This is a genomic window from Bacillus sp. FSL K6-1033 (genome assembly GCF_038630765.1).
Classification (GTDB): domain Bacteria; phylum Bacillota; class Bacilli; order Bacillales; family Bacillaceae; genus Bacillus; species Bacillus altitudinis.
On record NZ_CP152041.1, the window covers coordinates 3,530,941 to 3,588,611 of the forward strand.

At 41.0% G+C, this 57,671-nt stretch carries 52 protein-coding genes, 1 pseudogene and 1 riboswitch (2 of these 54 only partly in view); of the genes and pseudogenes, 15 read left to right on the forward strand and 38 right to left on the reverse strand.

Annotated features, from left to right (window positions below):
- Nucleotides 1–997: the 3' portion of a 5-methyltetrahydropteroyltriglutamate--homocysteine S-methyltransferase gene (locus MHH31_RS18150; RefSeq protein WP_342495070.1), read on the forward strand. It extends 128 nt beyond the left edge of the window; only the last 997 of its 1,125 coding nucleotides appear in the window; its start codon lies beyond the left edge, outside the window; the stop codon is at nt 995–997.
- A 54-nt stretch (nt 998–1,051) separates the two neighbouring features.
- Here the strand turns inward: MHH31_RS18150 and MHH31_RS18155 are convergent, their stop codons facing one another.
- The 11 genes from MHH31_RS18155 to MHH31_RS18205 all read right to left on the reverse strand — a co-directional run bounded on the left by MHH31_RS18155 (nt 1,052) and on the right by MHH31_RS18205 (nt 13,463).
- A complete protein-coding gene (locus tag MHH31_RS18155; protein ID WP_342495071.1) occupies nt 1,052–2,470 on the reverse strand; it encodes a glycoside hydrolase family 1 protein in 1,419 nt (472 codons plus the stop codon).
- A complete protein-coding gene (locus MHH31_RS18160; RefSeq protein WP_342495072.1) occupies nt 2,442–4,349 on the reverse strand; it encodes a beta-glucoside-specific PTS transporter subunit IIABC in 1,908 nt (635 codons plus the stop codon). Before MHH31_RS18160 ends, MHH31_RS18155 begins: the two co-directional genes overlap by 29 nt.
- 325 nt (nt 4,350–4,674) lie before the next feature.
- On the reverse strand, nt 4,675–5,508 hold the full coding sequence (locus MHH31_RS18165; RefSeq protein WP_342462102.1) for a PRD domain-containing protein: 834 nt from the start codon (nt 5,506–5,508) through the stop codon (nt 4,675–4,677).
- A 224-nt stretch (nt 5,509–5,732) separates the two neighbouring features.
- On the reverse strand, nt 5,733–6,548 hold the full coding sequence (locus MHH31_RS18170; protein WP_268372642.1) for a YwqG family protein: 816 nt from the start codon (nt 6,546–6,548) through the stop codon (nt 5,733–5,735).
- Nucleotides 6,549–6,721: 173 nt separating this feature from the next.
- Nucleotides 6,722–7,561, reverse strand: a complete 840-nt coding sequence (locus MHH31_RS18175) for a methyl-accepting chemotaxis protein (RefSeq protein WP_283933257.1) — start codon at nt 7,559–7,561, stop codon at nt 6,722–6,724.
- A 149-nt stretch (nt 7,562–7,710) separates the two neighbouring features.
- Nucleotides 7,711–8,445 (reverse strand): energy-coupling factor transporter transmembrane component T, encoded by a 735-nt coding sequence (locus MHH31_RS18180; protein WP_268356607.1) that lies wholly within the window; start codon nt 8,443–8,445, stop codon nt 7,711–7,713.
- Nucleotides 8,435–10,033 (reverse strand): energy-coupling factor transporter ATPase, encoded by a 1,599-nt coding sequence (locus MHH31_RS18185; RefSeq protein WP_342495073.1) that lies wholly within the window; start codon nt 10,031–10,033, stop codon nt 8,435–8,437. The genes MHH31_RS18180 and MHH31_RS18185 overlap by 11 nt, the downstream gene beginning before the upstream one ends.
- Nucleotides 10,008–10,607, reverse strand: a complete 600-nt coding sequence (locus MHH31_RS18190; protein ID WP_019743666.1) for an ECF transporter S component — start codon at nt 10,605–10,607, stop codon at nt 10,008–10,010. Before MHH31_RS18190 ends, MHH31_RS18185 begins: the two co-directional genes overlap by 26 nt.
- Nucleotides 10,604–11,290, reverse strand: a complete 687-nt coding sequence (tenA, locus tag MHH31_RS18195; RefSeq protein ID WP_007498001.1) for a thiaminase II — start codon at nt 11,288–11,290, stop codon at nt 10,604–10,606. The genes MHH31_RS18190 and tenA overlap by 4 nt, the downstream gene beginning before the upstream one ends.
- An 87-nt stretch (nt 11,291–11,377) precedes the next feature.
- A riboswitch (TPP riboswitch) is annotated at nt 11,378–11,481 on the reverse strand.
- A 56-nt stretch (nt 11,482–11,537) separates the two neighbouring features.
- On the reverse strand, nt 11,538–12,665 hold the full coding sequence (locus MHH31_RS18200; protein WP_342495074.1) for a hypothetical protein: 1,128 nt from the start codon (nt 12,663–12,665) through the stop codon (nt 11,538–11,540).
- Nucleotides 12,666–12,806: 141 nt separating this feature from the next.
- Nucleotides 12,807–13,463 carry a type 1 glutamine amidotransferase domain-containing protein gene (locus MHH31_RS18205; protein WP_342495075.1) on the reverse strand — a complete coding sequence of 219 codons (657 nt, stop codon included), beginning with the start codon at nt 13,461–13,463 and terminating at the stop codon, nt 12,807–12,809.
- Between the two features lie 224 nt (nt 13,464–13,687).
- Between MHH31_RS18205 and MHH31_RS18210 the strand changes: the two are divergent.
- Nucleotides 13,688–13,882 (forward strand): annotated as a pseudogene (locus MHH31_RS18210) (hypothetical protein); the annotation flags it as partial.
- Nucleotides 13,883–13,975: 93 nt separating this feature from the next.
- Here the strand turns inward: MHH31_RS18210 and MHH31_RS18215 are convergent.
- From MHH31_RS18215 to MHH31_RS18265, 11 genes are all read right to left on the reverse strand, one after another.
- Nucleotides 13,976–14,347, reverse strand: a complete 372-nt coding sequence (locus MHH31_RS18215) for a DUF1304 domain-containing protein (RefSeq protein ID WP_007498006.1) — start codon at nt 14,345–14,347, stop codon at nt 13,976–13,978.
- Nucleotides 14,344–14,607, reverse strand: coding sequence for an ORF6C domain-containing protein (locus MHH31_RS18220; RefSeq protein ID WP_284725888.1), 264 nt, complete (start codon nt 14,605–14,607; stop codon nt 14,344–14,346). The genes MHH31_RS18215 and MHH31_RS18220 overlap by 4 nt, the downstream gene beginning before the upstream one ends.
- A gap of 207 nt (nt 14,608–14,814) precedes the next feature.
- A complete protein-coding gene (locus MHH31_RS18225; protein WP_342495076.1) occupies nt 14,815–17,196 on the reverse strand; it encodes an immune inhibitor A domain-containing protein in 2,382 nt (793 codons plus the stop codon).
- Between the two features lie 189 nt (nt 17,197–17,385).
- On the reverse strand, nt 17,386–17,679 hold the full coding sequence (locus MHH31_RS18230) for a putative quinol monooxygenase (protein ID WP_008345714.1): 294 nt from the start codon (nt 17,677–17,679) through the stop codon (nt 17,386–17,388).
- Nucleotides 17,680–17,704: 25 nt separating this feature from the next.
- Nucleotides 17,705–18,343 carry a nitroreductase family protein gene (locus MHH31_RS18235; protein WP_017368360.1) on the reverse strand — a complete coding sequence of 213 codons (639 nt, stop codon included), beginning with the start codon at nt 18,341–18,343 and terminating at the stop codon, nt 17,705–17,707.
- A 13-nt stretch (nt 18,344–18,356) separates the two neighbouring features.
- Nucleotides 18,357–18,800, reverse strand: a complete 444-nt coding sequence (locus MHH31_RS18240; RefSeq protein ID WP_045033720.1) for a MarR family transcriptional regulator — start codon at nt 18,798–18,800, stop codon at nt 18,357–18,359.
- A gap of 540 nt (nt 18,801–19,340) precedes the next feature.
- Entirely contained in the window at nt 19,341–20,642 is a 1,302-nt protein-coding gene (locus MHH31_RS18245; RefSeq protein ID WP_039164991.1) for a pyrimidine-nucleoside phosphorylase, read from the reverse strand.
- Nucleotides 20,643–20,666: 24 nt separating this feature from the next.
- Nucleotides 20,667–21,848, reverse strand: coding sequence for a NupC/NupG family nucleoside CNT transporter (locus tag MHH31_RS18250; RefSeq protein ID WP_342495077.1), 1,182 nt, complete (start codon nt 21,846–21,848; stop codon nt 20,667–20,669).
- 167 nt (nt 21,849–22,015) lie between these two features.
- Complete coding sequence (deoC, locus tag MHH31_RS18255) at nt 22,016–22,687, reverse strand: deoxyribose-phosphate aldolase (protein WP_342495078.1); 672 nt, start codon at nt 22,685–22,687, stop codon at nt 22,016–22,018.
- An 84-nt stretch (nt 22,688–22,771) separates the two neighbouring features.
- Nucleotides 22,772–23,716 carry a sugar-binding transcriptional regulator gene (locus MHH31_RS18260; protein ID WP_073413209.1) on the reverse strand — a complete coding sequence of 315 codons (945 nt, stop codon included), beginning with the start codon at nt 23,714–23,716 and terminating at the stop codon, nt 22,772–22,774.
- A 60-nt stretch (nt 23,717–23,776) separates the two neighbouring features.
- Complete coding sequence (locus tag MHH31_RS18265; RefSeq protein ID WP_342495079.1) at nt 23,777–24,652, reverse strand: aldose 1-epimerase family protein; 876 nt, start codon at nt 24,650–24,652, stop codon at nt 23,777–23,779.
- Nucleotides 24,653–24,891: 239 nt separating this feature from the next.
- Here MHH31_RS18265 and MHH31_RS18270 point away from each other — a divergent pair, with 239 nt between their 5' ends.
- Complete coding sequence (locus MHH31_RS18270; protein ID WP_342495080.1) at nt 24,892–26,715, forward strand: acyltransferase family protein; 1,824 nt, start codon at nt 24,892–24,894, stop codon at nt 26,713–26,715.
- 95 nt (nt 26,716–26,810) lie between these two features.
- Here the strand turns inward: MHH31_RS18270 and MHH31_RS18275 are convergent, their stop codons facing one another.
- From MHH31_RS18275 to MHH31_RS18285, 3 genes are all read right to left on the reverse strand, one after another.
- A complete protein-coding gene (locus MHH31_RS18275) occupies nt 26,811–28,082 on the reverse strand; it encodes an MFS transporter (protein WP_342495081.1) in 1,272 nt (423 codons plus the stop codon).
- 219 nt (nt 28,083–28,301) lie between these two features.
- Nucleotides 28,302–29,399: a saccharopine dehydrogenase NADP-binding domain-containing protein gene (locus MHH31_RS18280; protein WP_047947043.1), complete on the reverse strand. Its 1,098-nt coding sequence runs from the start codon at nt 29,397–29,399 to the stop codon at nt 28,302–28,304.
- A complete protein-coding gene (locus MHH31_RS18285; RefSeq protein WP_342495082.1) occupies nt 29,396–30,103 on the reverse strand; it encodes a class I SAM-dependent methyltransferase in 708 nt (235 codons plus the stop codon). Before MHH31_RS18285 ends, MHH31_RS18280 begins: the two co-directional genes overlap by 4 nt.
- A 125-nt stretch (nt 30,104–30,228) precedes the next feature.
- Between MHH31_RS18285 and MHH31_RS18290 the strand changes: the two genes are divergently transcribed.
- Nucleotides 30,229–31,236 (forward strand): LuxR C-terminal-related transcriptional regulator, encoded by a 1,008-nt coding sequence (locus tag MHH31_RS18290; protein ID WP_342495083.1) that lies wholly within the window; start codon nt 30,229–30,231, stop codon nt 31,234–31,236.
- 35 nt (nt 31,237–31,271) lie between these two features.
- On the opposite strand, the gene yidA is transcribed toward MHH31_RS18290, so the two are convergent.
- Entirely contained in the window at nt 31,272–32,084 is an 813-nt protein-coding gene (gene yidA, locus MHH31_RS18295; RefSeq protein WP_008345739.1) for a sugar-phosphatase, read from the reverse strand.
- Between the two features lie 311 nt (nt 32,085–32,395).
- Here yidA and MHH31_RS18300 point away from each other — a divergent pair, with 311 nt between their 5' ends.
- Together MHH31_RS18300 and MHH31_RS18305 are read left to right on the forward strand one after the other, a co-directional pair.
- A complete protein-coding gene (locus MHH31_RS18300; protein WP_342495084.1) occupies nt 32,396–32,755 on the forward strand; it encodes a MerR family transcriptional regulator in 360 nt (119 codons plus the stop codon).
- Between the two features lie 144 nt (nt 32,756–32,899).
- Nucleotides 32,900–33,883: a Gfo/Idh/MocA family oxidoreductase gene (locus tag MHH31_RS18305; RefSeq protein ID WP_342495085.1), complete on the forward strand. Its 984-nt coding sequence runs from the start codon at nt 32,900–32,902 to the stop codon at nt 33,881–33,883.
- A gap of 41 nt (nt 33,884–33,924) precedes the next feature.
- On the opposite strand, the gene MHH31_RS18310 is transcribed toward MHH31_RS18305, so the two are convergent.
- The gene (locus MHH31_RS18310; protein ID WP_342495086.1) at nt 33,925–35,439 is read right to left on the reverse strand and encodes a PAS domain-containing protein; all 1,515 of its coding nucleotides are present in this window, start codon (nt 35,437–35,439) and stop codon (nt 33,925–33,927) included.
- 318 nt (nt 35,440–35,757) lie between these two features.
- On the opposite strand from MHH31_RS18310, the gene MHH31_RS18315 reads away from it, so the two are divergent.
- Nucleotides 35,758–37,095, forward strand: coding sequence for an amino acid permease (locus tag MHH31_RS18315; RefSeq protein WP_159160086.1), 1,338 nt, complete (start codon nt 35,758–35,760; stop codon nt 37,093–37,095).
- A gap of 20 nt (nt 37,096–37,115) precedes the next feature.
- Here the strand turns inward: MHH31_RS18315 and MHH31_RS18320 are convergent, their stop codons facing one another.
- The 10 genes from MHH31_RS18320 to MHH31_RS18365 all read right to left on the reverse strand — a co-directional run bounded on the left by MHH31_RS18320 (nt 37,116) and on the right by MHH31_RS18365 (nt 47,806).
- On the reverse strand, nt 37,116–38,048 hold the full coding sequence (locus MHH31_RS18320; protein ID WP_168948419.1) for a DNA alkylation repair protein: 933 nt from the start codon (nt 38,046–38,048) through the stop codon (nt 37,116–37,118).
- 357 nt (nt 38,049–38,405) lie between these two features.
- A complete protein-coding gene (locus tag MHH31_RS18325; RefSeq protein WP_342495087.1) occupies nt 38,406–40,229 on the reverse strand; it encodes a hypothetical protein in 1,824 nt (607 codons plus the stop codon).
- Nucleotides 40,230–40,293: 64 nt separating this feature from the next.
- Nucleotides 40,294–40,752, reverse strand: coding sequence for a type II toxin-antitoxin system antitoxin SocA domain-containing protein (locus MHH31_RS18330; protein WP_342495088.1), 459 nt, complete (start codon nt 40,750–40,752; stop codon nt 40,294–40,296).
- 391 nt (nt 40,753–41,143) lie between these two features.
- Entirely contained in the window at nt 41,144–42,472 is a 1,329-nt protein-coding gene (locus MHH31_RS18335; RefSeq protein ID WP_079919973.1) for a GntP family permease, read from the reverse strand.
- Between the two features lie 24 nt (nt 42,473–42,496).
- Complete coding sequence (gene gntK / locus MHH31_RS18340; RefSeq protein ID WP_342495089.1) at nt 42,497–44,041, reverse strand: gluconokinase; 1,545 nt, start codon at nt 44,039–44,041, stop codon at nt 42,497–42,499.
- 185 nt (nt 44,042–44,226) lie between these two features.
- A complete protein-coding gene (locus MHH31_RS18345) occupies nt 44,227–45,060 on the reverse strand; it encodes a MurR/RpiR family transcriptional regulator (protein ID WP_034646848.1) in 834 nt (277 codons plus the stop codon).
- A gap of 116 nt (nt 45,061–45,176) precedes the next feature.
- Nucleotides 45,177–46,112, reverse strand: a complete 936-nt coding sequence (locus MHH31_RS18350; RefSeq protein ID WP_045033680.1) for a nucleoside hydrolase — start codon at nt 46,110–46,112, stop codon at nt 45,177–45,179.
- 93 nt (nt 46,113–46,205) lie between these two features.
- Nucleotides 46,206–46,694 carry a DUF1433 domain-containing protein gene (locus tag MHH31_RS18355; protein ID WP_342495090.1) on the reverse strand — a complete coding sequence of 163 codons (489 nt, stop codon included), beginning with the start codon at nt 46,692–46,694 and terminating at the stop codon, nt 46,206–46,208.
- Nucleotides 46,695–46,738: 44 nt separating this feature from the next.
- A complete protein-coding gene (locus MHH31_RS18360; RefSeq protein WP_342495091.1) occupies nt 46,739–47,218 on the reverse strand; it encodes a DUF1433 domain-containing protein in 480 nt (159 codons plus the stop codon).
- Between the two features lie 81 nt (nt 47,219–47,299).
- Nucleotides 47,300–47,806, reverse strand: coding sequence for a DUF1433 domain-containing protein (locus MHH31_RS18365; RefSeq protein ID WP_268356617.1), 507 nt, complete (start codon nt 47,804–47,806; stop codon nt 47,300–47,302).
- Between the two features lie 129 nt (nt 47,807–47,935).
- Between MHH31_RS18365 and MHH31_RS18370 the strand changes: the two genes are divergently transcribed.
- From MHH31_RS18370 to MHH31_RS18380, 3 genes are all read left to right on the forward strand, one after another.
- Nucleotides 47,936–49,420 carry a lipase gene (locus MHH31_RS18370; protein WP_342495092.1) on the forward strand — a complete coding sequence of 495 codons (1,485 nt, stop codon included), beginning with the start codon at nt 47,936–47,938 and terminating at the stop codon, nt 49,418–49,420.
- Nucleotides 49,421–49,432: 12 nt separating this feature from the next.
- Nucleotides 49,433–49,843 (forward strand): hypothetical protein, encoded by a 411-nt coding sequence (locus tag MHH31_RS18375; protein ID WP_024720438.1) that lies wholly within the window; start codon nt 49,433–49,435, stop codon nt 49,841–49,843.
- Between the two features lie 82 nt (nt 49,844–49,925).
- Nucleotides 49,926–51,602, forward strand: a complete 1,677-nt coding sequence (locus MHH31_RS18380; protein ID WP_342495093.1) for a hypothetical protein — start codon at nt 49,926–49,928, stop codon at nt 51,600–51,602.
- Nucleotides 51,603–51,618: 16 nt separating this feature from the next.
- Here MHH31_RS18380 and MHH31_RS18385 read toward each other — a convergent pair whose 3' ends face one another.
- Nucleotides 51,619–52,518, reverse strand: a complete 900-nt coding sequence (locus MHH31_RS18385) for a LysR family transcriptional regulator (RefSeq protein WP_008347343.1) — start codon at nt 52,516–52,518, stop codon at nt 51,619–51,621.
- A 171-nt stretch (nt 52,519–52,689) separates the two neighbouring features.
- Here MHH31_RS18385 and MHH31_RS18390 point away from each other — a divergent pair, with 171 nt between their 5' ends.
- From MHH31_RS18390 to MHH31_RS18410, 5 genes are all read left to right on the forward strand, one after another.
- Nucleotides 52,690–53,685: a LacI family DNA-binding transcriptional regulator gene (locus tag MHH31_RS18390; protein WP_099496967.1), complete on the forward strand. Its 996-nt coding sequence runs from the start codon at nt 52,690–52,692 to the stop codon at nt 53,683–53,685.
- 172 nt (nt 53,686–53,857) lie between these two features.
- Nucleotides 53,858–55,123, forward strand: a complete 1,266-nt coding sequence (locus MHH31_RS18395) for an extracellular solute-binding protein (RefSeq protein WP_342495094.1) — start codon at nt 53,858–53,860, stop codon at nt 55,121–55,123.
- Between the two features lie 145 nt (nt 55,124–55,268).
- Nucleotides 55,269–56,507 carry a sugar ABC transporter permease gene (locus tag MHH31_RS18400; RefSeq protein ID WP_045033662.1) on the forward strand — a complete coding sequence of 413 codons (1,239 nt, stop codon included), beginning with the start codon at nt 55,269–55,271 and terminating at the stop codon, nt 56,505–56,507.
- Between the two features lies 1 nt (nt 56,508).
- Nucleotides 56,509–57,351: a sugar ABC transporter permease gene (locus MHH31_RS18405; RefSeq protein ID WP_007497274.1), complete on the forward strand. Its 843-nt coding sequence runs from the start codon at nt 56,509–56,511 to the stop codon at nt 57,349–57,351.
- 11 nt (nt 57,352–57,362) lie between these two features.
- A protein-coding gene (locus MHH31_RS18410) for a glycosyl hydrolase 53 family protein (protein WP_045033658.1) crosses the window boundary here: on the forward strand, nt 57,363–57,671 show its start. 900 nt of this gene lie beyond the right edge of the window; 309 of the gene's 1,209 nt are visible here — the first part of the coding sequence; it begins with the start codon at nt 57,363–57,365; its stop codon lies beyond the right edge, outside the window.

Below are 57,671 nucleotides of genomic sequence, written 5' to 3' on the forward strand. Positions count from 1 at the left end.
AACAGAACAGCTCAGACAAATTGAAAACGAAGAAATCACTCGTATTGTAGAGAAGCAAAAGGAAATTGGATTAGAGGTTGTCACAGATGGAGAATTCAGACGTGCATGGTGGCATTTTGACTTTCTAGAAGGGCTTGATGGGGTCGAAGGATTTGAAGCAGACCAAGGCATTCAATTCCACAATACGACGACAAAAGCGAGAGGCATCAAAGTAACAGGTAAGATTGATTTTACTGATCATCCAATGCTGGAGGATTATCGCTTCCTTCACAGCATCGCGGGTGATCATACGGCTAAAATGACGATTCCAAGTCCGAATATGCTCTTTTTCCGTGGAAAGCTTGAAGAAGGAGTATACGACAGCTTAGATGATTTTCACCATGACGTGGCACAAGCTTATAAAAAAGCCATTCGTGCTTTTTATGATGCAGGCTGCCGTTATCTACAGCTAGATGATACAGCTTGGGCCGTGTTCTTTTCTGAAAAAGGCCATGAACAAATCAAAGCCTTTGGCCGAGAAGAAGATGAACTGCGTGAGTCATTTGCGAAGACAATCAATGAAGCGGTTGCCGATCGACCAGATGATTTAGTGATCACCATGCACATTTGCCGTGGTAACTTTAAATCAACATGGGCAGCCGAAGGTGGTTACGAAGCAGCGGCAGAAACGATTTTTGCGGGTCTCGATTTGGATGGTCTCTTCTTAGAATTCGACGATGACCGTTCTGGCGGATTCGAACCCCTTCGTTATGTGAAAAATCCAAACCTTCAAATCGTACTAGGTCTTGTCACTTCAAAGTATGGGGAACTTGAACCCGTTGATCAGATCAAAAGAAGAATCGAGGAAGCGGCACAATATGTGGACATCAACCAAATCTGTTTGAGCCCACAATGTGGATTCGCCTCAACAGAGGAAGGCAATTTGTTAACAGAAGAACAGCAATGGGAAAAGCTGCGTCATGTGATTGAGATTGCGGATCAAGTGTGGACATCATAGTCCACTCACAATAAAAAGAGACAAACCGTTTGATCAGCGGTTTGTCTCTCTTTTTTATGCGTCTAAATGCTTTCCATTTGTCGCGATCACTTGTTTATACCAATCAAAGCTTTTCTTTTTCTTTCTATCTAATGTACCGTTGCCTTCATTGTCACGGTCGACATAAATGAAGCCGTAGCGTTTTTTCATTTCAGCTGTTGATGCGCTGACAAGATCAATTGGGCCCCAGCTTGTGTAGCCGATCAGATCAACGCCGTCTGCGATCGCTTCTCTTGCCTCAAGCAAATGACTTCTTAGGTAATCAATTCGGTAATCGTCTTGAATGGAGCCGTCTTCTTCTACTTGATCCACAGCACCCAATCCATTTTCTACGATAAACAATGGTTTTTGGTAGCGGTCATATAGTTGGTTTAGTGTTGTACGAAGTCCTTTTGGATCAATTTGCCAGCCCCAATCACTTGCTTCTAAATAAGGGTTTTTCACGCCTTCAAATAGGTTACCACCAGTCACTTGTCCAAGAACCTCTGGATCTGTACTTGTCACAAAACTCATATAATAGCTGAAGCCAATATAGTCGACTGTATGGTTTCTTAGAATGTCTTCGTCACCGTCTTGGAATTCAATGTTGATGTTATTTTCCAGGAAATAACGTTTCATGTATCCAGGGTAATAGCCTCTCGCCTGTACATCTGAGAAGAACAATGTTTTACGATCTTGATCAATCGCAGCAAACATATCTTCAGGTCTTGAGCTGTACGGATATGTGGTCATCGCTGCAATCATACAACCGATTTTCGCATCTGGAATGATTTCGTGTCCTGCTTTAACAGCTAGAGCACTTGCAACAAATTGGTGATGCGCTGCTTGATATTGAATGCTTTTCTCGTCTTCGCCTTCTTCAAATACAAGGCCACCCCCTGTGAAAGGAGCATGTAAGACGACGTTAATTTCATTGAAGGTCATCCAATATTTCACTTTATCTTTAAAGCGAGTGAACAATGTTTTAGCGTATGTTTCATAAAGACCCACAAGCTTACGGTTTCTCCATCCGCCGTAGTTTTTCACAAGTGCAAGTGGCATTTCATAGTGAGAGATCGTGACAACTGGCTCAATTCCATGCTTATGCAGTTCATCAAATACTTTTTCATAGAAAGCGAGGCCCGCTTCATTCGGTTCCGCATCGTCGCCATTTGGGAAAATACGTGGCCAAGAAATGGATAGTCTGAAGCACTTGAATCCCATTTCTGCAAACAGGTCAATATCTCCTTTGTAACGATGATAGAAGTCGATCGCATCATGATATAAGTTAAGGTCCTTCATTGATTCATCGAATGGGTGCATAATACCGTGTGGTGATACATCCGCTGTGGATAAGCCTTTTCCATCTTTGTTATAAGCGCCTTCAATTTGGTTGGCGGCTACTGCGCCGCCCCATAAGAAACCTTTAGGAAATGTTTTTTCTAAATTGGTCATGTTGAATGCCCTCCTCATTTTCTTCTACACTGACTGTAAGCAATGTCTCTTTTACTGTAATCGCCCCATCTGTTTTCGCATTAACTTGTGCATAATCATTTGTGTTGGTGACGATAATTGGCGTTGTTACATCATAGCCATCTTGCTGAATGCCCTTGATATCAAATTCAACTAGCAGATCTCCTGCTTGAACGAGATCACCTGACTCTACATGACTTGTGAAATGTTTACCGCCAAGTTTTACGGTATCAATCCCCACATGGATGAGAAGCTCTGTGCCTTGATCACTCTTTAAACCAATGGCATGTTTCGTTTGGAAAATGGTTTCAACCTTGCCGTTGAACGGTGCTACTACACGTCCAACTGTTGGGACAATGGCTGTTCCTTTACCCATGATTTCATTAGAGAATGTTGCATCATTTACTTGATTGAGCGGCTTTAGTTGACCTTCAAGCGGGCTTTGTACCACTTCATTTTGAAGCGCTACTGTGTCTTTCTTTTCTTCTGGTTTGTCTGCTTTTGTATCATCTTTCACTGGTACATCTTTGAACCCTAGAACAAGTGTCATGATGGTTGCTACAACAAAGCCGATCACTAATCCAATGATGGAGTAAACAAATGTCGGTCCAATGAACGTTGGGAGACCTGGAAGACCTGCTGATCCTGATATCACATATGACTTTACTTTGAAGATAGACATGAACATGCCGCCTGCTGCTGCACCAATGAGGGCTGCAAGGAACGGTTTTTTCAATCGCATGTTCACACCATACATAGCAGGTTCAGTAATACCCATTAACGCAGTGATACTTGTAGACATCGCCAATGATTTGAATGTTTTGTTTTTTGATCTTAAGAAGACACCGAATGCTGCGCCTGCTTGTGCCATATTCGCTACAAACATCATTGGAAGAATGAAGTCAAAACCGTTTAATGTAATGTTGTTGATCATGATTGGAAGTAGTGCATAGTGCATGCCCGTAATGATCAATGGTGACATAAAGCCACCGATTAAGAGTCCGGCCAAAATACCTGCATGTTTGAACAATAAATCAATTCCACCTGAAAGGCCATTTCCGATAATACCACCAAGCGGTCCAACCGCGATGAGCATAACTGGTACCACGACAAGAAGTGTAACTGTTGGAACAAGAATGATTTTTAGTGATTTCGGACTATATTTTTCCGCGAATCTTTCAACATATGAGCCGAGCCAGATCGTGAGTAGAATTGGAATCACCGATGAAGAGTACACAACGGCAACCACTGGCAAGCCTAGAAATTCTGTATTTCCTGCACCTAGTAAAGCAGTGAGCTGCGGGTGCAGTGCGGCTGCTGCAATGGCAGCGGCGATATACTGATTTGTGCCAATTTTTTTGGCTACGCTTACAGCGAGCAGAATCGGTAAGAAGTAAAAGGCTCCGTCTCCGATAGCTGTTAAAATCGCATATGTGCTGCTTTTATCTGAGATCCATTGGAACGTCAGCATTAATGCCAAGATCCCTTTGATCATACCAGCTCCAGCGATGGCTGGAAGAATCGGTGTGAAGACACCAGAGATAAAATCGAAAAGCTTTGAAATCACATTTTGTTTTGATGCTTCTTCTGAATCGCCTGACTTTACATCTGTTGATAACCCAGAATCAGCAATCATTGCTTGATAGACGTTTGATACGTCGTTGCCAATAATGACATGGTATTGACCGCCGCTTTGATTCACGCCCATGACGCCGTCTGTTGATTGCAGCTTCTCTTTATCCGCTTTGCTTTCATCGTATAGGTTGAAGCGGAGCCTTGTCATACAATGCGTGACTTGCTTTACATTCTTTTCACCGCCGACAAGCTCTAGAACTTCTTTTGCTGTTTGTTTGTGGTTCATTGTGTTACCCTCCAATCGTTGATTTCATCTTGATATAGAAAAAACCTAAACATCCATTAATGCCCAAAAAATAGCGATTCAGACATTAATCGATATTTAGGTTTTGCCTGCTTAACCAGTAACAATCCTTCATAGCGATTGATCGTTATTCAATTTTATAAGCCTTTAGATACAAAAAAACCTAAATCATGCCTTATCAAAGATAGGGACAATGATTTAGGTTTTGCCTGCTTGACCAGTAACAATCCTAAAAGATTGTGGGTTATTGAGTTTATAGTTATAAATTAGCATGTTAATTTTGATATGTCAACGCTTTCTTTTTAATTTATTTTCTTTTTATGACTCGATCGATGTGCAAAGTTAAGTATAACATCTCATCTTCTATGAGACTTCGGTTGTATTCTTTTTGAACATAGTCATTAATTTTCTCCGTACATTGAAAAGCGGCTGTATTTTTTTCCTTTACCACTTCATACAGAAACTCATTTTGATTTTCCATTTGTGTTTCGTTAAACAGACGCTGTCCAAAAAACTTCAAATGCGTGACAAAACGGAAATAATTTAATGATTCTTCGTCCAAATCAATTTGGAAATGATACTTTACGATGTTCAAAATATCTTGAATCAGTTTTGTAATTTGAATGACATTCGGCATTTCCTCATTCAGTTCTGCATTGACAATATGCATCGCAATAAAGCCTGCTTCATCCTCGGGAAGATGGATGTTGAGCTTGTCCTGTATGATCCGAATCGCTTCTACACCACACATGAATTCCTCTTTGTACAGCCGTTTGATTTCCCAAAGCAAGGCATTTTTAATGTCCATTCCTTTTTGATGACGTTCAATAGCAAAGGTAATATGATCCGTTAACGTGACATAGATGCTGTCATTTAAATTTTTGTTAAGGGTCGTTCTCGCGTGATCGATAATTGCCTCACACACTTGCATATACTCGATCGGAATATCATAAAGCAGGGTTTTGAATTTTTCTGATATATCTTTATTTTGAATGGAAAATACTTTTTCGATACGTTCTTCGTCAATCGGGTCTCCGCTTTTCTTTTGAAACGCAATCCCTCTGCCCATAATGACCAGCTCATGCTGCTCGTCATCATACGCACTGACCACATTATTGTTGATTACTTTCGAAATGATCAATTGATCCCCCCCAGTACATTCCGCTTTTTCGAGCATTTCATTGTTGATTGATATGTCATTTTATTATTATTTTCAAAAAAGAGGACTTTAAGATGATTTTACATTTTTTTTTGATACGGTCAACTAGAAAGAATGACATATTACCTCTCAGAAATGACGATTTAGGGGCAAAAAGGCTAAAAATAGACAAAAAACACTCTTCAAAAAGAGTGTTTTTTACAAAATTAGGAGCAATCCCAGTTATAGACGACATCTTCGAAATGTTTTCGTTTGAGGTCTTCTGGTTTGATAAAAAAGTTAGCAATGCCGCAATCTCCCCACAACATGTCCACTTCATCATCTGAGTCAATTTGCAATAATAGCACAGTATGTTCTTGGTCTACATAGGTACGCGGGTCTTCTTGTGTAAAACCTGGGTATCCGCCAACTTTATGGCCAAAACCACTTGCTGTCTCATAAAATTCATCTAGCAATTGATCTGCTTCATCACCATCAATACCAACAGCATCTTCGAATAGATCCCAGCTTTGCTTTCCTGTGACTTTTTCAAAGCGGAAATCTCCTACACTGATCGTTTCGCTTGATAATTCACCTGTAATCGCACCTTCCTTCGTAACTGGAAAATAAAAATCGTCAGGAATTTTCACGAATGAAAAATCAGTCAATAAGTCTTCTTCAGCTAAGAAAGGTTCCTCAATAAATTTGATCCGAAAATCTTTTTGCTCTGTTTTTTGGTCAATATTCATCCCATAAAGATCATCATGTACAGAAATAAACACTTGCAAAAGTCCTGTTTCTGGGTAATCTTTCAGCTTTGGCAGCTGGCCGAAATTGATTTGTGCCAGCAGCTTCATAGGATGGCCTTCTCCATCAACGGGATATTCGTCGTTTTTTGGGAAATAAGGATCACCTGCTATTTTGCTGTCATATGGTCCTGTTTTTCCTTGTTTTATCTGTAATTGAATCAGTGGTTTTTCAGTTTGATCTAACAATGGACGGTAAGGCGCAAGTACTTCTTGCAGCTTTGCTGATTGTGTCAAGATGGTCTTCCTCCTTATGAATAGGTCTAATGATCAAAACAGGTCTCTCTTTTTCTATCATACAGAAGTGTAACTTCCCTGTCAGTGAAAAACCCGTCAATATCGTGACAAAAAACTCACTTTAACACGTTAAAAAACCTCCGATACGGCTGGAGGTTTTGTGATTCGTTTATTTATTTCACTTGATAATTCACTAAGTCTGTTGCCAATGATTTCATCGTTTCGTTCGTTTCGTGCAGCCCCTCAATAATTTTTGTGAAAGTGCCAACGAGTTCTGCTTGATGTTCAGAAGAAGCCACGATTTGTGCTATTTCTTCTTCCATTCCTTTGATAGAGCCTTGCACATCTTTTAGCGCTGTTTCAATATCAGTCGTTGCTTGCTTCGCGTGAGTAGACAGCTTTCTCACTTCTGTAGCAACCACCCCAAAGCCTGCTCCTGCTTCACCTACTCTTGCAGCCTCAATGGATGCATTGAGTCCAAGTAAGTTCGTTTGATCAGAGATACCTTTGATGAGATTAGACACTTGGTTGATTTTAGAGGAATTTTCGACAGTGGTTTTTGTATTTTGTAGAATTTGTTCACTTGTCGCTTGTAGTTCCTCTGAATGTGCGGCCACTTGCTGTACCATTGCGACTAGTTTTTCGGAAGCTTCGTTGCTTTCCGTCATGATGTGATCTAATCGTTGTTGATTCGTTTGGTCATATGCTACACAGAAGGCAGCGATCACTTGACCACCCTCATCTTTAATCGGGACGGCGACGATATCCATTGGAATTCCGTACACCTCTTTAGGAATCTGGATAAACGATGGTTCCCGCCCATTTTTTAACATTGAAAAGTTTTGGAAACTAGCATCTACTGTATCACCAGCTTTAAATCCTAAGTCAATGTTCCCGTGCTGCTGATAATAGAGAACCTTCTCTTTCCCTAATACAGAAAAGGTTAGTTGCTCTCTCATAGCTAGTCCAACGATTGGTAAAGCGTCTATTATGTTATCAATTCTCTGTGACATTCGCTCACGTTCACCCTCTCTTTTTCTCAGTACACTCTCTTTATCGGTTCTTTATATGATCTATTACAGCCTGCAATGTGTACTAATATCAACCAAATGACCTAAGGCATATAAAACAGCCACATTCTATCAAGAGAATGTGGCTGTTTTTAAAAGAAGAACATGCATATCAACACACTAATGGCGATGAAAAAAAGATACATGCAGTCGATCCATGAAGTGCTGATGACATGATAATACGTTCTCTCCCTCGTCCCTGTGAAACCTCTTGCTTCCATCGCAATGGCTAGTCGTTCAGATTTCCGTACACCTTGCGTGAAAAGAGGGAGTGCATAACGTATAAAGGCTTTCCAACTGTTTTTTTGCTTGTAACCTCTAATTTTATGTGCAGCCTTCATTTGCTTCAATTCACTTTGAAACAACGGGATAAACCGGAAGCCTGCCAGCATCCCATATGCCCATTTGGGTGACATTCGGCATTGATGGATTAAGCTCATCATAAAGGCCGTCAAATCAGTTGTTGATGTAAAAAGGAGACCAAATGTCACAAAGCCAAGCATTCTAAAAGAAATGGTCAGCCCATTTCTTAAACTCTCCTCTGTGATATGAAACCATGCCCATTTCCAAACTGTATGATCTCCCTTGCCAAAGGCCGCCATCATCCAAAACACAAGAATGAAAAAGAGCAGATAAGGTACAAGTCTAGTGATGAGGTATTTCACATTCCAGCCGCCTAGGACAAGTCCAATTCCAAGTGCAAACAGCCAGATGATGAACGTCGTTTTAGGATTAGAAATAGTCATCAGACAGCACATCGCAAGGAGATGGGCGAGTAATTTCATGACTGGATTTACAGTGGATAGAAAGGAGTGATTACTTTGCAATCGTCATCACTTCCTTTCTTTCAGCCATATAGCGATAATGTAACGGCACTCTCAGCTCACAGGAAGTGACAAGTTCCTGATGAGAAAATAAATCAAAAGGCGTACCATCATAAACATGCTCCCCTTGATGAAAAACAAGCACCTGATCAGCGCACTCATCAACGAGTTCCATATCATGTGTGACCATGATAATAGTGGTGCCTTGTCGTTGACGTTCTTTTAAACGCCGGATTAACTCCCTCGCCGTTTTCTCATCCTGCCCGAAGGTAGGCTCATCTAAAATGAGTACATCCTGATCAAAAAGAAGCATCGTGGCAACACTTAATCTTCTTTTTTGTCCTAAACTTAAGGTGAAAGGATGCACGTCTCTATGCTTCTCTAGGCCGAACTCTGCCAATAGCTGATTCGTTTTTTCTTGCACCACAGACTCTGACCAATTTCGCTGTCTCCCACCAAATGCGATTTCATCAAACACTGTGTCCTGTATAAATTGAAGTTCTGGATTTTGAAATACAAAGCCTGCTTTTTCATATAATGTTCGGTCAGACCACTTTTTCAGGTGTTTTCCTTTTAAGAAAATGTGACCTTTCTTTATTGGTTCTAAACGTATGACATGTTTAAGAAACGTACTTTTTCCGCTTCCATTTTCACCAATGATCGCAACCCAATCTCCTGCTTTTATATTAAGGTGCAGGTCATCTATAATGCTTTTTTTCCCGTAGCTTAATTGTAGATGATCTGTGCGAATAATGACCTCTCGATCTGTTGATGACAATTTCTCATGACGTTCTTTTCTCGACTCAAAGGTTTGCAAGAGTGTTTGACTCAGTGGATGAAACGGATCTTGTAAGACATTGGACCATTTCTCGGGAAATATTTTCGGACGCCAGATGCCGGCCTCTTTCATTTCTCCCTCAAATGTATTCATCACGTCTTTCGGCGTTCCATCTGCTATGATACGGCCTTGATAATCTAATAAGATCACCCGATCCATCCACTCGATGACACCGTCTAACACATGCTCCACAAAAATCATCGTCTGATTCTGTTCAGCCGAAAGCTGCTGAAGTAATTGAAATATCTCCATTCTTCCTGCTGGATCAAGCTGTGCTGTCGGTTCATCAAAGAACAGGACATCTGGCTCTAATGCTAGTAAACATGCAAGCGCCAACCGCTGCTTCATTCCGCCAGATAAGGTATGAATATCTGTATTTGGGTCGACATCCAGCTGTACCTTTTTCATGAGATGCTGAATCATGTCATCCATTTGTTCTCGAGGGACAGATCGATTCTCTAAGCTAAACGCAATTTCTTCATTGACTCGGTGCATACAAAACTGCGAATCTGGGTCTTGAAACATGACACCAGTATGCCTTTGCCGCATCACTTCTCCCTGTACTTCAGCTTCCATATGCTCTGGAATAATGCCAGCAAGCACAGAAATCAGCGTAGATTTCCCGCTTCCACTTGGTCCTAATATCAGCACCTTTTCCCCCTTTTGAATAGAAAGAGATACTTGATGAAGAACGGGATTCGGCTGTTCATAAAAACGGACAGTGAGATTACTGCACGCGAGAAATGAATCCATGCTGGTCACCCTTACTTCGTTTTTCTTTCATGATGGCATATTGATTCAGCACACCCGTTTTAGATAAAGCATCCACCACAACCTTTGCCAAGCAACCGCCGAGTAACATACCGCTGATGACTTGAGTGACAAGTGTCATGAGTAACACTTGAGGCGTGTAATAGCCGAATCCATTGGCAATGAGGCTATATGCCATTGCCCCTACTGCTGCAAAGGCACCAGACAACATGAGTGTCCACATGCGATATCGCTTATAGCCAAATAGAGCGAAGGCGATTTCTGCTCCAAGTCCTTGGCATACACCAATCAAAAGCGCAGAAAGACCGAAGTGGCTGCCTGTCAGTAATTCCACGGCAGCGGCAGCTGTTTCTGCGATGAGGGCAGCGCCAGGCTTTTGGATAATGTAAGCAACGATTGGACTGGCAATGACCCAAATTCCGAACATGATGTTGCCTCCTGCTGGACCGACAAGGGCTGTAATCGGTAAATAAAGAGTCGACCACCCTAAATAGATAACTCCGCATGCCACTGATAAAATGACAGCAAGAACGACTTCTTTCATCTTCCATGTCATGAAGAATGCACCTCCATTTGGACAGGCCACTCTTCGACAGTAAAGGCCATGTCCCAAAATTTATACTCAAGCTGACAGCTTAAGATGAAGTGCTGTTTCATTTTCTCCTTTTCCTTCTCACTTGCTCCTTCCGCCCACTGATCAAGCCGTTTGCAAAGCTCCACTGTAACAGAGTCCGTTAACCCGCCATAAAACGTGATCCACTCATAGAATGGATGGGCAGGGTCGGGCTCAACATCTTTAAGCATTCGTTTGCCTATTTCCCAATAGGTCCAAGGGCAAGGGAGCAAAACCGCAATGATTTCTCCTAGCGTCCCTTCCTCGGCGACTTGCAGCATGTGATGAATATAGTGATGAGCACTTGGCGCCAAAGACGCACCTTGCAGTTCATCATAAGCGACACCTGCCACTCGGCAAAGGTTTTGATGAGGATGTGTCTCACTATCAAGGACAAAAGCCATTTGTTGATGGAAAAAGGTAATGTCCTCTCTATCTGTACATCTGCTGATGGCTGCCGCATAAATTTTAATAAAGGCATTTAAATATTCTGCATCCTGTTTGACATAATGAATGATCTGTTCCTTTTCGAGTTCTCCTGCTGCGAGTCCTCTCACAAACGGATGCTGATAAATCGCTTCAAATAATGGTTCTGCTTCTTGCCTTAATTGGGTTGAAAATGTCATAAAAAAAGCCTCCTCTTTTTCAGTTGAATAAATGAAAAAGCCACCCCAAATGGAGCGGCCTTCTTATCGATTCAATCATGAATAAGACAAGGTCCAGCTCCACTTCCCTCCGCTAGTACAAACTAGATCAGGTTCAAAGGGTCCAAGATTTCCTCTTGTCTCAGTCATACATGACTCCCCTAGTGGACTTTTGTCATTTAATTATCTTTACTCTACACATGTGGCGATTTGATGTCAACCGCCGATCTTAATTCAATGTATTGATCGTTGGCAGCTTCTCGATCCCTGCTGCATAGTAGAAATTAAGGACACTGAAGAAATCAATTGGCTTTCCTGTCTTTAAATCAACAGCCAAAATATGATCGCCGTAATTTGTCAGGTCATCAATGTCTAAACGCCTTGGCGTTGTCTTTCCGAGAGTATCAACAAAGCTGCTATGGTAGTACTGCCCACTAGCAAACGATGATTCATGATACATAAATAATGTCTCCACATCTAAGTAGACAAGAATGGCCTCAGAGGAACTCGCATATGGAGCAGAGTACGATACTGGTGCCGAAATACTTTTCACTTTTACACTGTCAACAGAATGCGTTCTCTGTTGATATTTTCCATCATATGAGAAATAAAATACACGCTCCCATTTATAATCAGCGGTCTTAGATTGTTTGTTATACACTTTTGTACCATTTGCGAAAACATCCCCATTGGCATACGCAGCAACAAAGTATTGCAATGTTGATGACAGGGATTCAGCACCTGTGAAATTTGGTGGGTTTTTTGCATTCACCTGTAATGTATATGAGTCTCCAAAGTCTCCACCGCTAGTAATACCAAACGCATAATCACCCGCTGGTAAATTGCTTAACGCAAGCAGACTGCCTGCAGGTTGAATCAGATCCGTTGGATAAGCTTGTCCTTCTTCATAATCAATAACAAATAACTGAACGAAATAATCAGCATTTGGAGAGGTAATCCGGCTGATGAGCGCCTGAGGGGCCGATGTACTTAAGAACCATAAATCAACTGGATCTTCCTCGTTTAAAACTGCCGATTGATTAATGGCTAGTCCATCAATAGAGCGAACGGCAGACGTGCGCATCTTTCCATCTGCAGCCGCTTTTCGTTTAATACTTATTCCCTTTTTCTTATCTACTTTAAATGATTTTCTTACTTCCTTCTGTTGAACCGCAGTCCCTTTATCCTGCTTTTCAAACGACTCTTGCACTTGCTGAATGACTTTTTCAGTCAGTGGCGATACTTTTTCACTTGATTTTGGTGCATCTTCTGCTTTGATTGCTGGTGAAAATAAACCTGTTGTGACCAATAAAATAGACAGTAAGGCGGCGGTGATTTTGACATAAAATGCTCTCACAGGAACATCCCCTTTTCCCTAATTTGGGTTTTTTACCCTGTGATTATTTTACCATTTTTCTAATACTTGTTTTGGACTTTTTTAGGAAATTTTTATAACAAAAAACCAGCCGTATGCGTCACGACTGGTTTATTTGATGATTTATGCAATGGTTTTGACAAATAAACGTGCTGTTTCTGCACTTGATCCTGGATTTTGTCCAGTAATGATTTGTCCGTCTACAACAGCGAATGGCGCAAATGCATCGCCTTTTTCAAATGCTGCCCCTTGCTCGCGAAGTTTTGTTTCCAATAAAAATGGAACTTTAGATGTCAGCTGAACAGCATCCTCTTCCTCATTTGTGAATCCTGTTATTTTCTTGCCGTCGATAAATGATTTTCCATCACGATCCTTCACATCAACAAAGGCAGAAACGCCATGGCAAACTGCCCCAACGGCTCCATTTTTGTCTGAAATCGCTAAGATCGCATCGGCAACCAGTTGATTGGACGCAAAGTCGATCATTGGCCCATGTCCTCCAGCAAAGAAAATGCCATCATACTCAGCTGGGTTTACATCTGTCAGTGCCTTTGTGTCGTGAAGTAATTCATACACATCTTGATATTGTGCTGGAACTCCTTCAGGGATTGAGTTTTTATCGATCGGTACTGTTCCACCTTTTATTGAAACAATTTGCACGTTTAGTCCATTTTCTTTAAAAATATGAAATGGCTCGGCCAATTCTTCTAGCCATAAGCCTGTTGGGTGTCCGTTCATTTCTGAGCTGCTTGTTGATACTAATAAAACGTTCTTGCTCAACTTTATCATCCTTTCTAATTATCATGTGGCTATTTTATATTTTGCACAATTAAATATCAAGCAATCAGACTTGGATACAACTCTTTATGTTATACCCGATTTTTTTAAAAATATAGCCTCACTTCAAATCTAATCATTCTGTCACATTCTATTGACAGGGAATTTCATGTAAAATTGTGATGAAATGATATAATATGAGAAACAATTGACAGACCTCTTGCGCTAGAGGGAATTTAAAAGGAGTGGAAAAAGAGATGAAAACCTATTCGATTGTGATGATTATCATCACGCTCTGTATCATATTGGCTGTCTTTTTAATGAATCTTACGGGCGTCATGTATGGAAAAATCATATTGGCTGTCGCTGTTGCCCTTTGTCTTACGTCCATTATTCGTTTGATGGGAATGCGTAAAAGATAAAAGCCGCCCTCTGGGGCGACTTTACCGTGTAGACAAGCCTTCGCATTCAGTGTCAGTCCTGAACTGCAAAGGTTGTCTATCACGCTGATAGGATTATATAGCCAGGATAAGTGCAATTAATGCAAGAAAAGCTGGTAACCCTTGTTTGATGATAATCGATTTATTAGACGTCACACCGCCAAATACTGCTGCGATGAACACACAAAGAACGAAAAATAGCTGAATCATATATCCTACGGTATTCGAACCAAGAATGAGCCCCCAAATGAGTCCAGCAGCTAGAAAGCCATTGTATAGCCCTTGATTAGCAAACATCACTTTCACATTTGGATCCTTTTGTAAGTGTTCAGGCAGATTGAAAGATCTTTTCGCCATTTTTGATTCCATAAAAAACATTTCTAGTAACATGATGACAATGTGCTCTAAAGCGACAATTCCTACTAAAATCATTGCTAAAATATTCAATTTAGTGAATTCCTTTCTGATAGACGGTCTCGTATTTGTATTTTGTCCGTGTATAAATCAAAGTCTTGGATTAGCTCTAACGCCTCATGAAAACGACTTTGTGGAATTTCTTTCATTTTTCTTACACCAAATTCCTTTTTAATAAAAGCCATGATGGTATTAATATGAAGCTTACCGTGGCCATCATACTCTAAATGGCTGCAAAAAGTCTGCATCGTCCCTCGAATCACCTTTAATTGCTTGGCAGTGACACAACTCATTGGTAACGCTCATCCTTTCTTGGTTTTTTAACAACTAAAAAGAACATTGAATGAAAGAAAAACCTTCCAATCTCTATTATATAATGGTTTCATTCGGATATCAAAATAAAAAAGAACAAACATTCGATCAAAGACGAGTCATACGCTAAAAATCCATGTCTTAACGTATCAAAAAGCCGGATTCATGGATAGAATCCGGCTTTTTGTTTAGTTGCTTTTAGAAATTAATACCTTTCCAACAGAACGGTCCTTACTTTGTCCGACGACTTTAAAGGATAGGCCGTATGTTGGCACATCACGTCCTGCATCCGGGTTATTTGGATTCACATAGTTCTTTTTATCACTAAATGCACGCGTTGGGCGGATATAGCGATCCTCTAAGGTTAAGCCTGTTGTCGCTGTATAATCAATATTCAGCTTCGTGCTTGGATTCAAAGAGAATGCTGCATCATGTACTTGGAAACCTGTCGCTGCAATAGAGCCGTCACTCCATTTCAACACTTGTTGATCTGCATCTACGACTCCAAGGAAGCCGTTCCCTGGATGTTTTCCAACCCAGTTATCACTGTACGATTGATCGACGTACCACACGACCAAACCGTTATTATAGCTCATCAGACTTGCTCCTCGTTTGATATGCTTTAAGCCTTTATCGACATCAGCATAAGAGCGCCATTCTAGTAAATAATACTGAGCGGCATATTGTTTTCCATTAGATTGAGAGAATCCATTAAAAGTGAACGTGGACGTTCCCTCAGCATCATCTGACCACACTTTTGCTCCATCTGCTGTAATCTTTAGATCATCTACAAATAAGCCTGGCAGTGAATATCCTGCATCGGTTGTATAGCGGAATTGCAGATCGATCTTCTTCCCTGCATAAGCAGAAAGGTCAAAGGATGCATCTACCCATCCATCTGATTTTCCATCGATGCCATTGCCTTCATTCGCTCCTGCCTCATTTCGATCATTCGTAATATTACCAGCAATGGTTGTCCATTTGTCTGTCCCAGTTTCACGAACTTCTACATATGCATAGTCATAATCTTCTTCGATATCATACCATGCTTTAAACGTAAGCTCTGCTTTGCTTCCCTTCGACAAATCAATCCCTGATGTCGTCATGGTTGCGTTCAAATTGTCACCTGTTCCGCTGAAGTATGCATTTTGCCCTTGTGCAGGCTGAGTGACCACAATCTCTTTATCTGGCAAATCGACTCGAACCGCATCATGGTTGGTTCCTTTTGTTGCTGCTTCATCGATTAAAACGGTTTTGCTTTTTGTTAATGTCTTACCATCAATAGTTTTTCCAGAAAGCCAGTTGCCGCCATGCAAGTTTTGAAGCATTTCTTTTGCATATGGACTAAAACCTGTTGGTTCCGTACCAGGTACTTTACCTGCCCAGCTTCCGCTTGACATGATAGACCAATAAGAAACGGGCTCTCCTCTGCCTGTGTATTGTGTATCGTATTCATCAGGCAGACCAAGATCATGTCCAAATTCATGTGTGAACACGCCTGCTGCGCCATCTTCAGGCTCAATCGTATAATCTAGAGCGCCTAACTTTCCACCTTGACCCACTTCTGATTCAGTGTTTGGAATCTCAAATACATCACCAAGTGACCAGCGATGCGACCAAATCGCGTCAGAGCCAAGCTGTCCGCCGCCAGCTTCTTCACCTACGCCAGCGTGTACAACCATGAGGTGGTCAATGATACCGTCCGGCTCATTATAAACACCGTCCCCATCCATATCATAGCGGTCCCATTGATCATATTCACCAAGGTCAATGTTTGGATCCTTTGCCGCTGCTTCGAGGGCTTCTTTCACCAATTCGCGCGGTCTGCCGTCACTGCCTGATTCGTCTGGTACGTTCCCGCCATAATATGCAGCTTCATGCTTGGCTGTATACCATCCAGCCACTGTTCCACTAATCGTGTAGCTTCCACCAGACTGCTTTTCATAATATTGCTTCATAGAAACTTTTCTTTTACCATCTGGACCGATGTAGCCATTTTTTCCGAAAAGCATGTCTTGATAGTGCTGTTGATCGTACTTGTCATAGTACATATCAGTCTCTTCTTTTTTAATACTATTATGCTTATAATCTTTAAAATCTACTAATAATACCAAAACTTTATCATTACGGACGTCGCCTTTATATTTTTCCTTTTTCACCGGCTTTACTTGATTGCCTTCTTTTCCTTTATGCTTCTTTAACTTTTTCTTTTTGGCTAGTTTATTATGTACATTTTGTTTGTATTCTTTTAGGAATTCAGGTTCTTCTGTTAAGGTACTTGCGCTTTGTTTCATCGCTGCTTCTTCTTTTTTCTTTAGGTAGTTCTTTAATGCTTTTTGGGTTTCTGCCTCATTGGCATTCTTTTTGATCTTTCCTTGTTTTTTCAAGGCTTTGATGAGGCGGTCTTCATTGACAACACTTGCGTCGAATGGAATACCTGAATAATGACCGCCATCTGAGGATGTTGACTTTTCTGAGGTGTGGGCAGATAGAGGGGTGCTGAAAGCTGTCAATGTGCCTAAACTGAGGACAGCTGTTAGTGCGATGCTCGTCCATTTCCCTTTTTTCATATTGGTTCCTCCCTAATTTGGTAATAAATAATATCTAATTCTAGCATATTCCAATATACTTAAGTCGAAAAACATTTTATTTTCAGAAACTTTGTGGAAAATGCACAATACGAGATTGAAATAGGTGGAACGCATTGTCGAAAATAAAAGAACCCTAGGCTATAAATGCCTAGGGTGTTTGTTGTTTTTCTATGAAAGTTGCTCTCCTTGATATGCAACAACATCAAGTGGAGCGGCTAAAAATTCTTTTGCCTTTGCGACGAAAGCTTGGAAATGTGCACTTGCATTATGGCTTTGAACCGCTGCTTCATCTTTCCACACTTCTACCATTAAAAAGGTGTTTTCTTTCTCTGTATCCTTGAAAAGCTTGTAGGACACATTGCCTGCTTCTTCCTGTGAAGCTTTCATTAAACCGTTGATTTCTTCTAGAAATACGTTTTCTTTCTCTGGATGAATGGTCATCCCTGCATGAATAATAATCATATGATCGTCTCCCTTTTTTTAAAAATTATTTCCACTCTGTGATGCGATCGATCGGTAAACGGTAAGAAGCATAACCTTCGTCAGCTGCTTTCCCAATGGATAGAAGCATAACTGGTACATAGCGCTCTTTATCCCAGCCGAATGTTTCAGCGATGACTTCTTTGTCATATCCGCCAATTGGGTTTGTATCATAGCCATGCGCACGAGCAGCAAGCATCAGCTGCATTGACACAAGTCCACCGTCAATTAAGATCGTTTCACGATTCACTTGCTCTGGAAGAGCTTCAAAATGTGCAGTTAATGCAGCAATTTGTCTTTCTTTTACTTCCTGCGGCATGTAGCCATTTTCTACTGCTTTTGAATAAATTTCTTCTAAGTATTCATTGTTTTTCATATCTGCAAACACTGCGATGACAGCTGATGATGTAGCTACTTGTGTTTGGTTGAATTTTGCGAGTGGTGCAAGCTTTTCTTTTCCTTCTGGGCTGTCAATGACCATGAAGCGCCAAGGCTGTGCATTCACTGATGATGGTGCTGTTGTTGCCTCTTCTAAAATCTCCGTCATTTCTTCTTTGCTAATTTTCACTGCTGGATCATAGTTACGAATGGAGCGGCGCCCTTTCATAATATCCATAAAATCGTTTGTTTTTAATGTTGTAGCCATGTGTAACACTCCTTTAGGTTGTTTGAATCTTTTCGATGTTTTGTTGTATACGGATGAGCACATCAGTGAGAAGCTTTCGTTCTTCATCACTTACGTTTTCAAGCATTTCTGAGATAAATCGTTCTTTTTCTTTTTTAGAAGCTTCGATTCTTGTTCTGCCTTCATCTGTCAGACGAACAAGCGTGACGCGATTATCTTCCGGCTTTCTTCTGCGCGTGACCATTCCTTTTGTTTCTAACTGTTTTAAGTGACGCGTCACAGCCGCACTATCAATATTTACTTTTTTCTGCAAATCGGATTGGCTGATTTCGTCGGCTTGGAATAACAGTGATAGCAACTCCAGTCTTGATTGGCTGATGCCCGTGCATGCTTCGAACTTCACACCCATCATACGGTTCACGCACTGCAAACGATATAATACCTCTGCTTCTTCAGAGCAAAATGCAGTCAATGCCATCCCCTCTTTTCTATTCAGATCAATTAGTTGATATATCAATCATTGACTCGTCAACTAATATACACCCATTGTTTCATGATTGCAAGAGGTTTGTTTCATAAAGTGAAATTTTTTATTTCAATTAAAAAAGACGAGCTTTTGCTCGTCGTAGACAAAGGGCTAAAATGTAGTTTATTTTAGCCCTTTGTCTTCTTTTCAGCGTGAAAGAAAACCTTTGCAGTCTAGAAAGGACGAGCACTGGAGCGGAGCGAATTTGACATTCGTGAGCACCAGCGCGCAGGACTGACACCGAATGCGAGGGTTTGTCTTCACGCTGGGACGAGCTTTTGCTCGCCTTAAGAACTTGGTGTCGATGTTGGTCCCACATAGTAGCTGATAAATCCAATGATCATCAAGACTACAAAAATAAAGAGAATGAGTTTGAGCATTCTCATGGTTTATCCCCTCCCACTCATCTAACTTATCATATCTAGAAGAAGCGCTACCTAAAATTTACATAAAAAAAGACAAAAGCGATTCATCACTTTTGTCTTCTTCTCTTTATTCTGTAATCACTGTATGAATCAAAGTCGGAGCATCTGCATGGTCAGCGATGCGGATGTTGTCATAAATTTTCTCCATGACATTCGCAACATCTTCACGATTTGCATGCAGCGTCACGAGAGATTCACCTTTTTCTACACGATCGCCTACTTTTTTGTTGAGCATGATGCCAACAGATAGGTCGATATCGTCTTCTTTTGTTGCACGTCCTGCTCCAAGAATCATCGCTGCAACACCGATTTCGTCTGCGACGATTTCAGCGATCACGCCTGATTCTTTTGCCGGCACTTCGATTTGATACGGTGCTTGCGGCAGTTTTTCCGGTTGATCTACAATCGAGCCGTCTCCACCTTGGTTTTCTAAAAATTCCTTGAATTTCTCAAGTGCTTTGCCGTTTTTCATGACTTCAATTAGCTTTTCTCTTGCTTCATCAAGTGTCTCTGCTTTTTTCGCAAGAACGACCATTTGACTTCCTAATGTGAGCACAAGCTCGTTTAAGTCTTCAGGGCCTTCGCCTTTAAGCGTGTCAATCGCCTCTTTCACTTCAAGGGAATTTCCAATCGCTAATCCTAGCGGCTGAGACATGTCTGAGATGACAGCCATCGTTTGTCTGCCAACATTATTTCCGATACGAACCATTGCTTTTGCAAGCTTCTCAGAGTCTTCAGGTGTTTTCATGAAAGCACCTGCACCTGTTTTTACATCTAGTACAATGGCATCTGCGCCAGCAGCGATTTTCTTACTCATAATCGAGCTTGCAATGAGCGGGATTGAGTTAACAGTTCCTGTTACATCACGAAGGGCATACAGTTTTTTATCAGCAGGTGTCAGGTTGCCTGATTGTCCAATGACCGCTACTTTATGACGGTTCACCAGTTCGATGAACTCGTCTTTTGTAATTTCAACGTGGAAGCCTTTGACTGCCTCTAACTTGTCGACTGTTCCACCCGTATGTCCAAGACCACGCCCAGACATTTTTGCAACAGGTACATCAAGTGCTGCAACAAGAGGAGCGAGTACAAGCGTTGTTGTATCGCCTACACCGCCTGTTGAATGCTTGTCTACTTTAATGCCGTCGATAGCAGACAGGTCAATTGTGTCCCCTGAGTTTGCCATAGCGAGTGTTAAATCTGCACGTTCTTGATCCGTCATATCTTGGAAGAAAATCGCCATCGCCAAGGCACTTGCTTGGTAGTCAGGAATTGTTCCGTCCGTATAACCTTTGACAAAGAAAGAAATTTCCTCTGAAGATAATTCTTTTCCGTCACGTTTTTTCGCAATGATATCTACCATTCTCATTGTTTTCACCATTCCTTTTTTAGTTTAGTAAATCAAACCGACAACGCCTGCTGTTAAGAAGCTGACGAGTGTTGCACCGAATAACAGCTTTAATCCAAAGCGTGCGACAACGTTTCCTTGTTTTTCATTTAAGCCTTTCACTGCTCCAGCAATGATACCGATAGACGAGAAGTTCGCAAATGACACAAGGAATACAGAAATGATCGCTTCTGTACGAGCAGTGAAATGAAGACCGTCGCCAGATAGAGCAAGCATCGCTACAAATTCGTTAGATACCATTTTGGTCGCCATAATACTTCCTGCTTGTACCGCTTCACTCCAAGGTACACCAACAAGGAAAGCAAATGGTGCAAACACATATCCAAGTACATCTTGGAAAGAAACACCGATGGCAGCTGTGAAAATACCATTAATCATCGCAATTAATGCAACGAATCCAATCAACATCGCAGCCACAACAATGGCTACTTTGAAACCATCCATAATGTATTCGCCGAGCATTTCGAAGAAAGATTGTCTTTCTTCTTCTACGACTTCAAGCATGTCTTCGTCTTTAGACACTTCATATGGATTGATGATAGACGCAATAATAAATCCACCAAATAGGTTCAGCACAAGTGCTGTAACAACGTACTCCGGTTTAATCATTTGCATATACGCACCGACAATGGACATTGATACAGTCGACATCGCAGATGCACACAATGTATAAAGACGCTGTTGAGGTAATAATCCAAGCTGTTTCTTAATGGAAATGAACACTTCGGATTGACCTAAAATCGCTGACGCTACGGCGTTGTAAGATTCTAGTTTCCCCATTCCATTGACTTTACTAAGCAAATACCCAATTCCGCGTACGATCAGCGGAAGGATACGCCAATGCTGCAGGATACCAATCAAGGCAGAAATGAAGACGATCGGCAGCAAGACATTGATAAAGAAAGTTGACGCATTATCATTCATTAAACCGCCAAATACGAAGTTGATCCCTTCACCAGCATAGCCTAGAAGCATTTGGAATCCTCTTGCAAAGCCCCCGACTAGGAAGTTCCCAACACCTGTATTGAGCAGAATATAACCTAAAATAAATTGCAGTACAATCATGACAATGACTGGACGGAATTTCACTCGCTTTTTCCCGTTACTTGCCAGCCATGCAATGGCGAGAATCACCAGCAAACCGATAATACCAATGACGTATTTCATGTTTTTCCTCCTTGAATGAATTCGTTTACATTAATGTGCTTGTATGGAACAAACCCTATTTCGCAAACAAATTGCGGAAGAAAATCCCAGAAATGAGATCCTTCCGCATATGACTTTTTCATCATCTAATGAGTCATGAATGTTATCCTACCATAGGATCGTATGAATTAATAGTCTTTAGAAGGAGCTGATTGATCCCCTTTAATAATGGAAACGCCTGCACTGGCACCAATACGGGTTGCGCCTGCAGCTGTCATCGCTTCTACGTCTTCTTTTGTTCTCACGCCGCCTGATGCTTTGACACCGATGTCAGGTCCAACTGTTTTACGCATTAATGCGATGTCCTCAGCTGTTGCACCGCCTGTACTAAATCCAGTCGATGTTTTGACGAAATCAGCGCCAGCTTTTACAGAAAGTTCACAAGCTCGTACTTTCTCTTCATCTGTGAGTAAACAAGTTTCAATGATGACTTTCACTAAGGCTTTGCCTTTTGCTGCGTCTACAACGGCACGAATATCTTGTTCAACTGCATCATATTCGCCATCTTTCAATGCCGCAATATTGATGACCATGTCCACTTCAGTTGCACCGTTTTCAATGGCATCCTTTGTTTCAAATGCTTTCACTGCTGTTGTGTTTGCACCTAACGGGAAACCGATGACTGTACATACATCAACGCCTGTTCCTTCTAGTTCTTCCGCCGCAAGAGATACCCAAGTTGGGTTCACACAAACGGAAGCAAATTGATATGTCTTTGCTTCTTCTAGTAACTGCATGATCGCAGCTTTAGATGTATCTGGTTTTAGTGCTGTATGATCAATGAGCTTTGCTATTGTCATGATTCACACTTCCTTTTAAATATGATACTTTCATCTTAAATGACTATTGAACAATTGTAAATACAGTTATGAAATTTTGTTCATCTATTTTGTGACATTTAAAAGAGCTCTTGCTGTGTGCTGATCGATCATCAATACGTTCGCATATTTTCCTCTCAGCGCCCCATGGATAGAGGCAACCTTTCGATGTCCACCAGCCACAAGAATGGAGCGCTCTTTTGTTCTCAAATCATCCAGCTCCACACCGATTGTGCGATTGTTAATCGCTTCACTGCAAATGCGTCCTTCTTGATCATAAAAACGCGAACAGATATCTCCGACACTGGATCTCTTGAGCAGCGCCTTTTCTTCTTCACGGAAATAACCAAGCCTAAACAAAAGCGCCTCATCTCTTACCGTCCCAACAGTAAACACAGCGATATTTGCCTGTTTGCCCATTTCAATAATGCGCTGGATATGTCTGTCCTGTTCGACCATCTCTTTAACGGCGGCACTATCGAACACAACAGGCAGCGGCAAATAGCGTGGTGCCGTTTGAAAAGCTGATGCAAACAGCTGAATCGTTTCTGCAGAATATGTATTCACATGTGAATGGCTGATTCCACCTTTCAGCTGAACCACTTCTACCCCTTTTACCTGTTTAGGTTGCATCTTTTGAGCAATTTGATACATTGTGGTGCCCCAGCTCACTCCAACGATATCGCCGTCTTTCACCGTATTTTGAAGATAATCTGCACCAAACCGGCTCAAGTAATCCGTAATCGTTGGATAATCGTCCTTTGGCGAAAATACCACATGAGCCTCGAGCAGATCATATTTTTCTTTCAGCAATAAGGACAGCTCATTTAAATCCTCAAATGGGTCCATCACTGTAATTTGGACGTACCCTTTTTCCTTCGCATACTGAAGCAGACGAGACACCGTTGGCCTCGACAGGTCAAGCTGCTTGGCGATTTCCTGCTGACTGTAATCAGATAAGTAATAGAGCCTTGCTGCTTCAATACTTAATTGCTGTTTCTCCCGATCCATTCGTACGCCTCCTTTTTTCCTCTATCATAACAAATTGTTCACTTCACCATGCACAAATGTTCATTTAAAGAAAATGGTGTAGGCTGCGTGAAAGGTCTCTTGCTTCTCTAAGGTTTGAATGCCGAATTTCTCCTTATACTGCCCGTTTGTCCCTTCCATATCAGCGATCCCATACCAAGGCTCAATACAAACAAAAGGAGCCATTGTTCCCTTTTCTTGATCATATGGAGACCAAATACCAACGAACGGAAAACCACTGAGATCGACCTCAACGCCGTGACCTGTTTGAGAAATCAATGATACTTGATCAATATGACTAAAGATCATTGCATCGTTCTGAAAAAGTTCTGGGCGAAGTTGAATCGGCTCAAACTCAACACCTTTCTCCTTCTCTCTCACAAGTGAATCATGAAGTTCATATTGAACTGGATCATGTTCGGTGGAAGGTATCAATGTGAGTGAATAATCAGCTGTCTGCTCGCCTTCAACAAGCGGGACATGAAATGCCGGATGTCCACCAATCGAGAAATACATCGTGCCATCTCCTTCATGAACAATTTCCCAGGAAATCGTTAGTCCATTTTCCGACAGTGCATAACTGATGCGCGCTGTAAATTCATACGGATATTGTGACGTGTGACGGCCATTTGATTGATATTGAAAAACCACCTGATCTTTTGCTTCTTCAAATAGTTCAAAATCAACATCACGCAAAAATCCATGCTGCGAGAGTTGATACGTTTGATCGTCTATCTTGTATTGATCATCCTTCAACCGTCCGACAATCGGAAATAAGACGGGCGACACCCTGCCCCAATAAGCAGGGTCACCAGACCACATATATTGACGTCCACTTTCTTTATGAAGCACCTCTCTCACCTCGGCACCTCTCTCATTGATTTGAACCAATAACAGATCATTTTCAATCGTTCTCATTCAACACATCCCCTTTCCTTCTTCTTTTATTATGACAGGGATTTTCGGTTTGAGTATAAAAATAAGAATCCCTCAAGCCTTAGAATGTTTCTTCATATAAAAAAATTTTAAAAAAGACAGAAATTCGCCAACAAAATGTAATGCTGATTCGTCTAATCTTATATAAAATAAAAGAATCGTTGTTCTTTTGGAGTGACAACAAAAAAGACGCGTTTGACATTGATGGGGGATTCTTTTTCATGAACAGCAAGGAAAACCGTTTACGTTACATATTAGGATTAGATGGGCTGAGAGCTGTTGCCGTATTGGCGGTCATTGCTTATCACTTACATATTGAACCCGCAAGCGGCGGGTTTCTTGGCGTTGATTTGTTTTTTGTGATTTCTGGTTACTTGATTACAACCATCTTGCTGCATAAGCAGGATTTGGGCTATCAAGAGCTTCTGCCTTTTTGGATGGGCCGCATCAGAAGGCTGCTTCCAGCTGCCTACGTCATGATTTTTTTAATCGTCAGCTGGTGCGCCATTGCTGGTTCAAATGCATTAATGTCCATTCGTGGCGATGCCTTATCGTCCTTTTTTTATGTGAGTAACTGGTGGTACATTTTTCATCAGCTCTCTTACTTTGACAGCTTCAATGCTGTATCTCCACTAAAAAATTTATGGTCTTTGGCGATTGAGGAGCAATTTTATCTCATTTGGCCGGTACTGTTGATTGCTGGACTGAAATGGGTGAAAAATAGATCCCATCTTCCTATGATCACCTTTGGTCTGGCACTTGTATCTGCTTTATGGATGGCCATTCTCTATTCACCGGATACTGACCCGAGCAGGATCTATTATGGAACAGACACACGTGCGTTTGCACTCCTCATCGGATGCAGTCTTGCATTTGTCTGGCCCATGCACAGACTTTCCAGCAGAAAATTACTTCCTATCGGCAGACGTATGTTACAAATAGCCGGATTCGGTTCGATGGTCATTTTCCTCTTATGTGTTTATGCAGTCGACGAATTTGACGGCTTTCTCTACCAAGGCGGTATGCTTTTATTCTGTTTGAATGCAGCGATCTTAATTGCGTGTGTCTGCCATCCTGCCAGTCTTATTGGGAAATGGCTGTCTTTTCAACCACTCGTTTGGCTTGGAAAGCGGTCTTATGGCATCTACTTATGGCATTATCCAATTATCGTGCTGACCACACCGGTCATTGAGATTGGACAGCCTTCCATGGGACGTGTCACATTGCAGCTCATCGCAATTCTACTCATATCAGAGGCTTCCTATCGTTTGATCGAACAGCCGATTCGTAAACTCGGGTTTAGACACTATTTTGCCTCTTGGTCGATTTGGAAAACAGGAATCAAGCAATGGTCTATGTCCAATAAAGTGTTTCTTGGGATTGCCGCAGTCCTTTTGATTTTATTTACCATTGGCATGTCTAGCTCGTCTCATACATCCCCGCATGCGCAAGAAGTCACACAAATTAAGACAGCGCCCCAAAAGGCAGACGGTCAGACAGAATCAAAAGTGAAGAAAAAGAAAGACAAACATGAGAAAAAAGCAGCGGATCCTAAACAATTTCACCAAGTTCTTGCCATTGGTGATTCCGTCATGTTAGACATTGCTTCAAATTTAGAAAAGGCCTATGAACCCATCACCATTGACGCAAGGGTCGGAAGGCAAATGAACGAAGCCATCCGCATCGCCCCTCAATATGCTTCTTTTAACAAGGCTGATGCCTCTGTTATTATTGAGCTTGGCACAAATGGTTATTTTACAGAGGGGACTTTGACTTCATTCATTCAACATTTCTCGAAGGCACATATTTTTCTTGTGAACACTCGCGTTCCAAGATCCTGGGAAAATGATGTGAATGCAGTCATTGAGCGTGTGGCCAATCAACACCACAATGTGAGCTTAGTCGATTGGCATTCAGCCGCTACCGGACAGCCATCCTATTTTCAGCCAGATGGTGTTCATCTTTCCACAAAAGGCTCTGACACATTGACTGAGCTCATTAAAGCCAGTATCAAGAAAAAAGGAGATGTGTCCTCGGCATCATAAGAAGACTAGCATCCTGTGAAGAGAGATTCAAAAAAGACATGCTTTCCTATGATTGGAGGCATGTCTTTTTTGTGATGGATGAGCACGGAGCTGCATTATGTTTTACTTTTAAAAGACCAAACGATGACAGGGATGAGAATTAACGATAAAATTCCTCCGCTTAAAGATAATGTAGCATAACTCGTATTCGCCACGACCATTCCTGAAAGGGCACCGCCAGAAGCACCTGCTAACGCAACAAAAACATCGAGTGTTCCTTGGGTTTTTGCCCGGGTTGATGGTTCTGTAGAATCCACTATTTGAGCAGTACCACTAATTAAACCAAAGTTCCATCCCAATCCAAGTAAAGACAAAGCAATGATTAATAGAACCATTGAATCACTTGGTGCGAATGCTGCTAATAAACCAGCAAGTAACAATGTGATGCCCGACGCTATGCTCATAGCTGTTCGTCCTAGTTTATCTACAAGTACACCCGTGATAGGTGAAGGAAGATACATGGCTCCTATATGAAAACCAATCACAATGCCCACTTCGGCTAATCCATGACCATGATGCTGCATATGCACCGGTGTCATGGTCATGAGTGCCACCATGACAATTTGAGTTAAGATCATCACTGTGGCCCCTACTGTAAGCCCTTTTTTATCTGTTTTTTTATCAGCAGCATCTGGTTTATTTCCATGCCCATGTTCTGCTTTGTAAGTTGCTATTCTTCGGGCAATGTCTAATGGATCAGGACGCAGCAGAATAAAAAGGACAAGACCAGCTACAATAAATGCTACTGCTGATAAAATAAAAGGACCGGCAAGTGCTGGAACACCAATGGACACTGCAAATTTACCCATCACTTCAACTAAATTCGGACCTGCTACTGCTCCAAATGTTGTCATGACCATTGTTGTACTAATTGCAGTTGCACGCTGTTTAGAATTTGCTAAGTCCGTCCCAGCATAACGCGCTTGTAAGTTCGTGGATGTTCCTGCTCCGTAAATGAAGAGCGATGCAAATAATAAAATGACACTATTCATCATAGCTGCCAGCACAACGCCAATTGCTCCGAGCCCTCCAACAACAAAACCTGTCGATAAACCGATGCGTCGTCCATAACGTTGTGAAAGCTTTCCTACAATGAAAGCTGACCCAGCTGACCCCAAAGTAAATAAAGCGATTGGGACTCCTGCATAGGCTTCAGTTCCAAGCATTTGTTGTGCTAAAATGGCACCTACCGTAATTCCTGCAGCTATTCCAGCCCCTCCAAATATTTGCGATAGACTGACAACAAACAATACTCGTTTATATAAATTTTTCAATTTTTGGGGTGAATCTATATAATTCTTCACTACATCTTTTTCTGTATCTAACACTTGTAAACACCCACTTGAGATTTATTTGCCCAATGTAACCATTATATCAGTTCCGACTACAATCCTTGATTTAAATCTCTTCCACCTCTCGGCCATTTCATGGAGAGCAAGCGGTTGTTTTCGGATCATAGACACCTTGTTTTGAAATGGATCATGAATAAAGCGCCCACATGACTGACCTGTACTTTTGAGCTGATGCGTATCTTTTGTCGTTTTCTTTTATGCCGTTAAAAGGCTGGCTCTCAATGCTAGTGCGTGCTTTTCCTTCGTTTTTTGATCCACCAACGCAAAATCACCATTCTCATACGCTAATGAAAATAATTCTTCGATATGAAAAACACCTGCCTGAAACTGCTTGCTCAATACATGCAGTGCCACAGCACTGGCGACTTGAGCCGTTGCTTGAGACTCATCGCGACCTTTTATTCCAAGCGCTGCTCGATGAATTTCGTTACCCTTCATTCCTACCGCTTCCACTTTCACTGCATATTGATCTGTACCCATTTGAGCAGATTGAATCAGTGAAATGGCACGTTCCTTGATTTTCGGCATCGTGAGAAGGGACGTCATTCCGAGTTTCCTTGTGAGAGCAAATGCACGTGTCGCTACACCAGAATCAAAACAGAGCCTTGTTGTCACAGACGGCACATGGAGCGTCGAAGGCAATGTTTGCTGGTCAGAGAAAGGGAACTGATAGGCTTGCCGCTTTCCAAGCGTTTTGCCAAAATCAATGCGTTTCCCTCCAGTAAAACTTTTGACTTTCTTTCGCTGATGATTCTTCGTCAGCTCATAATCCGTATGCACATGATCAAGCGTCCATTCAATAGCTGCTTTTCCATGCTGGTCACCTAGCCCAAGCATGATACTAATATCAATTTGCTCCACAGAGGTCAGAATAGATGCCGCCTTCGCTGCAAGCAAATTGGTGAGACCAGGTGCAAGACCTACGCTCAGCACAGCCGTTGCGTTCAATTGCTGTTGATGGACCTTTGCTAGCTTCTCAATATAGGCTCCTTTTGCCGAAATATCGAGATAATCAATACCTGACCGTAAGCATGTTTCAGCAAATGACGTGTCATCTTGATCCAGACACATGATCACCAGTCTCGTTTCATCCATCCAGTCCGTATCCATTGGTTGTCTTACGTCTATCTGAAATGGACGTACACGCCCATTCGTTTGGCGTGCAAATTGTTCAGCCTTCTCATAACTTCGGCCAGCCGCAAAGACTTGCCCAGGATACACGTCACTTAATTGAAGACATATTTGCTGCCCCACATGTCCATAACCGCCTATCACCATCACTTTTGACCTCATTTTCCAACCGCCTTTCTATCGCCTCTTTTACAAACAATCCCTTTGATCATGCCCGCTTGAAAATAAGGTCTGATGTCTTGAAATCCTGCTTCGGTTAATTGTGCTGTCATCTTTTCTTCAGACACGGGATATGTTGTGACACCCAGCCTTTCTCGGAAGGACGTAAACACTTCCTTTCCCAAGCCTTGACGCTTCATGAATAGAGAAAGCATATGAAGCTCCTGCTGAACTGTCGGCGTTTCCGGGTCTCCTTGAATAAACGCCAACACGAGCGGTGCCCCTGGTTGAAGCCGGCGGGCGATCTCCTGTAAAAAGGTCAGCTGATCTTTTACAAAATGAATGACAAGCAAACTTACTGCTGCATCGTACAACTTTTCAACCAGCACTTTGTCTAAGGCCATCTCATACCATGTGACGCGATCTTGCATATGAAGCTGTGCCACTCTGCGCTTGGCCATCTCAAGCATGGTTGGAGATGGATCAACCCCTGTGATATGCCAGTCTTTATTTCTTTGAAGCATGTTGATGATCTCTTCGCCCCCACCTGCTCCGACTGTTAACATGCGAGAAGCCGCTCCCATTAATTCGATTTCTACTCTATCCACTGTCAGCTCATGCAAAAGATGATAGCCTGGTACTTTATGTGCAATTGTCGCTGCATAGGATTCAGCAACAGGATCATGCCAATGTTGATTTACACTCATATGTCTTCTCCTCCAGTTTCCGCTTTGCTTCGTTTCCTTTACACTAACGGTATGTTATCTTCATTGTAAGAAGATAGATGAGAAAAAACGATCCCTAAAAGTGGGGATATTGAGGAGGAGATCAAATGAACAATCCAGCCGCTCATTTTCAGCAGCTGAGAAAAAGCATTCGAGATGAACTTGCTGCTATCTGTGATTTTGATGCTGCCTGTATCACAACCATTGATCCAGCTACTCTCCTCTCGACGGGTTCTTTTACAGATGAACCGATTGAAGCCATACATAACGAGCTGTTTCAAAATGAATATTTGAAAAAAGATGTGCACCAGCATGAAGATCTAGCGAAAGGTCCTGTCCACGCTGCCAGTCTCGTCCAAAGCGGAGAATACATCAACAGTGGTCGATACCAGCACATTTTGTTACCTAACGGATGGGCAGATGAATTGCGGGCAGCCCTTGTAATTCAAGGTGAATGCTGGGGAATCGCCAGCCTTTATCGGAAAAAGGAGAAGGAACCTTTTCATGAACAAGATATACAAGCGGTTAGTCGCCAAACACCAGCACTCGCAGCCAAGCTGAGAGATGAACTTTTTAAAAGAAGAGAAACGGAAGAAGATGAAACGACGGAACACCAAGGCTTCCTCATTCTTTCACACGATTACCATCTTCTTTATGGAAATGAAACTGGACTTCATTGGCTCCACACCTTCCAAACCTTTGAGCAAATTCATGATGGTGCCATCATGCCCCGTCCGTTTAGAGCATTAGGTGCTAAGCTTTTATATGGCGGTGGTGACCAAACAGCGGTCAGCATCACCAGAATGCCGACAGGGCGTTTTCTCTCTCTTCAAGCATTTCGTTTAGCACAGGCAGCCGGGGAGGAAGAGGCTGTCATGATTCATATTAAACGAGCTCAAACAAGTGACATTCTTCCTTATATAGCGAAAACATATCGGCTGACAGAAAGAGAAATGAACGTCCTTGACTGCTTAATAAAAGGACAATCCACAAAGGAAATTGCCAGTACGTTATTTATCTCGCCTCATACGGTGCATGATCATGTAAAGGCGATGCTCGAAAAAACAAATTTGAACAGCAGACGTATGCTTGTTTACTTTTTCTCACACATATAAAAAAGCGGCTACCTCATTGGTAGACCGCTCTTTCTTTATTTTCCGATGACTCGCTCATGCAGGACATGTGCGACTCCTGCTTCGTTATTGGATTTTGTCACAACATCCGCAACTGCTTTGACATCTTCAATGGCATTTCCCATCGCAACGCCACAGCCCGCAAATTCTAGCATCGACACGTCGTTCCCATTGTCACCAATCGCCATCACTTCTTCACGAGAAATCCCAAGTTCATGCGCTAGAAGCTTCACGGCATTCCCTTTGCTCACATCAGGATGAAGAATTTCTAGGAAGAAATCTGTGCTTTTTACCATCATGTACTGATCCTTCACTTCAGATGGAATGGCTTGTATCGTCTTTTCCAAACGTTCCGGCTGATCAATATACATCATCTTCGGAAGTCTCATGGATGGGTCTGCCTCTTCGACAGGTAAATACTTAAGCGGCAATTTCGTTAAATACGATTCAAGTACCGTGTATTCACTAATATCCCGATTTGGTGTGTATAGATGAGCCGAATCGAAATAATGCATAGGTGTATCCAGCTGACGGCTCAGTTCATATAAAGAAGTCAAATCATCATAGGATAAAGTTAATTCTGATACGACTTCATTTGTATGGCTGTTTTGTACAAGCGCTCCGTTATAGGCGATGACATAATCCCCCTCTTGATCAAGCTGCAGCTCTTTTAAATAGCGGTGCACCCCGCCAATCGGCCGGCCTGTACATAAAACAATTTTAACGCCTTCTGCCTTCGCCTGTTGAATGGCTTCAAACACCTCATCCGGCACCATATGCTGATCATTTAATAACGTACCATCCATATCAATTGCGACTAATTTATACATTCACTGCTCCCCTTTTCTCAGCAAAACGTGCTGTCACTATTTTGAGTGATCATCTACATGATCACATACTGTTCATCATACTATGTACCTATTTTAGCCTATCGTTTTTTTCTCACGCTGTCTACTTGTTCCTATCTGTAACAAAAAATCACTTCATCCTCATCTATTATAACCTATTCTATAGAATCCGCTGTGAATAGAACAGACCTGTCATTTTAACAGTATGAAAAGGAACAAATGTTCATCGGAGAATATTTTGAAACTAGCAAATCTAATTGTATGATGGATAGCAAAGAAAGGAGGTGAAGGGAATGATTACATTTACGAGAGGAAAATTGTCAAAAATGTCTGGTGTACATATTGAAACCATTCGTTTTTATGAAAATGAGGGTGTGCTCCCCGAGCCTAATAGAGCACATAACGGCTATCGTTTATATGATAAAAAATATGTACTCATGCTATCCTTTATCACTGAAGCAAGAAAGCTAGATTTCTCACTCAAAGAAATTCGAGAAATTATCACGTCACTATTCGAGAAACAGTCGAAAACAGAAGCGGAACAGCTGCTCGAACAAAAAGTAGAAGATATTCAAAAATCCATTCAAGAGTTAAAAAAGAGGAAGGCGGCCATTCAACTGTTAACGAAACAAACATTAGCTAACATTAGTTAATTGTAGAGACTGCCAAAGATGTGCCGGTATTTTTTACTGGCACCCCTCTGCGCCTAGCTGTTAAGTACACGTTGTATGAAAACATCAGGTATACTAGAGACAGCTTGACGTGACATCAATCGTATGGAAGGGGTTATGAATAGAATGAGAATAGCAACCATTGGAACAGGTGTGATTGTGGAAGGTTTCCTCCAGGCAATTGAACAGCTTGAAGGTGCTTCTTGCCACGCTGTCTATTCAAGAAAGGAAGCGACGGCAAAGAAACTCGCAGATCAATTTGGGGTGCAAACGACTTATACGGATTTAACCACTATGTTAGAAGATCCCCATATAGAAGCGGTATATATCGCATCACCCAATCGTTTACATAGCGAGCATGCCACGGCTGCATTGAAACACGGAAAACATGTGATTTGCGAAAAGCCTTTTACCTCTAATGTGAAAGAGCTAGAAGCCTTAATCGCTCTCGCAAAGGAAAAGCAGCTCTTCCTATTTGAAGCCATTACGACCGTTCATATGCCCAACTATCATTTAATCAAAAAACACCTTCATCAATTAGGCAGAATCAAACTCGTTCAATGCAACTACAGTCAATATTCAAGTAAATATAATCAGCTGCTCGCCGGAGAAACGCCGAATGTCTTTAACCCAGAGTTTTCTGGCGGTGCCCTCATGGATATTAACATTTACAATGTTCATTTCATTATGAATCTATTTGGTTCACCGAAAGACGTTCGTTACCAGGCCAACCGCCATCCAAACGGCATCGACACATCTGGTGTTTTAACTTTTACTTACAATGATTTCATCGCCACAAGTGTTGGCAGCAAAGATACAAGCAGTATGAATTTCGCTTTGATTCAAGGGGAAAAAGGGTTCCTGCATGTGAAAAATGGTGCGAATGGCTGTGAGGAAGTGTTGCTGCATATAGGAGACCAAGTCACTTCACTCAATGCACAAACAAATTCAAACCGCCTGTTTTATGAAGCAGAAGCATTTCAGCATATCATTGAAACAGAAAATGTCGAAAAGTGTTATGAATGGCTTGATGACAGTCTTTCTGTCATGATGGTTCTTGAAGCCGCTAGGAAAGACGCCGGTATTGTTTTCCCAGCGGATCATGCTTAAATAAAAAAACCGCCTTCTGACGAAAAGGCGGTTTTTTGACATTAGATACTCTTTGAATATGCCACCAGACGCTGAGACATATGATTCACTTCATCAACTGAAGCGTTCACTTGCTCTGTCAAAGCAGCCTGTGTTTGCGTAAGAGCTGTCATATTGGAGATATTTTCAAGAATTTGATCGATTTGTGTTTTCATTTCAGTTAAACTAGATTCGATATTTTCTGTCGCATTGGCACTATGAAGCGCTAGCTTACGTACTTCATCGGCAACAACTGAGAAACCGCGGCCCTGCTCGCCTGCTCTTGCTGCTTCAATTGCGGCATTCAAACCAAGCAGATTCGTTTGGTTTGCCACTTCTTTGATTAAGTCTGAAATGTTCTTCGTCTCATCTGCACTGTTTTTCGCCAGATTAGCAGCAGACGTTGACTGCTCTTGGGCGACAGCAAGCTCTTGTGCTTGGTTTGTTACAGAACTGATGCCAGATACCATTTCACTAATAGAACTTGAAAGCTGCTCTACTTGGGAAGCCATTTCATGGGCTGTTTTTTCTTTATTTTTTTCTAACGTAATATCACGAATCGTTCCTGCGACACGTAAAGGGACACCCTTCTCATCACGAATGGTTTCACCGCCCGCATGATACCAGCGATACTCGCCATTTTTACTCTGCAATCTATAATCAATGTCAAATGGTGTGCGGCCAGAATGGTCATTTAAGTGATCCGCAAAGGCTTGGAGAGCCGATTCTTTATCTTCAGGATGCAAACGATCACTCCAGCTGCTCAATACGTTCGGGAAATCCTTTTCATCTGTAAAACCAAGCGTTTTTCTAAACTGCGGAGACCACCAGAATTCATTGTTTGGATTGACAGGATCGCCAGCCTCTACAACCATATCCCAAGGAGCTTCCACAAGCGCACGGTTGATCAAGTCATATCTTGTCACGAATGCTTGCAGCTCTTCTTCTTTCAATTTCTGATCATGAATATCAAAAAGAGCCCCTGCCACACGAAGAGGTACCCCATTTCGATCTCGAATCGTCGTTCCAGTTGCTTTGAACCAGCGATACTCGCCATTTTTCAACTTCAGACGATACTCGATATCATACGGTGTACGGCCAGAATGATCCAATAAATGCGTAGAGAATGCATTCAAGGTGTATTCCTGCTCATCTGGATGAATTCGAGATGCCCAGCTGTCTAAGACATTCGGAAAATCGTTTTCATTTTGAAAACCTAGCATTTTGCGGAAATCATCTGTCCATGTGAATTCGTTTTTTGGATTCACAGGATCTCCTGCTACAACCGTCATATCCCATAGACCCACTTGAATCGCTTTTGTCACTAAATTCATACGCATATGAATATCTTCTTGCACTTCTTGCATCTTTTGCAACGCTTCATTTATTTGAGCCACTGCTTCTATTGTTTGACTAGAAGAGAATGCAGCAGTATCAATTCTGGCTGAAAAATCTCCCTTCTCAATTCGTTCAACTAATTGACTGCTTTCACTAAGAAGGGCTCCCGACGATGAATCACTTGCTTTTCTCATAAACATCTTCAATAACTCCTTTCATTCTTTCATACATTTTTGAAATATTTTACAGTTATAAACAATTCTTTATTAGGACTTTAGTAATACAAAAGATATATCGACAAAAACTGAAAATTGTTTATGTCAGAATGAAGGCAAATGTTCATTTTTTCACGAAGTTTTAGATTTTGGGGATGGGTCATGGAAAAGATTTATGGAAGAAAATGGCTCATTTGATAGAATCAACCGCCTATTTTGTCTGAAAAATCTCTTTTTTTATATTGACACTGACCGCTCGAAAAAAGAAAATGGAACATAAGCATTTTAAAAAAGGAGAACGTCATGAGCGCGAATCAGGAACAACACGAATTAAAAAAGCTTTTATCGCCGCGTCATATTCGCATGATTGCGATGGGCGGGGTCATTGGTACAGGAATCTTTAAAGGAAGTGCAGATACAATCGGCTTAGCAGGTCCTGGAGTTATCTTTTCCTATGTATTTGCTGGATTGCTTCTTCTCATTGTCATGGCGGCTTTAGCTGAAATGGCCATCGTCTACCCGGGGAATAACCTTCGCGACCTCATACAGATTGCGCTTGGTCAACGTTTTTCATTTGTTGTCGGATGGGTTTACTGTTTTATGTGGCTCACTGTATGTGTCATTGAAATTATTGCAGCGGGCAGTTTGCTTCAATATTGGTTGCCGAACGTACCATTATGGTCTTTATGTTTACTTTGCTCGCTCTTAGTCATCGGAATTAATTTAAATAATGTAAAATACTTTGGTGAAATTGAGTTTTGGTTCGCTGGAATGAAGATTTTCGTTATTATTGTGTTTATTATTCTCGGTGCTGCATTATTATTTGGAATCATTCCGAGCGAACAAAGCACGCCTGTTCTCACCAATTACCAAAACTTTGTCCCGAACGGATGGGGTGCTGTCTTTGCCTCATTATTAGTGGTGATCTTCTCGTATGGAGGCTCTGAATTGATCGGGCTGACCATTACAGAAACAAAGGATGCAGAAAAGGTATTACCTGGTGTTGTCAAAAGTATGATGTGGCGCATCATCTTGTTTTACACACTGCCGATTTTGATTATTTGTGGACTCATTCCTTGGAATCAAATTGATCCGAATAACAGTCCTTTTGTCCAAGTCTTTTCAGCAGCTGGCATGCAAGGTGCCTCTCACTTCATTAATTTCGTCTTAATTACAGCCGTTCTATCTGCCGCCAACTCTGGTATTTACGGCACGACGAGAATGATTCATTCTCTATCTAAATCAGACGGCGGTCCAAAAAAGCTGGCACAGGTCAACAAAAGAGGTGTACCTATTTTAAGTTTATGGGTGACCGTTCTGTTTCTTTTAATCGGAACATTCTTTGCTTACTTGTACCCAGATCAAATTTTCAGCTATATGCTGGCTATCCCTGGTTTTGCGGTTTCTCTTATTTGGATCAGCATCTGTCTGGCACATTTGAAACTGCGTCCAAGATATCCGCAAGAGCCGTATTTCAAAGTTTGGTTATTCCCGTATTTCACTTTATTTGCTGGTCTTGTACTCAGTGTCAGTTTTGTTCTGTTCCTATTCAGACCAGAGAACTTACCTAGCTCGATTATCAGCATTGGTTTCTTAGCAGCCGCCATCATTGCTTCATTCTTAATGAAAAAGAAAGCTTAGAAACGCAAGCAAAACCCGCCTCAATGGCGGGTTTTTTCATGAGCAGCTGCTGTGACTTCGAAATCGACAGACGCTTTTGGGATGCCGTTGATGATGATGGTTAATGTATGAATGCCCTCATAGTGCTTTCTCGTTGTCATATTTTGAAACGACTGTGATCGGACAAATTCTCTATGCAGGGCCGATCCTGTATCAAATTCTGTGATTTTAAATACCTTTTGATTGCGTGTACCACGAGCTTTCACGTAATCAATGGCATACTCTACGCGCAGCTTTAATGGCTTATCTGCCTGAAGAATAAAATGAAACGTCAGCTTCTCTCCAATACGAACGGGGTCTTGCGTCACCTTCAAATCCGTTACTTGGATAGACGGATCATCTCCATAGCCAAATAAAGCCATGATATCTGGATCGCCTTTTTTCAATAACGTACGGGATGCATGTTTGACAATCCAGTTTGTACGTTCATTGGTTCCATACCAGCTTTTGACCATTTGCTTCATGAGGTCTGGCTGAATTGCAGAAATATCATTTAAATGATTCGCTACACTTTTTTGCACATACTTGGCCGAATCTGACTTCAAATTTTCTAGAATGGGCAGCGTGACAGAAGGGTCCTTTTTCAGCGCAGGGACGGATAATCCCCACGGCAAACGAGGCCTGCACCCTTCACTAGCGAGACGGCGAATATGTTCATTTTGATCCTGTGACCACACAAGCATCTGCGCCAGCATTTTCTCTTGATCTTGAATGAGAAAAGGTCGAACGGCAAATTCAGCAGTGGAAAACGGTGTAAAGAATTCAAGTGCTTTGATCGAGATATCCCAATGGTCAACACCATATGTCTCCACGTAGTCTGGAAATACGAGCGCACTGAGCCCTGTAAAATGCGGTGCTGTCTGACGCAGTACATCGATTGCCTTCTCATAATCCTCAGGCAGACAGGCGTGCATCGATTCAGTCACTCTTCTCATTCGTCCTTTTAACTCCAGCTGCTCCCAATCCTCTTGAAACACGAGCTGCTGAAAGTGATCAGCATCAAATACAGTTGACGCTTGCACAAGTTTTTCTGCTAAATGTTGAATAAATGGTTCATTATATACATGTTTTAAAGGTTCGATCGTGTCCGCCTCCCATAGCTCAATATCTTACCCTAACTGTCGAGAAAAGTGATTAATATTTTTAGTTTTCATTTAACGGAAAAAGTTAATACTAGGTTTCATTCATTTTACAAACATAATTTAGAAGATAGATCCTTTTATTACGATAAGAAACTCGCCAAAAGAACATTAGCGAGTTTTAAAACATTGCTATAATAATTTATTTACTAACGAACTAATTATTTTGGAAAAAGATGCTTCTTTATCTGAACTAGGAGGGTTTACACCAAGTTCATTATAGATGATCTTCATAATTTCAGTATCCTCGAAAAATAGTAACCCATACTTTGTTGATGCTATCTTTGTTTTGGTTATTATGTACTCTGAATAATCACAAGGATTACATTCTTTTCTCAATTGTATCTCAGTGCCTTTTTCTCTTCTCCTATTTACATACCAAAGCTTTTTTTTAATAGAGTATACGTGTTGTCCATATAGTAGTATGAATGCTTTTCTAAGACAATAATCGAATGTTTCATCATTTATCTTAATTGGATAATCAGGATGCTCATTTATCCCTTTAAAAGTATCTTCATTTTTATTTTCCTGCTGTTCTTCCCATATTGATGTAAATAGAGTAGGACGTTTCTTTAGTATTTTTAGCCCCCTGTTAATATCCTTTCCTGAAATATTGGTTACAAGAAATTTAACAAGGAACCCTGCAGTGGCATAGTTAGAAATCTCTATACTTTTAATTAAATTTTGCAGAAGGATAATGATAGTAGAACTTTTAAGTATATTGCTACTCAGGTAATCCTTTAGTGAATATACAGCATTAGTTAAGTTAATTAATTGATTTTTTGTTATCAATTTCATTATTAGATATTTATTCACAAATAATGTTTGTTCCTCAGGTATATTGCTAATACCTTTTAGAAAAATAGATAGTTGCCTTTCATCACTTGTATCAATAGTATCTATGTAAGTAGCTAAATTGTTTTGAAATAACCGAACAAACTGCTCCTCAGGAATATACATCTTAAAATATAAGTCAACCAAATCTTGTCCTTTATTGTATTGTTGGTTTTTCATTAAAGAAATTATTAAAGAAAAGTTACTCCTTAAAGCAGATCGATATACCTCTAAAAATTGGTTACCATCTTTATCAATTAAATAAGAATGGACAAAACCAATATTATACCTGTCAGTATTATGCTTAAATTTTTCTATCACCATTATCTCGAACTGCTCTATATTATCTTGAAATTCCTTATTCATATTGTTTTCAGCTGCAAACTTGAAATTTTGGAACACACTTTCTAAGCTAAAATGAAGTTTTTCATACCATTCCTCTAATAATCCTTCAAACTTTGGGTTTCTGTCTGCATATACAATTTTATCAAATAATTTAGAGGTATCCTTTACAGAATCTTGAAGCATCTTATTCACACTCATAGTTTTAAACAAATGTTTAACTAGTCCAATTATTAGATACACCAATAATAATAATGTACATAACATGAGTAAATCACCAGAAAAAACCTTTTTTGTTATCAATAGAGATTCTTTGTATCCATTTTTTTCAATCAATCTGCTGTACTTAGAAACTAACAAACTTCCAAAAGTGACATTAAAAATCATGCAAAAAACAACTAACATAACCCACCTATTTCTTTTACTATTAGTCGAAGCAGATGGAGCGACACTTTTTTGCTCTCGATATGTAAACACATAAATTGCAGATATTAATGATATAATTATTGTAAGCGAGCTAATAATTGTCTGAATTAAGTTTTTAATATACACATCATGAATATTAGTAATTTGTTTTATCCATGTAAAGGATTTTACAAATTCCCCATTCCAAGGATTGGGGATTTTATAAACCAAAAAGGCTATAGGAATTATTGATATATATAGTAACAAAATACATATTGAATGTTTATTTATTAATTTTGATATTTTATGTATAGCCCAATCTTTATACGTTCTTATATATCTAGCTTTAGTACTTTTGAGAAACCATTCTCTCACTTCAACACCCCTTAAAAGTAAAATTTAGAAAATAGACCAAAAAAAAGAGGCGTTTAAAACTGCCTCAAATATTTAATGCTGGCTCATCAGCGAAATAGTCAATAATATCTTGAACTTCTATTACATCATTTATGGTAGTGTTAATCCACGGGTCCTCTTGATGGGTAAGTTCTTCTAAGAACTTTCCATCTAGATGACCAAATTGTTCCCAGACTTCTGTTATTGTTTCAATTTCATCATCAGTTAATTTAGGCTCTTCAATGACTAGTCCCTTATTTTCAAATTCCTTATGAGGAATTGTAAAGTATCCATAATCCTTATATCTACGGTAAATTTTCGGGACTACGGGACCGTGTTTCCAAGCTTCAATTGCTTCAGTAAACAGAGTAGCTTTTCGATCTCGTAAGCTAAATGCTTGTGCGTAATAAAGTAGTTTTTGTAGTTTTAACGGAGTTATAGCGAAACGTGTTCTTTCTTTACTAAGACTAATGAAGTATTCTGCAACATCTATTACATTTGCCATAGTATCTCCTCCTATCTACTCTTATTATAATACAAACACTTGTTTTTGTAAAAGCACACATGGAATTTTTGCCATTTTAATGTTCTTAACATTATTAAAACTATTCCCAATATTGTTGTATTTAATGTGTTTCTCTACAGTTTATGTAAAAGAAACATTTGTTGACCTGTTACTTGCCTAAATTAATCTAATCAACATGATTTTTTATTACAGATAACCAGTCAAAATGCCTTGTGTCTTGTTGCTGAATTTTATTATGTTTCTTATCTTAACTGTTCAATTATGAAAATGACAACACATTTTCACTCATATTGCATAACTTCTCAAGCACTGCATCTTTTAAGGGCAACACTAAAACAACCCAATTCCGAAGAATTGAGCTGTTGTCCCGTTATATAAACATATTAATAATCATAATAAATGCAATGGCGCTAACGGAAATGATGGTCTCCATAGCCGTCCAAGTCAAGAACGTCTCTTTAATGGTCATACCAAAATACTCTTTGATCAGCCAAAAACCAGAGTCATTGACATGAGACAAAATCAATGAACCCGCTCCTGTTGCTAAAACAAGCAGCTCTCTGCTCACATCCGGCATGGATGCAGCAATTGGGGCTACAATTCCGGCCGCTGTCATCATGGATACTGTAGCTGATCCTGTTGCCACACGAATAACCGCAGCAATCAGCCAGCTAAGTAAAATCGGTGAGATTGGGGAGTGTTTGGCTAAATCAGCAATATAATCCCCAACGCCTGAATCGATCAGTACATTATTGAACGCTCCGCCTGCACCAATCACAAGCAGAATGGAAGCGATCGGTCCCAAACAATCGTTACTGAATGACAGCACTCGGTCACGGCTCATCCCTTGTATAAAGCCAAGGCTAAAGAAAGAATACACTGTTGCAATCAATAAAGCTGTTATGGGATCTCCAATGTACTTGAACATCTGATACCACATACTATCCTCTGGCAAAATAATATCCGCCAACGTGGCAAGCAGCATAAGAATGACCGGCACCAAAATGGTAAACATCGTATTCGCAAAACCAGGAAGCTTCCGATCAGCATTTCGTTCCGTGAATTGCTTTCTGAGCATCTCTGGAACTGGTTTATGTATCCGTTTTCCAATCCACTTACCATACAGCGGTCCAGCAATAATAGCTGTTGGCAAACCGACGATGATTGAAAAGAAAATCGTTTTTCCCACGTTGGCATGATAGATGCCTACTGCTGCCATGGCAGCTGGATGAGGCGGAACTAGCCCATGCACAACAGACAATCCTGCGATTAATGAAATCCCAATCGTCACGAGCGAAATGCCCGTTTCAATCGCAATGGTAAAGAGTAAAGGAATGAGAAGAACAAATCCGACCTGGAAAAAGACAGGTATCCCCACGATAAAGGCTACAAACATCATCGCCCAATGCACATTCTTCGTCCCAAAACGACTGATGAGTGTTTGAGCTATCCGCTCAGCGCCCCCTGACTCAGCCATCATTTTCCCAAGCATGGTCCCAAGCGCTAGTACAATCGCCAGTAACGATAACGTGTTCCCTAATCCCGTTTTAATCGATTGAATGATTTCCTGTAAATCCATTCCTGTAGCAAAGCCTACTAGCATAGAGGTAATGATCAAACTCACAAACGGATTCAACTTAGCGACTGTAATGAGAATGAGTAAAAGGACAATCGCCGCAATCACAATGAATAAAAGCATGTTCTCCCACCTTTTCCCCGATGTTTAACGATTTTGTTTTAATTGCAACGCACTAATGACATTAAATTCATCCTTCAGTTTGTCATAGAGACGCTCATATAAATAAAACAGCTCTATGTATGTTTCGTTGTTCTTCATATTTGGTTCATGGCGGGCAGAAATACGAATCCATTCCTGCACCTCTTCTATCTCTTCCATATGACCTAAACTATGAAGTGCAAGGACAGCCGCCCCAAGTGCGGAAGCCTCGTAGCTTTCTGGAACGAGCACTTCTCTGCCCATCGTATCCGCCAAAATCTGTCGCCATAGAGGGGATCTCGCAAATCCACCAGAAGCCCTGACATCCTTCGCTGGACCTGTTAAATCTCTTAGTGCCACACCGATCGAGAAAACACTCATAATGACGCCTTCTAACACGGCTCTAATAAAGTGCTCGCGCTTATGCTGAAGACCGATCCCGAAGAACGTGCCTCTTGCGTTTGGATTCCAATAAGGTGCACGCTCACCTGTTAAAAATGGAAGAAACAGCAGTCCTTCTGAGCCAGCTGGAACCTTCTCTGCAATATCAATCATCAGATCGTAAGGGTCTACACCTAGACGCTTTGCTACCTCCACCTCGGAAGACCCAAATTCATCCTTGAGCCATCTCAGCATAATTCCGCCGTTATTGGTCGGTCCTCCGACGACCCAATGCTTGTCCGTCAATGCATAGCAAAATGTTCTTGATTGCTCATCTGTAATTGGCTGATCTACGACTGTACGTACTGCACCACTTGTCCCAATCGTGACTGCTACCTCACCTTTGCCAATCGCACCAACACCAAGATTCGCTAGTACACCGTCATTTGCACCCACAACAAATGGTGTATCTTCTTCAATGCCCATTCGCAGCGCAATTACTGGCTGAAGACCACGCAGCTGATGCGTCGTTGGAACAAGTTCAGACAGCTGATTCACCTGAATTCCTGCAATACGTAGTGCCTCCTCGTCCCATTGAAGCGTTTCCAATCGGAACAGTCCTGTTGCTGACGCGATTGAATAATCGACCACATACTGACCAAAGAAATGATAAAGAACATACTCTTTGATGGAAATGAATTTTGCTGCCTGATTGAAGACGTCAGGTGTCATTTCCTTGATCCATCGTATTTTTGAAAGCGGTGACATTGGATGGATCGGTGTTCCGGTTCTTTTATAAATTTGAAAGCCATCTAAGTCCGTTATGATTCGTTTCGCTTGTTCTGCACTTCTGTTATCAGCCCAAATGATACTGTTTGTTAATGCTTTTCCATTCTCATCCATGACGATTAAGGAATGCATCGCCGTACTAATTCCCACACCTATGAGGTTTTTTGCATCAAATGCTGCTTTCGTCAATGCGCCTCTTACACTCGCAATCACAGCATCTAAAATATGTTCAGGGTTCTGCTCAACCCATGCTGGCTGGGGGTGAATGAGGTCATAAGGAACAGAATGCTTTGATATGACTTTCCCCTGTGGTCCAAATAGAACCGCCTTTGTACTTGTTGTTCCAATATCCAAACCAATTACCGCCTGGTTTCCCTTCATCTGTATCACGCCCAATCATTGATTTGAAATAAAGTGTCGTGGTGCCGGTGTACCTGATAAATCCCATTATAGGAATATTTTTTTCGACATTCAACGATCAAAAAGAAAATAATTTTCACTAAAAACCTCAGAATCGTTACCACAACAGCATTTTTCACTAATAGAAAAATTTATTTTTGAAACCATTACACTCTTTTTTGAGAAATGGTTTCTCTCATTTGCTTTAAGTTTGTTAATGTTTCCTGCTGCCTTAAATGTGCAAGCGCAAAATATAGCACATCAATCACAGTAAGCTGGGCAAGCCTAGCAGACATCGCTTCCGTTCGGAAAGCCGTTTCTTGCGTTGATGTATACAGCGTGACATCTGCAAGCTGACTCAATGGAGAACGCTGATAGCTTGTAATGCCAATGGTTTTCGCTCCTTTTTCCTTGGCTGTTTTCATCGCATCCAGTAAATCCTTATTTCGACCAGAATGAGATATACCAAGCACTGTGCTCTTTTGATCAAGCAGACCTGCCGACATCGCTTGAAAGTGAGAATCTGTATGAACAATACAGTTGATGCCTGTCCTCATAAATTTGTGAAAAGCATCTGTGGCGATGAGGCCAGACCCACCGCTGCCATAAAACTCTAAGCGCTCTGCTTCATGGATTAATTGTACGGCTTTTTCTACATCTTCTGGATTCAACAATTGAAAACTATCCTTTAATGCAGTGATGTTTGCCTGAAATACCTTTTGCATAAAAACGGCAGTATCATCGTCAAGACTCATCTCTTCATCTACATAATCAGGCTTCGTTTGGTCTATTTCCTGGGCAATAGCAATCTTCAAATCTTGATACCCCTCAAATCCAAGCCTTTTACAAAGACGAAAAATCGTTGCCTCTGAGCTCGCTGTCTTTTTGGCAAGCTCGACAATCGACAAATGGATGATGTCGCGGGGCTCACTCGTAATGTGCTCAGCAATTGCTTTCAGTTTTGGCGGCAATCCTCTGCTTGCTGCCCTTATCTTATCCATACTACTTAAACTGACAGAAGCCAATTGACTTCACTCCTTCTCTATTCATGTGAGCGCATACATTTCCTCATGTTCCCATCTTATAAAAAAGAAGCCTGTTTGCACAGACTTCTTTTTTAAGAATTCAAGACTTTGATCATTAAATCAAAAAACCCTTCAGCATCTACATCCATACACACTTGAAGATTGCGATCTTTTCCCCATTGATGCTGAAAATCACATATCATTTGACCATCGCAGAACTCACTCTTCGTCTCCACTTCTACATGAAAAGCCTGTGTATTCACAAGTTGTTTATCAATTGCAAGACTTACAGCAAGCGGATCATGCATGGCACATGCCCACACCCCATTCCGCTCAAAATAGCGCTGGCGGTAAATGCTTGTGCTCTCTCTGATATAACTGGCTAACGTTTCATTTTGAATGGCATTAATTCTCTCATCCGTTAACAAGACCTGTCTCGTGACATCCAGCCCTACTTGAGTCAATGAAGGGAAACCAGCCTCCAGCACCAATTTCGCCGCTTCTGGATCTGCATATGTATTAAATTCCGCAACCGGTGTGACATTCCCCTGTCCCTGCACGACACCCCCCATAAAAATGACTTCTTTTACGTGATGAATCAGCTCAGGGCATTTTTTTACCGCAAGGGCTAAATTCGTTAACGGTCCTGTCAACACAAGCGTAACCTGCTTCGAATACTTCAGTACTTGGTCAATGATAAAATCAGGCGCAAAACCTTCATCCGCGGTCTTCTTAGGCCGGGCGTCCTTTAAAGCGCCGCCAATTCCATCCTCCCCATGCACCCGATGTTCATAATGAGGGGCTCTCAAAAGAGGCGTTACTGCACCTTTGATGACAGGGATTTCCTCTGCCTCAACCAGCTCAAGCACTTTACACGTATTCAATGTCGCCGCTTCAACAGACACATTCCCGCACACCGTTGTGATCCCCAACATATCAAACCGCTTACTTTTCACTGCAAGCAAAATACCAATCGCATCATCAATTCCAGTGTCTACATCCAAGATCAATTTCTTTTTATTTGCCATGTTTGAAAGCTCTCCCTTGTTTGTAAGTGTTGTTAGGGGAATGATAGCATATTTTGAAATTGATTTAGGGAATCAATCGGCTTTGTCGACTTGTTATTTCACTTTTTCTCCAATGTCTTTCAAATATTGTTCGCGTTCTTTTTTGGAGAGATTTTTTAAAAAATTCTCTTTTAATTCCGGTTCATCTTTATATTTTTCCCAGTCCCTAAAACGAATTGATAACTCATATGAATAACTCATTGAACCGATTTCTTTTGTTCTATACTTTAATGAAGCGGAGAACTCGTACTTTTCTGGCTCATCATTAATATATCCTCTAATTACGATGTAGCCCATTGGATCAATAGTTACCCTCTCCTTAAACGTTATGGTCTTAATAAAGTGATGGATGTCTTCTTTGCGTAAACATTCTTCTATTTTAGGCTTCATTTTTTCTGCGAGCTCTTCTGCTTTTTCTTGATCGCTCTTTTCTTTTACCACATCATTTGTTTTACTTTGCTTATTGTGCTGAGTGATTAACGAAGTCACTGAGACAATGATGATAACGACCAAAACAGATACAAGTTTTATTGTGTTTTTCATGTCTACCGTTGCCACCTTCTTAATAATGAAAAATTAACTTTTTGTTATTTATCCCCAATATCCTTGAGGTACTGTTCACGTTCTTTTTCAGAGAGTCGTTTAAGATAGTTTTCCTTTATTTCAGGCTCATCTTTATATTTATCCCAGTCTTTAAAGCGATATGATAAATCAGGAGAATGACTCATCGAACCTATTTCATTAGATTTGTATATTAATGATGCAGAAAAATGATATTTTTCTGCATCTTTATTTATATATCCATCAACTGTGACATAACCCATAGGGCTTATAGATACATTTTTTTTAAATGTGATGGTTTTAATAAAATTGTGAATATCTTTTCCATGTAAATATTCTTCAATTTTTGGTTTCATCTTTTCTGCGAATTCTTCGGCCTTTTCTTGATCGCTTTTCTCTTGCACTACTTCATCTGAAAAACTCTGATGAATGTACTCTACAACAAACACAGTTACGGAGATGACGGCGACCACAAAAATGATAGAAAATTTCATGATATTTTTCATAAAAAGCAAAACTCCTTGATGAACTTTAATCAGCTGACTATTGAATTTGACAAAATAAAAACAGGTAGGCTAGTACCTGTTTTACTCTTTTTCTCCAATGTCTCTCAGATACTGTTCACGTTCCTCCTTAGTAAAACTTTTAAGGTAATTTTCTTTCACTTCCGGCTCATCTTTATATTCTTCCCAATCTATAAAGCGGTCTGATAAATCAGGGTCATAACTCATTGAACCGATTTTTTTAGCTCTATATTGTAAAGAAGCTGAGAAACCGTACTTTTCCGGTTCATCATTTACATAACCATCAATCGTAATATCTCCCATTGGGTTAATGGTCACATCTTTTTCAAACGTGATGGTTTTGATAAAGTTATGAATATCTCTTTTGTGTAAGTGCTCTTCAATCTTGGGTTTCATCTTCTCTGCAAACTCTTCTGCTAATTCTTGATCACTCTTTTCTCTTTCTTCCACGATATTTTTTCCTCCCGCATCGTTTGATTCTTTTTTCTTGTCAAATTCCAGAATAAGTAAAATCACTGAGATAACTATGACGAGAATTAGAACACATATAATTTTAATTGTATTTTTCATTTAAATAATATCCACCTTTTATTGATATAATAGAGATATTTTTTGTATAATAATCGATAGATCTAAAATAGATATTTATACCACTATATAATATAATTACCAAGTATAAAGATAACAGGGGTGTTAATATTGACCATAAAGTCAACTCAATTTAAGCTTACTGACGAAGACTATAAAGAAATATCAACAAAATCTTATGCTATTAAAAACTATAAGGACTATAAAGAAATAGAAATTAGCAATGGTAGAAAAATGTATGTCATTGACTATAAAGAAACAGAAAAAGGGCTTAACTCACTAACTTTGGTATCAAAGGATGACTTTATTCGATCCGGTAAAGGCAAAGACCTCACCAAAATCAAAAACGCCGTCATCGCCTACCGTGGCTCAGAACCGATTGGGGCAGGCCAATATAAAGATACCATTAAAAAACATGGAAAAAAAGAGTCAGATGATCTTCTTTCTACCATTTTGACAAAGCTGCCTCCTTTTAGCCAGTCAGAGACGTCAAAGGAAGTCACGACGAAGATGACGACAGGGACAACGACCTATACAAATGAGATTGTACAAGATTGGTTGATTTCAGATACGAAGTATTTAATTAAAAATATCCCTTTTGAACACGGTGCAGAGAATCAAATGGTGCAGGCGGACCGGTATGCAAAAGAGATCCATAAGAAAATGCCGAATGCGAAGATGTATGTGACAGGGCATTCACTTGGCGGGTCAAATGCTTCTTATGTTCTTGTCAAAAATGATTTTATTAAAGGCGGGGTCACCTTTGAGAATCCGAATATTTACCCAAATCTATCGGATGGTCTGCAAGCCAAAGCATTAAAAGGTGATTACCGCAATAGATTAACAGAATATATCAATCTCAATGATGGGCTATCTCTCTTAAATCGTCATACGACAGAAATCGGTCGTGTGAAAGTGATGTATGATGCCGCTTTACCTGAAGGCGTCGATTACACTGAGGACTCCTCAAAGGCCGTCCAATTTACGAAAAATCTCCTCAATCGGGCAATGAGTGTGAATCCTTCACTTGATGCGAATTTATTTCTTGAAGCCCTCGCCGGCAGCCATGGCTTAGACCGGTATTCCTTTTCGTCAGATGGCTCCGTTCAAACCATTGATGATATGTTGAGAAAAAACCCTTCTCTCACTGCCGCCATGTTACATCAATTGAGCCAATCAAATGTCCATCCGCAAAGTGTGGTAGCGATTTTAATCAAGTCACATGTTCTCATGAACACAGGTCGTAAATTCTCCACATATGCCGAGCACCATATGCAGCAAATCATTCGTAAAATTGAGAAACTCGATGACAAAGTGGAGCAATCGGTGGAACGCGTTCGTTCAAGATACAAACAAATTGTCGGTTTTGGTTCGTATGACCAGCTGACGGCTTCAGATGTGGATGCTGTGATTCGCCACTTAAAAACAGAGGGTCTTGAAAATGAGTTCTATTCGGTCAAAAAGTATGATGCAGCGATTGATCATGCGATGGATATGAAAAGGTGGATGGACTCAATATCAGATGATATGAGCCAGCTAGGAAAACAATACCACGATGCAGATACAACCCTTGCCAAGAATATGGGGATTTCTTAAGGAGTACGACAAATGGAATTTTCAAAGAAACAACCAACAGACGCAGATCGTTTTTTGCAGAGAGTCACAGATACGCATACATCTAGCTCCATCTTCTCTCAAGCAAACTTTAACACGGAAGATATGACACCAGCAGAGCTGGCTGCTTTGAAGGCAAAGATCAAAGAAGAACAGAAAACAGCGCTGATCAGAGCCATCCGGCATCAACTTCAAAATGAATTTGCAGAGGATCGTCAAGAAGCCAAAAAAATAGTAGATCTGATTGATGACCTTCTGATTAACGTGTACAAACATCAAAGGAACATCCAAACCCATATGTCAGGTGAAGCCATTGACGCCTTAATCGAAAAAATTGAAAAAAGACTCACATTTTTTGAGCTGAAAGAAGATGTTCAATCAGCCATTGATTCGATCGGCATTTAAATGAACCTTCCATCCGGTGAATCTTTTCCCCGTCTCACTCGTATATACTAAAAGAGTGATTGATTTGAAAGGAGATCTGTTTGTGGGATATATGTTGTTATTTTCGGTTGTGATCGGTCTTGTCCTGACCCTTTTGCTCACACCACTCAGGTTAATCGTTAGAAAGAAAGGGACTGAACAACAGGTGCCGCTTATGTGGATTGCGGGACTGGCACTGCTGTTTATCATCGGGATTTTCGGCTTCTACTACATCACCAATTTAGACCGCAACCCATCATCACTGTGGCTCATTGGACTTGTTGTGACAGCAGCAGGTGCCTTTTTATCAGTGGGATTGGAGCGGAAGATCAAAAGCGTATTATTTCTCATTTTATTGCTGCTCGGTGTTTATATGGCAACCGCTTTTCTATTCAATGCAAATGAGAAATTCGACGTGTCTAAAATGGAGCAAAAAGTCGAAATCAAAGCGTTCGATGAGACAGAGACACCTGCGAGTGTACCACCGCAATTTGCTCGCAATAAGATGAAGAAATCGTTCGGACAGGTGCCAAACACGAGTTACTACGAGCTTGGCAGCTTGCAAATTCAGAAGGTCAATGGTGAGTATGTGTATATCGCACCCGTCGAGTTCTCCGATTTCTTTAAATGGATTCGTTCTGGTAGCACACCGGGTTACTTTACATTAAGTGCGACCGACTCATCTGCCAATCCAAAGTTTGTGAAAACCGAGATGGTCTATACGCCTTCTTCCTATTTCAATAAGGAAATTGAGCGGCATATCCGCCTTCAGTACCCAGATTTGATTTTCTATGGAGACACGCAGCTAGAGATCAATGATGATGGCAAGCCTTATTACATCCAAACATTTGGAGATTTCATCTCTGCACGAAACGGGTTTAAAGCTTCAGGTGTGGTTGTTGTGGATGCCAAAACAGGTGAAACGAAGAAATACGCCTTAGACAACGTACCAGCCTTTATTGATGGCGCTGTGTCACCAGAGGCTGTCAGTCTGCAGAATAGTTACTTCGGCAACTATGTACATGGTTTCTGGAACAGCCTCTTTGGAAAATCAGATGTGAAGCTGCCTTCTGATGAGGGGACTGAAGCCAATGTAAGTCCGGTGTTTGATTCAAAAGGGGATATGTATTACTTCACAGATTTCACCAGTCCAAAAGAGGGCGTTGATTCCATGCTCGGGTATGCACTAACAAATGCCCGAACAGGAAAAGCCACGTATTATACGGGTAATCTTGAAGAATCCTACATGGATTCACAGGGAGCTTTGCAAATTATTGAGAAACGATTTATCGAGAAGAAATGGAAGGGCCGCATGCCGATTCTTTATAATTTCTACGGGGAAGCCAGCTGGCTTACACCTGTTCTCGATTCAAACGGGTTCCTGCAAAACTACTTTATTGTTTCGGCAGCCAATCCTGAAATCGCTGCATACGCTTCTACACCAAATGAAGCACTAAGAGCCTATAAAACTGCTCTTCAAAAAGGCGGCGGTACCGTCAATAGTTCATCAAAGCAAGAAAAGAAAGAGTCAACAGGCAAAGTGAAGAGGGTGTATAAGGAAAAGACCGGTGATTATACAACCGTCACCTTCTTACTAGACGATGGGAAAAACTACACCATGTCATCTGAAAAAGAGCCTCTTATTATTTATTTAAAAGAAGGCGATAAAGTCACCATGAAGTACACAGATACAGGTGAGATTTTCCTCCCAGTCGATGAAATCAACATCAAAGGATTATAAAAAAAAGACGTTTCTCCTACTGCGGAGAAGCGTCTTTTCTCTCTTTTCTCAACAACTCAACAAGCAATTCCTTATTTTTATTCCCACCTGTCATCGGGGATTCGATATAGGAAAATGTCCGTTTAAAGTCCATTCCCCTCACAGAAATGACAGCCAATTCCCCGCCAATGCTGCCCCGCTGGAGGACATATTTAGATAAAACAGATAGCCCCATTCCATGAATGACAGCTTCTTTAATCGCTTGATTGCTGCTAAATGTCACAAAGGTCCGCGCTTTCAGTCCATTTGATTTCAGGACATGCTGTAAGTATTCTCCTGTCCCAGATCCTTCTTCTCTTGTGATCCATGTTTCATTTTGCAATTGATCAATGGTGACATCCTTTTTCTTTGCAAACGGATGGTCTAATGGGGCAACGATATACAGTTCATCCTCTAGAAACGTTTCTACAGAGAGTTCTTTGTCATTGGTTTGTCCTTCAATCAGTCCAATGTCGACATGGAACAACCGAACATGTCTAGCGATCGCCTCTGTATTATCAATGACTACCTCAATATCAACATGCGGATAGAGCTGATGAAATTGTGCCAAAATTTGCGGCAGCACATACTCCCCAATGGTAAAACTCGCTCCAATCGTGAGCTTCCCTCGTGCCAGATGATGATGCTCATAAATATCCTGCTTCGCCTGTTCATATAAACGAATGATTTGTTTTGATCGATGGTACAGCATATCCCCAGTTGGCGTCACCGTTAATTGCTTTGGCGAACGATTGAGCAGAACCGTCTGAAATTCCTGCTCCAAGTTCTTAATGTGAAGACTGACACTCGGTTGAGAAATCCGTAGCTTCTGAGCTGCTTTTGTAAAGTTTTTCTCTTCTACCACTGTCACAAATGTCTTCAGTGCATCATAATACATCTGTCCCTCTCCTATCAGAAATCTTAATCCTACATCTTCAATACATATATCTTACTAATTCCTTTCCAACTCGTAAAGAACAGCCTAAACCAATCAATTTAATAAAAATATTTACTAATTTTTTTAAAGACTCTATACTGAAAGGAGATATTTTCTATAGGAGGTGCTGACTTGGCAGCTAAAATAAAGGACATTGCGGAAAAAGCCGGATTATCCATCGCCACCGTGTCTCGCGTACTGAACCAAGATCCCAACCTATCGGTTACGGATCAAACACGTGAGAGAGTATACGCGGCAGCAGAAGCTTTGTCCTATCAAAAAAAGACATTTAAACATTCACTAAAAAAAATTGCCTTTCTCTATTGGATGACCGAAAAAGAAGAGCTTGAAGATATTTATTTTAAATCCATTCGTCTAGGCATTGAGGAACTCACCAATACCAGAAGCTTAAATGTTACCGCTTACAAACCATCTGATGGTCTTCAATCGATTGATCCTTCTACAGAAGGCATCATCGCCATCGGTCGATTTAAAAAAACTGAGCTTGATCAATTATATGCGATCACAAAACATATCGTCTTTATTGATACATCACCAGATGAAGACCGCTTTGATTCTGTGAAACCAAACCTGAAACGAATTGTAGAAAAGATTATCGATTCTTTTATCGAAAAACAGCACACATCCATTGGATTCATTGGCGGGACAGATCTTGATCTCAATACAAATAGGCGGATTCCAGATATTCGTGAAACGACCTTCCGCCAGTACATGACAGCACACAACAAACTGGATGAACAATTGGTCTATATCGGTCACCACTTCTCTGTAGATGAAGGCTATTCATTGATGATGAAGGCGATCGACGAGCTCGGCGATCACCTGCCAACCGCTTTTTGTGTCGCAAGTGATCCTCTTGCGATAGGCTGTTTACAAGCATTAAATGAACGCGGTTTTTCTTTACCAAATCGAGTGAGTGTCTTTAGTATCAACGATATTCACGTCTCTCAATATGTGTCACCACCGCTCACCACTTATCACATCCATACCTCTTTACTTTGCGAAACAGCTGTCGATTTACTTTTAGAAAGACTGGTTGATGGCAGAACATTACCAAAAACCGTGCTGATTGCCTCAGATCCTGTCTTTCGTAAAAGCACGATATAAACAGCTGGAAGCCCTGCCATATATGGCGGGCTTCTTTTCTCTTTATTTCGGTAAAAAATTTTACTTAATAAATTTAATAAAATGTGTTTACTTTTTTTACTCAAGTTGATATTCTCACATTAAGAAAGCGTTTTCTTATCATCTGTGAAAAAAGAACGAGAGGGGATTACGAATGAAAAAGGGAAAATGGGCGACATTATCGGCAGTCGTTGGTACTGCTGTGCTGCTGCTGTCAGCATGCGGACCAGGAGATAACAATTCAAGCGGTACACAGCCGGCATCTACAGGTACAAAGACCTTGCTAGTGTGGGAGGATGTCAAAAAGTCTGATGGGATTCAAGACGCCGTCAAAGAATTTGAAAAACAAAACGACGTGAAAGTCAAAGTAGTCGAAAAAGCATATGCCGACCAAATTGAAGCGCTTCGTCTCGATGGCGCTGCCGGCACTGGTCCAGATGTCATCACCATGCCTCACGACCAAATTGGATCAGCTGTCACAGAGGGATTGTTACAAGAAATCAAACCAGATCAAAAAGTGATCAATTCCTTCACAGACGAATCGATTCAATCACAAACGATAGATGGCAAGCTGTATGGCCTGCCAAAATCCGTTGAAACCACTGTGCTTTTCTATAACAAAGACCTTGTCAAAAAGGCACCAACGACACTCGATGGCTGGTATGACCTTTCGAAAAAGCTGACAAAGGACGGGAAATACGGTTTTGTTGCGAAGTGGGATGAAATTTACTACGCAGAAAGTGTATTAGGCGGTTCAGGTGGCTATATTTTCAAACAGAAAAACGATGGTTCTTATGACGTCAATGATATTGGTCTTAATAACGATGGTGCCATCGAAGGCGGAAAATACATTCAGACATTCTTTAGCGAAGGACTTTTCCCGAAAGGTATTATTGGTGAGCAAGGAATCAATGTCCTCAATTCCTTATTCACTGAGAAAAAGGCAGCGGCTGTCATTTCTGGTCCATGGTCATTTGGTCCTTATAAAGAAGCGGGTATCAACTATGGCGTGTCCGAGCTACCAACACTCCCTAACGGAAAACATATGAGCTCGTTCTTAGGTGTAAAGAGCTACAACGTCTCCTCTTATTCTAAAAATAAAGAACTTGCCGAGAAATTTGTTGAGTTTATCACGAACGAAAAAAATTCGAAAAAGCGCTTTGAAGTCACAGAGGAAATTCCACCAGTGAAAAAGCTGATGAAAGACCCAGTCATTACTGAAAACGCTAATGCGGATGCTGTTTCAAAGCAAACGAAATATGCCACGCTGACACCGAACAATCCAGAAATGGCAGAGGTGTGGAAGCCGATTGACAGCGCATTAGGGCTGATTGCGACTGGCCGTACCGATGTGAAAAAGGCATTTGATGATGCGGTCAAACAAATCGACTCGCAAATTAAAGCGAATCACTCAAAATAAACACCAAGCGCAGGTAGCTGTTCATCTATCATGCTGCCTGCACTTGATCTAATTTCATATGAAGTAGGTGTTAAACGTGACGGGTAACCTTGAACTAGACCGCACACACATAGTGGAATCAAAGACACACCGGAGACGGGCGCTAATGTTCTCTCTTATACCCGGGATGGGGCAAATATACAACAAACAGTATGGCAAAGGGGCACTCTTTTTCCTGTTTGGCGTTTCTTTTCTACTTGTGTTTTATGATTTATTCAATATTGGCTTCTGGGGGCTGTTCACACTTGGTACGATGCTGCCTCGTGACAACTCTGTTTTCCTTTTAGCAAAAGGAATTATTGCACTTTTAACAGCTGGATTTGGCATCGGTTTTTATGTACTCATGATACGAGATGCATTTATGAACGGAAAGAAACGTGATCAAGGGGTTCCGCTTCATTCCATCCGTGCTCAATACCATCAGCTCATCGATCAAGGCTTTCCTTACTTAATGAGCACTCCTGCTTTCTTTTTACTTCTATTCTCTGTTGTCTTTCCTATTATGTTCAGCTTTGCGCTGGCCTTTACAAACTATGATTTATACCACTCGCCTCCTGCCAATCTCATTGATTGGGTAGGCATCAAAAACTTTCAAAATATCTTTTCAATCGATATTTGGAGAGACACATTCATTGATGTACTGGGCTGGACGGTCGTATGGACGTTGGCTGCATCGACCCTTCAATGTGCTGTCGGCATTTTTCTAGCGGTTCTGCTCAATCAAAAAGATTTAAAAGGAAAACGGTTTTTCAGAACGATTTTGATTCTGCCGTGGGCTGTTCCAGGATTTGTGACCATTTTGGTGTTTGCTGGATTGTTTAACGACACGTTTGGTGCGATCAACAATACCCTTTTTGCATCGATTGGAATTGATCCAAAACCATGGCTGACAGATCCATTTTGGAGCAAAATCGCTCTTATTGCGATGCAGACTTGGCTTGGTTTTCCTTTTGTGTTCATTATGACAACCGGCGTTTTGCAGGCCATTCCTGAAGATTTATACGAGGCTGCAACCATTGATGGGGCAAATTTCTTTCAGAAATTCCGTTCCATTACATTACCGCTTGTCCTCTATTCAATTGCACCTATATTAATCACGCAATATACGTTTAACTTTAACAACTTTAATATCATCTATTTATTTAATGGCGGGGGGCCGCCTGTTGCTGGATCCACAGCGGGGGGCACAGACATCTTGGTGTCTTGGATTTACAAACTGACGATGCAGTCTTCTCAATATGCACTTGCTGCAGCTGTTACGATCTTACTGTCGATCTTCGTCATTGCCATTGCACTTTGGCAGTTTAAGAGAACGAATTCATTCAAAGAGGAGGACATGATGTGATATGGGATCAAAACAAAATAAGCTCATTCGCCTGAGTATCACTTATTTCATCCTTTTCATTGCCTCCGTTTGTATTCTATATCCACTCCTTTGGACGATCGGCGCTTCCTTTAATCCCGGGAACAGCCTGATGAGCACAAGCATGTTTCCGAAGAATCCAACGTTCAGCCACTTTACAGAACTCTTCTTCGGTCAAGGAGCACTTTATGCAAAATGGTATTGGAACTCAATGAAAATCAGTATTGCAACTATGCTCTTAACGTTGATCCTTGTCAGCTTTACAGGTTATGCCTTTTCTAGGTTCCGATTCAAAGGACGGAAAAATGGGCTGATGCTCTTTTTGCTGCTGCAAATGATTCCTCAATTTTCAGCGCTGATTGCCATATTTGTATTGGCTCAAATGCTTGGACTCATTAACAGCCATCTTGCATTGATTTTGATTTATGCAGGCGGACAAATTCCGATGAATACGTATTTAATGAAAGGCTATCTTGATGCGATTCCAAAGGATCTCGATGAATCAGCCAGAATGGATGGCGCAGGGCATTTCCGGATTTTCATCCAAATTATTATGCCGCTTGCCAAGCCGATTTTAGCCGTTGTTGCCATCAACTCATTTACAGGACCGCTGGGTGATTTCATCATCTCCAGTGTCATTGTCCGCTCACCCGAAATGTATACGCTCCCAATCGGTCTATACAATCTTGTATCAGACAAAATGGGTGCCAGCTACACGACCTTTGCAGCCGGGGCTTTACTCATTGCGATTCCAGTTGCTTTATTGTTTCTTGTTTTACAAAAACAATTTGTATCCGGCCTCACACAAGGCGGGACAAAAGGATAAGGGGAGATTTGATGAAGAAATGGTTGCTTGTCACTGTTGTCGTTTTCTTTCTGATGGGGTTAGGTATTCTGCCTGAAGCAAAGGCTGATTCGATTTCGGTGAAACCGATCAATGGATTGCAAGGTGATTTCATCAAAGGAGCCGATATCTCCATGCTCGCAGAAGTGGAGCGAAGCGGCGGCAAATACTACAACCAAAACTGGCAGCAGGTTGATCCACTCAAGCTATTAAAAGAGAAAGGTGTCAACTATGTGCGCATCAGACTCTGGAACCATCCATACGACAACCAAGGCCGTGCCTATAACGGGGGGACAAACGAT

Excerpts from the sequence above, each read along its gene's own strand:
- MHH31_RS18375 (WP_024720438.1), top strand. The coding sequence starts at position 49,433 with ATGGAATTTTCAAAGAAACAACCAACAGACGCAGATCGTTTTTTGCAG.
- MHH31_RS18305 (WP_342495085.1), top strand. The coding sequence starts at position 32,900 with ATGAGAATAGCAACCATTGGAACAGGTGTGATTGTGGAAGGTTTCCTC.
- MHH31_RS18230 (WP_008345714.1), bottom strand. The coding sequence starts at position 17,679 with ATGATTATTATTCATGCAGGGATGACCATTCATCCAGAGAAAGAAAAC.
- MHH31_RS18240 (WP_045033720.1), bottom strand. The coding sequence starts at position 18,800 with ATGGCATTGACTGCATTTTGCTCTGAAGAAGCAGAGGTATTATATCGT.
- deoC (WP_342495078.1), bottom strand. The coding sequence starts at position 22,687 with ATGACAATAGCAAAGCTCATTGATCATACAGCACTAAAACCAGATACA.
- MHH31_RS18160 (WP_342495072.1), bottom strand. The coding sequence starts at position 4,349 with ATGAACCACAAACAAACAGCAAAAGAAGTTCTAGAGCTTGTCGGCGGT.
- yidA (WP_008345739.1), bottom strand. The coding sequence starts at position 32,084 with ATGTATAAATTAGTCGCAATTGATATGGATGGTACGTTATTAAATGAT.
- MHH31_RS18260 (WP_073413209.1), bottom strand. The coding sequence starts at position 23,716 with ATGGATCGGGAGAAACAGCAATTAAGTATTGAAGCAGCAAGGCTCTAT.
- gntK (WP_342495089.1), bottom strand. The coding sequence starts at position 44,041 with ATGAAGGGAAACCAGGCGGTAATTGGTTTGGATATTGGAACAACAAGT.
- MHH31_RS18330 (WP_342495088.1), bottom strand. The coding sequence starts at position 40,752 with ATGGCAAATGTAATAGATGTTGCAGAATACTTCATTAGTCTTAGTAAA.
- MHH31_RS18190 (WP_019743666.1), bottom strand. The coding sequence starts at position 10,607 with ATGACATGGAAGATGAAAGAAGTCGTTCTTGCTGTCATTTTATCAGTG.
- MHH31_RS18185 (WP_342495073.1), bottom strand. The coding sequence starts at position 10,033 with ATGGATTCATTTCTCGCGTGCAGTAATCTCACTGTCCGTTTTTATGAA.
- MHH31_RS18385 (WP_008347343.1), bottom strand. The coding sequence starts at position 52,518 with ATGTATTATGATGCACTGAAGACATTTGTGACAGTGGTAGAAGAGAAA.
- MHH31_RS18225 (WP_342495076.1), bottom strand. The coding sequence starts at position 17,196 with ATGAAAAAAGGGAAATGGACGAGCATCGCACTAACAGCTGTCCTCAGT.
- MHH31_RS18350 (WP_045033680.1), bottom strand. The coding sequence starts at position 46,112 with ATGGCAAATAAAAAGAAATTGATCTTGGATGTAGACACTGGAATTGAT.
- MHH31_RS18285 (WP_342495082.1), bottom strand. The coding sequence starts at position 30,103 with ATGAGTGTAAATCAACATTGGCATGATCCTGTTGCTGAATCCTATGCA.
- MHH31_RS18310 (WP_342495086.1), bottom strand. The coding sequence starts at position 35,439 with ATGTTTATGAGAAAAGCAAGTGATTCATCGTCGGGAGCCCTTCTTAGT.
- MHH31_RS18245 (WP_039164991.1), bottom strand. The coding sequence starts at position 20,642 with ATGAGAATGGTAGATATCATTGCGAAAAAACGTGACGGAAAAGAATTA.
- MHH31_RS18290 (WP_342495083.1), top strand. The coding sequence starts at position 30,229 with ATGAACAATCCAGCCGCTCATTTTCAGCAGCTGAGAAAAAGCATTCGA.
- MHH31_RS18360 (WP_342495091.1), bottom strand. The coding sequence starts at position 47,218 with ATGAAAAATATCATGAAATTTTCTATCATTTTTGTGGTCGCCGTCATC.
- MHH31_RS18405 (WP_007497274.1), top strand. The coding sequence starts at position 56,509 with ATGGGATCAAAACAAAATAAGCTCATTCGCCTGAGTATCACTTATTTC.
- MHH31_RS18315 (WP_159160086.1), top strand. The coding sequence starts at position 35,758 with ATGAGCGCGAATCAGGAACAACACGAATTAAAAAAGCTTTTATCGCCG.
- MHH31_RS18365 (WP_268356617.1), bottom strand. The coding sequence starts at position 47,806 with ATGAAAAATACAATTAAAATTATATGTGTTCTAATTCTCGTCATAGTT.
- MHH31_RS18400 (WP_045033662.1), top strand. The coding sequence starts at position 55,269 with ATGTTCTCTCTTATACCCGGGATGGGGCAAATATACAACAAACAGTAT.
- MHH31_RS18300 (WP_342495084.1), top strand. The coding sequence starts at position 32,396 with ATGATTACATTTACGAGAGGAAAATTGTCAAAAATGTCTGGTGTACAT.
- MHH31_RS18270 (WP_342495080.1), top strand. The coding sequence starts at position 24,892 with ATGAACAGCAAGGAAAACCGTTTACGTTACATATTAGGATTAGATGGG.
- MHH31_RS18175 (WP_283933257.1), bottom strand. The coding sequence starts at position 7,561 with ATGTCACAGAGAATTGATAACATAATAGACGCTTTACCAATCGTTGGA.
- MHH31_RS18235 (WP_017368360.1), bottom strand. The coding sequence starts at position 18,343 with ATGGCTACAACATTAAAAACAAACGATTTTATGGATATTATGAAAGGG.
- MHH31_RS18395 (WP_342495094.1), top strand. The coding sequence starts at position 53,858 with ATGAAAAAGGGAAAATGGGCGACATTATCGGCAGTCGTTGGTACTGCT.
- tenA (WP_007498001.1), bottom strand. The coding sequence starts at position 11,290 with ATGACATTTTCAACCCAATTAAGGCAAGAAGCAGAACCATTATTTGAA.
- MHH31_RS18335 (WP_079919973.1), bottom strand. The coding sequence starts at position 42,472 with ATGCTTTTATTCATTGTGATTGCGGCGATTGTCCTTTTACTCATTCTC.
- MHH31_RS18345 (WP_034646848.1), bottom strand. The coding sequence starts at position 45,060 with ATGGATAAGATAAGGGCAGCAAGCAGAGGATTGCCGCCAAAACTGAAA.
- MHH31_RS18355 (WP_342495090.1), bottom strand. The coding sequence starts at position 46,694 with ATGAAAAACACAATAAAACTTGTATCTGTTTTGGTCGTTATCATCATT.
- MHH31_RS18320 (WP_168948419.1), bottom strand. The coding sequence starts at position 38,048 with ATGCACGCCTGTCTGCCTGAGGATTATGAGAAGGCAATCGATGTACTG.
- MHH31_RS18250 (WP_342495077.1), bottom strand. The coding sequence starts at position 21,848 with ATGAAATACGTCATTGGTATTATCGGTTTGCTGGTGATTCTCGCCATT.
- MHH31_RS18280 (WP_047947043.1), bottom strand. The coding sequence starts at position 29,399 with ATGAGGTCAAAAGTGATGGTGATAGGCGGTTATGGACATGTGGGGCAG.
- MHH31_RS18155 (WP_342495071.1), bottom strand. The coding sequence starts at position 2,470 with ATGACCAATTTAGAAAAAACATTTCCTAAAGGTTTCTTATGGGGCGGC.
- MHH31_RS18265 (WP_342495079.1), bottom strand. The coding sequence starts at position 24,652 with ATGAGAACGATTGAAAATGATCTGTTATTGGTTCAAATCAATGAGAGA.
- MHH31_RS18220 (WP_284725888.1), bottom strand. The coding sequence starts at position 14,607 with ATGAGTTGTGTCACTGCCAAGCAATTAAAGGTGATTCGAGGGACGATG.